The organism is Agathobacter ruminis (genome assembly GCF_002735305.1).
GTDB lineage: Bacteria > Bacillota > Clostridia > Lachnospirales > Lachnospiraceae > Roseburia > Roseburia ruminis.
Genome location: NZ_PDYG01000004.1, coordinates 1 through 57125, shown reverse-complemented (window position 1 = coordinate 57125; position 57125 = coordinate 1). Strand labels below are relative to the sequence as shown.

Genomic DNA, 57125 nt, shown 5'->3' with positions numbered 1-57125 from the left:
AACCTCATTGAGGTTGCTTTTTGTTTTACGCATTTTCTTTCGCTGCAAGATCTTTCTCAATAAATTCATTGATGCTGTCTACGAGCGCGCTTGGTTCAATTCCGTGAACCATTGCAGCTTCCTCGATGGTTTCCATCTGTGAAGATGGGCATCCGAGACAGTGCATTCCAATATTTAAAAGCATTGGTGCGATATTTTCATCAATTCTGAGAAGCTCGCCAATCATTGTATCTTTTGTAACTGCTGCCATGATAAATCCTCCTATTCATGAATTGTGTGCAATTTATTATAATACCTTTTGGCAGGAAATGCAACAAAGGAAAGCACGGAAAAAGGTTAAGATTTTCTAAAATACGGTCGATATATTGAACATGAAAGGTGGAATACGATATGAAAATTAATCGAAATATGTCAGCCGTAATTACCAATAAACAGCTCCTTCGCACTGAGAATCGCCTGACGGCGTCCATGGAGCGTTTATCCAGTGGTTTAAAAATAAATTCTCCGGGCGACAATCCTTCCGGAATGGCAATTTCAAACAAAATGAAGGCACAGATCAGAGGCCTTGATCAGTCTAAATCCAACACAACCGATGCCATCAGCGTTATGCAGATTGCTGACGGAGCTTTGAATGAAGCAACCAGTATTTTGCAGAGAATGAGAGAACTTTCCGTACAGGCTGCGAATGGCACCAACTCCCTTTCCGAGCGCGAAAGCATTCAGGAAGAAATCGACGAACTGGTAAAAGAAATCGACCGTATTTCAAGTGATACCGAGTACAATACAAAGGTGTTGCTTGACGGATCATCCGATACACGTGTTTATGCAACACCAAAGTCAGCTGAGCGTATCCGCATTTCCGACCATGTACCGATGGGCAATTATGATGTCGTCGTACAGGAAATGGGTGATTATGCGCATGCGACCATGCCGGATTTGAACGGCCTGGATGTAGAAGGTGTCATTACCATCAACGGTGTAGAAGTCGGTATTCAGAAAAACAAAGTAGACAATCAGTATCAGAAAGAAATGCGCGATGCGATAGAAGCGGCAGGGGGAAGCGTGACGGATATGAACGGAAATGAGATGGAATTCCGTTCCCGCGCGACAGGCTCTTCACAGGAATTCAAAATCGTATTCCCGGCAAATATCGCAGAGGCAGCAGGTGTAGATACAGATCCGGATTGGGAATATGATCCGGAAACAAATACATACAGCACACTCCAGATTGGAAAAGACGCGGTTGTAGAAGCAGGCAACGGTCTTTCCGATACAGCAACCGTAACGGCATCGGGCAATCGAGTTTTCGTGACCGATCAGGGCGGTTTCTCCATTGATTTTATGCTCAATGACAAAGCACATTACAATGGCGAATTATATGAAGATGAAAACGGATTCACACAGACGAGCGATGGTGTGCTTTCACTCGAAGTCAGCGATGTAGGTCGCATGGTAATCCAGACAGGAGCAAACCAGTATCAGCATATTGAGGTGCGCATCCCGGAAGTTTCAAGCAAGAGTATGTATCTGGATACCATTGATATGACCGTATATCATGGACCGGAAGATGCGATGGTAACATTGGATGATGCAATCGCATACATGAACAGTGTGCGTGCCGGAATCGGTGCATATCAGAACCGACTCGAATATACCGAAGGTTCTCTGGCTGCAACAAATGAAAATATGACTTCTGCATATTCAACTTTGCTCGATACGGATATGGCGCAGGAGATGACGGAATATACACAGCAAAATGTACTTGAGCAGGCAGCAATTTCAGTATTGTCGCAGGCAAATGAAATTCCGCAAAAGGTATTATCTTTATTGTCCTAACGGAGGTAACAAATGGATCAGGAATTAAAGCGTACATTTACGCGGCGTATCAGCCAGAGCAATAAATCGGAACTGGTTGTGATTATCTATGATATTTATTTCGCGCATTCAGAATGTGCAAAGCGCCAGAAAACGGAGGGCGATTATGAAGGATATAAAGAATCTCTTCGCCTTGCGATCGGTGCACAGGATGAGCTGATTCGCGCACTCAATATGCAATATACCATTTCGGAAAATCTGCGAATCATATATCAGTATTGTAAAAACCTGGTATACCGCACACTTGCGGAAGGCAAGATGGAATATCTGGAGGAATCAGATTGTTTAATGGAAAAGCTTCGCAATTCGTTTGCGCAGGTAGCCAAGCAGGACCACTCCGAACGTATGATGCAAAACACGCAGACGGTATATGCAGGAATGACATACGGCAATGGCATTTTAAATGAAAATTATGATTACTCCGCATCAAGAGGATTCTTCGCATAGAAGAATCCTTTTTTTTGCAAATCTTGTGATTAACTGACAAAGTTTATAAAAATTTTTTAGATAGAAAGGACAAAGATTATTTGTTTTTGCAAAATATGCTGGACAAATGATTTTGACCGTTGTAAGATTCGAGTCACACACAAGCAGGGGGTGATGAAATACGAATACAGCGATATGCATTGTGATGGTCACCATCGCAATGATATCCGACCTTCGCAGCAGGAAGATCAGTAACCGGCTGATTCTCTGCGGATATGCGATTTGTCTGGTAAAAGCAGTGGGGAGCTTTTCGCCGGCAACAGTTCTGGAGGTTCTTTGGAATCTTTCTGTACCGGTTATCATAGGTTATTTCTTATATCTTCCGGGCGTCATCGGCGCGGGAGACATCAAGCTGTTATCCATAATCAGTGGCTTTATCGGACTATATCAAACGGGAATCGTGGCACTTATTGCACTCCTGATCGGAGGAATTTGGTCCCTGATACTCCTATTGCAAAACAGAGTATTGGAAAAAAACATGTTTGCAGGGATTTGCTATATATGGGAATTGATGCAGGGCAATATGATACGTTATCGGGATTTGCCGGTGGAGCGAGAGCAGTTGACCATACCTTTTTCCGTATGCATCGCGCTGGCAGTTTACGCAGTTGTGGTGATATATGGCCGGTAAAACTGAATTGGGAGGTGAAATATGGGGAAAATATCCCTCGGAATATACATAGAGGACCAGGAATACGAGAAGCGATTTTGTGCAATTGTGATGAGCAGATACCGCGCGAGTGTGCGTCTGCACATCTATTCGGAACAAAAGGAAATCCCGCAGGAGAACCAGACACATCTGGATGCGCTGCTAATTGAGACTCAGAGCGATCCGGATTTGTTCATCGGGGAAAGAAACTGCAAAGTTTTTTGCTTACAGGAGGCGGGAAACAAGAATATGTCAAAGAAGGTGATAACACTGGAGAAATATCAGAATATCGCAGCAGTCATGGACGAAATCATGCGTGAGGTCGGTCGTGAAATCTGCGAGATACGGGAGAGCGGACAATTACAGCAGACACAATTCTGGGCAATCTATGGGGTTTGCGAAAGTGAGTTTCAGCTACCGTTTTGCTTGACATTGGCGACGATTCTGGCGGAACGGGAACGCGTGATGGTCCTGGATCTGCAGGAAAACAGCGGTCTGTTCGAATTGCCGCAGAACGATTGTCTGAATCTGGAAGACGTGCTTTTGTTGACAAAGACACGGCAGATGACACTCGAAAAGTTGGAAGATGCCACCGGACATCGGGGCGAAGTGGATTATATATATCCTGCCCGCAATACAGAAATTATCAGTGAAGCGGACTATAAAATATATCAAAGTGTCATCGATTTTATCCGCGAGAATGCGGACTACCAGGTCGTGTTAATCAATTTCGGATCACGATTTCAAGGTTTTTTTGACTTATTGAATCAATGTGGGAGGGTTTATATGATGCAAAAGAAAGGCGGATTGGGGCGCTGGCGTGAACAGGAGTTTACAGCAGAACTGCAAAGGCGGGGTTACCAGTCAATCATCGATCGTATATCGAGGGTTGAGATTCCGTTGATTGCAGGAAATATCAACGATTGTGAGACCATTGTGGAGCAATGGCGGTGGAATGATTTCGGAGACTCCATTCGTAAAATGTCATATCGGGAGGCTGTCAGTGGATAGTCTGATTGAGGCCGTTCAGCGTGAAGTGCTTAATCGGCTTGATGTGACACGCGATTTTACAGATGAAGAAGTGCGGGAACAGATCACCGCAGTTACGCGCAAACAATTGTCAGACCGTGTCCTGTCACTGCGGGAACGAGCGCTGATTGAGACGAGTGTGTTTAACAGTTTGCGGAGGCTGGATGTCATTCAGGAACTGGTTGATGACGAGAATGTAACAGAGATTATGGTAAATGGAGCCAATCATATCTATTACGAGCAGGATGGGATAATCCGAAAGTTTCAAAGGCATTTTGCATCGGAAGAAAAACTTGAGGATATGATACAACGAATCGTTGCAGCGCACAATCGTGTGATTAATTTGTCATCACCGATTGTGGACACCAGGCTGGAGAACGGATCGCGCGTCAATATCGTGTTGCCGCCCGTCTCATTGGGCGGAGCAACCATGACCATCCGCAAATTTCCGAAAGATGTGGTTACCATGCAGCAGTTGGTGCAATGGGGAAGCATCAGTGATGAAGCTGCAGATTATCTGGCAGAGATGGTCAGACGTGGCAAATGCATCCTTGTAACAGGTGGGACAGGATCCGGAAAAACGACAATGCTCAATGCGCTGTCCGAGTTTATCCCTGCGCAGGAACGGGTGATTACCATAGAAGATTCCGCAGAACTGCAGCTAAACGGGATTGAAAATCTGGTTCGGCTCGAGACGCGCGAGGCCAATCACCAACATGTCAGCGAAATCACCATTCGGGATTTAATTCGCACAGCCTTGCGCATGCGCCCTGACAGGATTATTGTCGGGGAATGTCGTGGCGCAGAGGCATTTGATATGCTTCAGGCAATGAATACGGGACATGATGGCTCAATGTCGACCGGACATGCGAATTCCTGCAAGGATATGTTATCCAGATTGGAAATGATGGTGCGAATGGGGATGGATCTGCCGCTTGCCGCCATTCGATCGCAGATTGCATCCGGAATACATTTGATTGTTCATGTCAGCCGCATGCCCGATCATTCCCGCAAAGTGATTGAAATTGCAAAATTGAATGGAATAGAGGATGAACAAATCGTCCTCAAGACTTTGTTTCGATGGGAGGATGCATCATTAAAACAGATACAAAAAGATTTGAAATAATCCTGGCCATAATTTGTGCAGCCGGAGCGCTGGCTGTGTGCGGATTTTTGCTGTATGACAGCATGTGGTTACTAATCGTAACTCCGGTGGCGACTTATCCGGTTTATAAGGTGATACATGGATATTTTGAACAGCGAAGAAAGAGGCAGTTGCAGGAAGATTTTTTGATTGTGATTGCATCAGTGGTATCGGATCTGAGGGCCGGAATCTCGATGGAAAATGCGTGGAAAGAAGCATGTATTGTGCTTCGGCAGGCATATCCGGACCGGAGGAAGCTGGGAATCATGCAGGAGGAAATCAATGCGATTTCCCGTTCACTGGAACTGAATATCCCAATTGAACAACTATTACTGGAATTTGCATCACATCATGATGATGAGACGATTACCAACTTTGCGGAAGTGTTTCAGTTTGCCAAACGCACCAGCGGCGATCTGATCCATGTCATGGAGCATACCATGATGCTGATGCGGGAAAAAAACGAAATCGAAAAAGAGATAGAAGTGATGATTGCGTCCAAGCGGATGGAGCAGAGAGTCATGAATGTGCTTCCGGTTTTTATGCTGTTGTATTTGCGGGTGGCGGCAGCGGATTATTTGTCGGATATGTATCACAATTGGATTGGGATTGGTGTGATGACAGTGTGCCTGCTGATTTATATCGGGGCATTGATGCTGTCGCAAAAGATGATGAGAATCAGGTTCTAGATATGGGAGGAATAAAATGAAGGCGCTACATCTTATCATATATCTCAGCGTGATTGCAGTTTTGCTCTATGTATCGCGCCTGGAGAAACAAAAAAAGAAGCTGCAGGAGCAACGTAGAAAATTGAAGCTCGATTATCCGGAAATCGTTGGAAATATGGCGGTTTTTGTGAGTGCAGGAATGCCGATTAAGTACGCTTGGAACAAAATATCCGCTCGATACAGCACAAAGCGGAACAAAAAAGAACATCCGGGATTCGAATTATTTGTGACAGGAACAAAGCGGATGGCGGACGGTGAAAGCGAACGTTCTGTATACCATGCACTTGCAATAAATGCAGGGATTATCGAGTATGGCAGGCTTTCACGATTGCTTGTTCAAAACCTTGAGAAGGGCAGCCGAGCTTTGGCTCCGCTGTTGGAGGATGAGACAGAAGCCGCATTTGTGGAGCGCAAACGAATGGCACTCAAATCGGGTGAAGAAGCAGGGACGAAAATGCTCTTCCCCATGATGCTAATGATGGGCGTTGTGATGGCAATTGTGATGACACCGGCATTGCTTAATTTTAAAGTATAGGAGGGATTAATTATGTTTAAATTAAATAATTTTATCGAAGATGAAAATGCGGTAGGAGTGGTTGAACTGGTTTTGATCGTGGTCGAGAAGTACTTTATCTCTTATTCATTATAGAATCTGTAGAAAGAATATATCTATATGTCTGTATCATATCCATCCTATCAATCAATATATCAGTATCAATAAGAAGGGGGGTCTTTAATGTTTACCTATAAAGAGTTACATCTCATTGATAAAGGTTATTTCAAGGTACTTAGGTATCCTGTAGAGGATAACTTCATTGAGATTCAAAGTAAAAATACAAAGGATTCGTGGATCATTCAAAAGAGGAATCCTGCTTATTCAGAATATCCTATTATCCTTTATCATAAACATCCAGGTCAGAAATATTATCATAGGCATTGGCAATGTTACAACGTATCACAATGCATCAGATCCATTAAATCCCATGATGAATATTCCCTTTTGAGGAAGTGGAATGAACGTTTTATTAGACGTCCTAAATATAAGTGTGTGTAGGACTTTTGTTTCTTAAATTCATGTTTTTGCTCCTTTATTAAAACGATAGTATATCAGCCATCACATCACTGATATTTTCATCTGTAGCTGGTTCTGGGGTATCCCATGTTTCGGGACCGGAGGAAACACAAGAAGAAGGATTAGCCTCTGTAGTTCCCGAGACAATGGTGATATTTCCACCGAGCTTAGCTACGATTTTGTCTGCTAGTTCATCAAGTGGCAGTTCGTTTGAGGAATGGTTGTTATGACGCTCTGCAAGTTCATACAGAGCTGTCACAACCATTTCATTGGCACTGCTAAAGCCGTATTCGGCATAGTTAGAAATTGCCTTTATTGCCACCTGATCTTTGTGTGTGTCATAGAATCTGATGGTTTTGGCAAAGGATTTCATTACTTTAATCCTCCGTTTCTTATCTGGTAGCGGATAAGGTCTTCATAACCTTTCGCATTGATATGAACATCATCGATTACAGTAGCTTTTGGATACTTCTCAGCATCAAGGAAGTTCTTAATGATTGTAGAACCACCACCGATAAAGATAAGCTGAGTTGTATCAAGGTTGAACTGTAAGGCGCGAAGCTGTCCCATAATGTCTTCCACGTAGGTTTTAAGGTCGTTCTGAATGACTGTAAGATACTTAGGTGGAAGATCAACGCTTGAACCGGTAATCATTACATCCTTAAGTAAGATTTCATCTGCTTCACCGTTAAACTGCTCTCTTAGGTGTTCATTGATTTTGTGCATACATGTAATGGTTCCAAGAGAAAGGCTCTTGCAGTTACCAGCATCAGCTTTTCTCTCACGGATAGGCATGATATCAATCGTCCAACTTCCAATGTCGATAACAACAGCAAGTCTGCTGAATTTGTTGATATAGTTCACGATTCCGGCATAGCCCTGTGGATATACATTTATACTTAAAAGGTTGATGCTATAGGTTACATCTTCATACTTGAAAACAAGTTTACGATTGCACTTGTAGTAATCAAGCATAGGTTCTTTTTCGGCTCCCATACGTGTAAGTGGAACACCTACACCAAGATGGATGTCAGCCTGAGTCATGCCCTGCATCTTAAGTTCTTCTGCGATAGCAGCTTCGGTGAGAACAAGCATATCCTCGTTATTCATTTTAGATTCCTGAATGGTAATCTTAGGATTGCCAACTGAATAGAATCCCTCATTTGTCTCAACCACCATGCTTGAAATAGGTGGCTTTGTGGAATGCTTAATCACTCCACTAGAAAATACTTTGTGTGATGTCTTTGTGTTACCAAATCCAACGTCTACTCCAATAATTAATTCACTCATTTTAAAATCCTCTCTTTCTTATAAATTGTTAACTAGGTCAAATTCTGAAGAGCTTTTCTTTTTAAGCTCAGCAGTTAATGTTTCAATGTTCTTTTCTAAAGAAATAATCTTTAGCTTTAGTAATTCGTTTTCTCGTCTGGTAGCTTTTAGAAGAGACTCTTCTTTTCTGTTAATAAAGACTTTTCCGGTTTGTAAGGTGATAGCATTTGTAAGTGCTTCGTGAACATCTTTATTTTTGTAGAAGTAGTCTCTAGAAAAGCCAGTGCGTCTTACGAGTTCTGCGACAGTGACTTTTTCGCCATCCTCAACCATTTCCGAAATTGTGGTAAGGGAAAGGTTTAGCATAGCTTCAGATCTGTCGTGATTGCTTTTTAGCATGTTTGTGTAGTTTGCCATTAGTTCCAACCTCCTTTGTATTTATTAATGGTTTTGTCCTTTTCTTCTCTAAGTTTTTTAGTGCCTTCAGCAAGGACTTTACTTGTCATTCTGCGGTAGTGCTTAACAGATGAAGTATTGGCATGTCCAAGTAACTTGGCGATAATAGAATCATCAAGTCCCATATCACAAAGTCTTTTTCCATAGGTCTTTCTGAAAAGATGAGTACTTACAGTAAAGAGTTCTCCGTGGTCATCACGTAAGTCGTTTTCAATAATCATGCACTGTACTCGGTAATACATTGCTCCATAGGTCATAGGCTTATCAGGATTATTGTCGTCAACAAAGATATAATCTCGTGGACCGTAATGTGATGTTGTGTATGCAATGGCACTTTCAATTAAATTTTTAATATCATCGTTTATAGGCTTTCGATAACTTCTGTTAACTTTGGCCTGATGAATGGTGATGTATAAGTGTCCGTTTTCATCTTCTCTAATACAATCCGTTCTTAAGGTAAGTGTCTCAGAGATTCTGCAACCTAAGATTTCATGAAGAATCATTAATCGTCCGGTCTGAGAATCTAGAGTTTTAAATCCTCTATTTAAAGTTTCAAGCTCGCTATCCGTATAAAAGCGAAAGACTGGAATATTGTTCTTTGGAATATCTTCAGGGAAGAATAATTTCGTAAGAGAATATTCATCTATTACAAGACCTATGGTGGCTAATATAATCTTTAGAGATATAAGCTCTGTGCGATAGTTCTTGCGTCTAGTATCTTCCGTATTTAGGTAAATCAAGTAAGACTCAATTACCTCTCGATCAATTTCGGCAAAGGATTCTATTTGAGGGTAATCCCTTGCAAGATATTCGGTGAAAACATTAATTACATGTACATCATTTACTGCTGTTCTTGCAGAAACTTCCTTGAGACGAAAGAGAATAGCTTTCTTTGTTTCAGCTTTCATCTTGTCTTGAAGGATGTTCTCAAAATTGATGCTAGCAATTGTGTTAACCGGAGGACGCCTGACAGGAAAATCAAGCCTATCCAATATCCATATATCATCCTCAAAATGGAATAATCCGTCATCATAGGTAAAGTAAGAAAGGATGGTCTTTAGGTACTTAAAAAACGGATGTATCTTTGTTTCTGGATGTAACTTGTTTCTCTTATTACTGGTAATGGTTAAAGGTATCTGATGCTTCATAGCCCAAATTTTATATTTTCTAATACAGCTATCTTTGTCTAAGTCATATAAAGACTTGATGGATGGATAGGTATCGCATAAAAAGTCAGCTATGTGGCCAAAGCATCGTCTTTCATTGGTAATACTGGTAAAAGATAATTCCTTTCCCCTTGCAGTAATGAATTCTCGAAATTCTTCTATTAAGGAGGACGGTAATATATTAAGGTTGAAGAAGTACTCCGGATGATAATGTGCGGAGGATTGCTTCTTCTTTGGAACGTCTTTGTAGCAGTCAAGGTCTCTATAGAAGATGAAATTGTCCTTAGGTAAGCAATAAAAATGTGCTTGGCCTATGTAGCGAATAGCAGGATGCAAGACAAAACCATCTATCTGTTTTCTTCTAGGATTAATATTTTTGTCATGGAGAAAACCAATCATTCTTGCTGTAGCTGATTCAACATCAAGGTCTAACATAGATTCAAGATCCGGATAACAGTTGGATATGAATTCAGCAAAGAGCATGTAGCTTCTACGGTCTATGTAAAGACTTAAAAAGGTTAGTGTGTTCCCTCGCTCTAAGATAAAAGGAGCTAACTGCTCTTGGAGAGAAAGCGTTGGAAGTAGGCTTAAATCAAAGCCATACTCCGGTTTGTAGTAGTCGGATTTTAAGTCTTTTTCCGTTAGGTGCTTATAACTGTTAAATTCTTTAAATTTTAGTTCCATTGAATGCCCTCCTTATTTTTGGTAGCGAAGTATTCTTCATTTAATTTGTCTATCTTATTTGGTAGATGGTCGATGTAGTGCTTGGTCATGTCTTCGCTAGAGTGTCCTAAGTATTCTCTGATGCACTGAATATTGGCGCCATCGTTGTAAAGCTCCGTGGCAAGTGTGTGTCTGTAGCCATGGGGTTTGAACTTATAGGTTTCAGATATTCCATACTTGTCAAAGAGAATATTCATCTGCTTTCTGAAGGTTCCAGAGCGGTAAGGTCCGTTTGTATGTGGGGCTTTAAACACATATTCATCTGGAGCGATATTGTTTCGCTTGATGTATTCTGTCATAAGGTCGTAAAGCTCTGTTGGTATAGGGATTCGTTTTTCTCTTTTGGCTTTGTTCTGATAGATCAAAAACCAAGCGGTTGAGCCATCAAAGAGGTAAGCATTTCCTTTTATTGTGCAGACTTCATTTATTCGAATACCTAAACACCAAAGATTTAAAAACATTAATCGAAGCTCCTCAGGGAAGTATCCAAGCACCTCGAAAACTTTTCTTTGATCTTCCTTTGAAACGGAAATGTCGTTGTGTTTGTAAACCTCAAATCCTCTGTATTTTTCAAAGTGAAATCTAAGAGGCTGTATACATTCTTTTGCTTCTAAGTAGTAAATGAATTTAGAAATCTCACCTAGGTGCGAATTTATAGTTGCAACACGGACATCTTTTCTTTGCAAGTAATTGATGTAGTTTTCAAGGTCTGCCTTTGTAAGCTTAGTAAGGTAAATGCCATTTTCATCGAAGTAGAAAAGCATTCGCTTTACATTGTTGTAAATCATGTAAATAGATGTAATTGAAAGTCTCTGAGAAAGACCAAGTAGGTATTTCATGTAGTCTTTCAGTAAATCAAGGTTTTCTGTTATTTCAACATCATCAAAGTAGAATGCTTCACATGGATTTGAAGGATTTACTCTTCCTTCTGTAAAGGAAAAGCGCTCTAAAAACCAAGCGGATGCATCCCAATCAATTGATGGTGCATTTAAAAATGTAAACTTTCGTATTCGCTTAAATGCAGCTCTAGAACATGTGGTGCTCTTTATTGGTAATGTATTTAAGTACTCTATAAATCCTTCTACTTCAGCATTTGTAACCTTTGAAATATCATCAATTTCATGCTCAACACAGTATTTGTATAAGTACCAAAGCGGAGTAATACGATTCTGAAGAAGCATATGTGTAGTTACTTTGTCTCCGTCTTCAAGGTTGTATTTTAGTAATGCAAATACCTGACGCTTTAAAACCTCAGAAACATTGAGCGAAAAATCAAAGAAAAGCGGTTCCTTTACCTGCGTATATTCAAACTGCTTTGCAATTGCGATGTTCGGATGATATGTAAGGTAAATAAGCTTGTTCTCATAACGAAGTACATGTGGATGTAAATCGTTCATTGACTGCTCAATGGCATATAGCTTTGCTCTATCGATGATCTTTATATATTCGATTCGTTTGGCTACAAAGGTGTTTGATATGTAGCGTTCAAACTCTACTCTGTCGACTGCATCAATATCAGCTAAGTCAGTGATGTTTCGTAATGCTAAGAAGAACTCCAGCTTGTTTCGCTTGGCTCTGTCCTTGATGACTTCTTTTAACTCAGGAAAAGACTTTCCTCTTAAGCGGATTATCATTTCAAGAGCTGATGCAAAGTGAGCTTTCTGTGTGTCTGTAATTGTTGTACAAGTCAAAACCATGTTGTAGAAATCAATTGCAGTATCAAGGTCTACGTCATCTAAGGAAGTTATTCTTCGACTTAGTAAGAAGCTCTCAATTAAATCAATACCGGTAGCTTCTTTGTATCCAGTGCGAATGATTTCCTCATGGACGTAAGAATATTCAATTTGTGCTATTTTCAGTGCGCCCATAAGGCAATCTCCTTTCGTGTAATGTTTTTCTTTAGGATGCTTAGCCACTACTCTTGGCTGTAAGAGAATCTGTCAAGCCGGGGTAAAAATATCAGTAGGTAGGCTTTACAGATGAACGAAAGCCATATCATAAGTGCGGCATCCTAAAGGAAGTCGTTAATGTTGACAAACTTCATAGATTCAACGAAGTAGTTGTCGTTTGCTTCGGCAAGCTCGTCATCTTCAACATTTAGGTAAGCTTCTGTAGTAGCGATGTTCTTGTGACCTAAAGAAGTTGAAATCTGTGCCATGTCCCAACCAGCTTTTCTTCGCTCATTAGCAAAGTAGTGTCTAAGCATATGGGAATGTCCGCTAATACCACATCTCTTTTCTAGTCTTTCAAATAGGGAATTTACACCACTTAAGGTAAGGGGCTTTCCCTTGGAAGGACCGCTTTCAGAAACAAATAGGTAATCTGTGTTTTTGCGAAGCTCGGTCGTATCAGTTAAATAAATCATGAGAAGGTCAAATGTAGAGTTTGAAATTCTTGCTCCACGTTCTTCTGCATATTTCGCATAAGCACCGTTTGGATTTGTTTCTCTGTAGCGAACAAATACTTTCTTGTTTTCAAAATCAATGTCTGTCGTATATTTAATTCCTAAGATTTCACCGATACGAAAACCGGTTTCTTCCAAAAGAAGAAGTAAGAGCTTGTCTCTTTTGGTTCGTGCTGATGAAATCAAAGTGTGTAAATCATCTTCTGTAATACTCTTTGCATGATGTTCTTCTCTGGGAAGATAACCATGAAAAGTCTTTACTGTCTTTGCATATCGAAGTCCAATGGAGTTGGTATATACAAAGGTGGAATCTCTAAGTACCTTAAGTGCAGTGCCGTTGTCATATTCGAGGATTACGAAATCGTAAAAATCGAAGATGCTTCTTAAGTAGTCGTTTGCTGTGTTGTTGTCAGGACATTTGCCTGATGCAGTATGTCTGCCTGCCCTAATAAAGTGTAGGTAGCTTGTGAAATGCTCCTGCTGTTCAAAAGCGGAAAGCTCTAGCACTTTGTTGATGGTAAGTTTGTTGTCCTCAAGGTAGTTAAGATACCAGGTAAGCTTTAATGCTATGTTCTTTAAAGTCTTTTTCTTTCTGCCAAGATTCTTTTTGAATTTTAGATACTTGGTAGGAAGTGGAACAATTGAGTTGTTGGAAGTGTCGCGGATGATAAAGTACACGATTGTTCCATTAGAAACTGAATCAACGATGTATCTGCTCAATCCGCATCACCTCCCTTCTCAATCATTTGCGAATCAGAACCTACGCTGATAAATCATCTTCTGTGAATGGCTCATATCTTTTGCTTAAATCAACGCGATTAATCATGTGGACTGTTTTGTAGACGTAGCCAAAATCCATGAGATCTAAGTAAAGCTGGCCGTTTTCTTCCTTTGTGACGAAGCCATATTCATCAGCAATGGAATTCATTTCATCCATTGATAATTTGGTAAGCTCGCAAAACTGCTTTGGTGTAACCCAAATGTGTCTAAGCATATGTGTGTCCTCCTTTCTTAAAATTTGTATGTAAACTCCGGTTGGAGTTGATACCAAAAGTCCTTTTGTGATATCACCTATGGATATCATGGAAGAAGTGGTAAGTGTGGATGCTGTATCAGGTAAGCATTTATAAGTGATTGCATCCGATTTACTTCTTATCCCTCTACCTTATATTTGGACCGAGTCAGAACTGATTACTAAAAAACTCGTGTAAATTTTTAAAATAAATTTCAAAAAATATATGGGCTTATGCCCTTTCATAAAACATATGGGACAGTTCAGGTCTGAATCTGCAGAAATATATCCCTCTATATACATTTGGGGGTCTAAATCGCTCATTACTAAACTGAAGCAAAAGTTTTTATAAAATGATAGTAAAGTTATAATTTAACCATCACTTTATCTATATTATACACAGAAAATACAGTAAAGCAAGATAAAATTATAATTTTATAATCATAAAATGATAGTTGGCGGATTATAAAATGATAATGGCGAGCTGGAATATATTGGAAATACAAGAAAAAGTATATTCAGATTATAATTTTAAAAAGACAAATATATCATTTTATGGTATGATTGGATTTGAATGGAGGATTATGCCATGAGACGAAATGTAGATCCAGATTATGAGTTTGATAAAGACAGATTTGCAGAAGTACTTAAAGCTGCAATAGGCGACAGATCATATTCCGCCTTTGGAAAAGAAGCAGACATCAGTTTCGGATACATCAGTAAGTACATTAATAAAAAATGTGATGTATCACCGACTGTTCAGACGCTTAAGAAAATGGCAAAGGTAGCGAAGGTGACTTATGCAGAACTGTTAGAAGCAGCTGGATATGATTCAAATAAATATGACGAAGATGATATCAGTGCGACTATGGTAAATAGTGAGTGGTCGCCAATGAATACACTTCTACCAACACTTTGTAGAACTGGGTTTAAGTGGCAGTTTGTAAGTGATGGAACTGCCGGAGCGCCACTTTCAGCAAAGATTGAGGGAGCACCATTTGACGCATGGTATTTCATTCCAGTAACAAAAGAATTAGTTACAAAGGAAGATATATTGGCAATCATAGGTAGTAAAGAAGCTGAGGTAATTAACCCAGAATCAAAGGTTACATTTCTTACAGCAAATAAGGAAGTCTATAACCAAATGAGGGATATCGAGCTTAATCTCATATCCATTAGAGTATCTGTAGCGATTGTAAATCAAGCGGATGGATTGGTTGGAGAAGAAACTTATTTGAAGACGAGTATACAAATAACAGACAAAGATAGGGTGTACGTATTAACGGACAAGGGTAATGATACAATTACACCGTTATCGTTATAGAGAAGAAATATGGATGAGATGGAATTGTTTAAGGTGGTGCATAGTGAATTATTGATGTCTATGCAGTATCTAGAGCAGGATTTGAAGATTATTTTTGCGACAATAAAAGATGGTAGGTTTGATGACAATTACGAGATTTTAGCAGATGCTCCACTAGGAAAAGTGCTCAAAGAGTTTCGGAAATTGGATAAAGAAAAAGGATTTGCAAAGATAAAACCTAAGGATTATGAGTTATTAGAAGAAATACGAGAAATTCGTAATTATTGGGCACACCAATGTTATTTGGATTTCCATTACATTGAAGATTTGCAAGAGAAGTATGAGGCTTTTCAGGATGTAAAGGAACGATTGCATTATGATGAGCAACGTGTATATGATCTTCAACAGAGAATGGAAAAATTAAGAATAAGTATAGCGAAAAAATATAGAAGAAGTAGGTAATAAGAATGATACGTTTGGCAACATGTTTTTCAGGAATTGGCGCAATCGAGCATGCATTAAATAGAATGGGGCTTGATAATAAAATTGTGTTTGCGTGTGATAATGGGGATGTCGATATTTTAAGTAAGAGTGTCCCAGTAGATATTGAAGAGATAAAAAAAGAATTCACTCTGCTTGAGAAAATTATAAGGGGTATAGAGTCAAGCGAAGATGCTGAAGAGTTAAAAAGCGATTTAGATCACGATGCAGAGTTGTTTGAAAATCAGTGTCAGAAAATCGAATTAGTGGATGCTACTATAGTAGATCTTGATATATTTATACTTCAACAAGTTATTGAGATGAAAGAAATTAAGAAGGCAAGACTGAAGGAGTATACAAAGTTTTTAGATAGCTTAAAGAAACAGAAAGGAAACAATTTACTGCTTCATGGATTGATGTATGCGATAGAGATATTAAACGATTATCATAAAGACAATAGTTGGTCTCTGCTAGAAAAAACTGACGCGAAATTTAATAGTGGAGATAAAATTGATTGGTCGTTAATTTGTTCAGATTTAGTAAAGCTGAAAAAGATTATTGATAAGCTTAATGGTAGAAAGATATTGAAGAATACACGTGATATCAGTGAGCGACTGGGAATGCTACATGAAAAAATACAGGTTTTACAAATAAATAATGATCTGAATAAGCTTTCTTCATATGATGATAAAAAAGCATACATTGATTCTCTGTATGCATCTAAAGAGTCTAGTAATAATGTAAAAAAATCGTATATGGCAAATTACGATTTGGATGACAGACATTTTTATTGGAATGTTTCCTTTTTGGATGGAAAAGAATATACAAATGAAGTGGATTTGTTTGTTGGAGGTAGCCCATGCCAATCTTTCAGTTTGGTTGGAAAGCAACGAGGGTTGGAGGATACAAGAGGAACTCTTTTTTATGAGTATGCTCGTTTAGTGAAAGAGATTAAACCAAAAGTTTTTATTTATGAAAATGTGAAGGCGATTCTTAGTAATGATGATGGAAGGACATGGGAAACAATTTGCCAGGTTTTCACAGATTTAGATTATACATGGTCTTATCAGGTTTTAAATGCTAGGGATTATGGTATTCCGCAAAATAGAGAGCGTGTTTTTGTGGTTGGTTTCAGAAATGATTTAAACTTGAAAAAGAAATTTGAGTTTCCAAAGCCAATTGAATTGAAAACCACTATGAAGGATTTTTTGTTAGATAATGTGTCGGGGAAATATTATCTTCCAAGCAAGGGCGTTGATTTTGTTACAAGTGATAAGAATTTGACTAAAAGATATACGCAAATTGACGGGGATGTAGCACTGTGCCAAAAGAAAAACCAGCAGTTTAATTGGCATGGCGATTTTGTGTTTGAGGAAGAAAATAAAGATAAAGAAAAAACGATGCAGGATTTAGAAAAATACTTTTTGAGTGAAAAAGTAAGAAAATATGTGCTAGCATCAGGTACCAAGGGATTTTATTCTAGGCCGGAAACGGATTTAGATATTGCAAGACCACTATTAACTACTATGCATAAGATGCATAGGGCGGGTGTCGATAACTACGTGACAACAGATGGTAGGTTAAGAAAACTGACACCTAGAGAATGTTTAAGATTAATGGGATTTAGCGATAGTTTTAAGATTGTGGTTAGTGATACTTCTATGTATCAACAATCGGGAAATTCGATTGTTGTTGATGTATTGATGAATATTATGAATCAGGTTATTGAGAGCTATCCGCAGTTGCTGGAGGAGGAAGAAAATGGAGGGAAATAGTATTGTTTTAGATAACGGTCGTTATGAAATATTAGATGTATTAAATAATGTTACGATTCCTGATTGTATTGTGTTTAATAAAATCGGTACCGGACATGGGGAAAAGAAGATGTACGTCGGAAGCGTGAATAATTCCAATGTATTAAACTTTTTTGATGATTTTGATAGAGATTGCTTTTTTTTGAAATCTGATCTTGTAAAATTTATGTCTGATATTAAGCCGGAATTAGATATGCCTCAACAGCAGTATGCACGACCGGAACGGATGAAAGCATATTATAAAAAAGCTCAAGAAAGCTTACTTAATGTGAAGGGTGATGTAGTTCCATTTCGATTATATAGGGTAGGTGTTACGCCACCAAGAATCTACATAAATTCGGATTCAGAGAATTGGGATATTTTTAGAAGGATTGCTTTACCAAATATAAGCTATATATCATTTTTAAAACTAAAAGGGCATGCGGGCAATATATATTATTATTGTAGGCCGTTTTTAGATTATCGAAACGATATTGTTAAGTATGAAAGTCCACTTGAAATAGAAGAAGAGGACAAAATACGAAAGAGTAGCAAGACGGAGAAAGATAAGGGTAATCTGATACAAGCAAGAAAAGGTCAGGGCTTATATCGTCAAAAACTTTTAGATGAGTGTCCTTTTTGCCCTATATCAGGAATTAATGACGAACGATTACTGATTGCAAGTCATATTAAACCATGGGCTAAATCAAATGATCAAGAAAAGATTGATCCTAAAAATGGATTTGCGTTATCACCGAATTTTGATTGTTTGTTTGATAATGGTTATATGACATTTGCAGATGATAAAACGATTATTATGTCACCGTGGATTAGTCCGATGAATCAGAAAAGATTGGGCGTATATACTGGTATGAAGGTTCCGAAATTACCATTAGACAAGGAACGAGAAAAGTATCTTGAATATCACAGAGAGTATATTTATAAGGGGTAAACAAAAGAAAAAGGTGAGGGTAAACTGATGGAAATAATATTTAAGTCTTATCATGGAATTGATGTAGTTAATAATAGTGCTACAGAACGCGAGATAACAGAAAAATTTGATCCTATAATACATAGTATGCTTGGGAAAATATTGGGAAACCCATCGGAGAAGAAATATGAAACAAAAGATCATCGTGCGGTTGTAGCCAATATTATTAAAGAAATTGTCGAGATAGACCTTGAGCAAGAAGATGCAAATGAACAATTTGATATTTTGTCATCTGAGATAGCAAAAAGATTACTTGATGAAGAAAAGAAAGTAGAACAGAATATGCAACACTTAAAAGGTGTTCAAAAGGGAAGTCTGATACAGGCGTTGGTAAAGGATGATAGTGGAGCGTGTTGTTATTTAATTGCGAAAGTAGAACATTCCAAGTATATCGATGAGATAGAATTAGAATTAAAAGGTGGCTTTAATCCAGAAGAGAATAAAATATGGAAAACGGCTATTTTTACATGTTCTATAGAAGAAGATTATATAGATGTAAGTAAAGCAAGAATCTATTTAAATAATCCTGCGGTATATTGGACAAGAGATTTCTTAGAATTAACCGAAAAAAGAAGTGATGCTACTAATACTAAAAATGCGTGGAAATGCATCGAAACGGTTTTAAAGAATAATCTTAAAGCGTCTAAGCCTAGCGATTATTTCACGCTTAGAAATGCGGTAATTGCGTATTTTCGTAGACCAAGAACAATCGTGTACGATGATATGATAAACGATATTTTTAATGATTTTGAACCGATGAATGCTTCGACAGAAGATATATCGAAAATAAAGGAAAAGTTACTTGCTTTACCTGGCGAGAAAGATTTTGACACAAATTTTGTTAGTAAGCCAAAAGAAATTACATCGAGAATAAAGAGTGTTCATAAGGTTAACAATGACATTGAACTAATTATCCGTGAGGGATTGGCGGGAGATAAGAATAATTACAGCAGCATTATTCATTCTAATACAACCGCAGAAGGTGAGCGTCAAATAATTATTAAAGCTACAGAGACCGATACCTTCAATATGTTCAAATTAAAGTAATGGGGGATTAGCCATGAAAGACTTGTTAAAGAGTCTTGTTGATGCCACATCTAAGGCAGATGCAGAAGTTCGGATAGAGGAAATTAATAAGAGATTAGATGTATCGTTTCATTCGAATAGAGAAAGTCTATGTGATTATTCCAGTTTAAAGGCGATAATAGATTCTTTTCCGATAAGAGATTCTGTGCGCTTTGAAATACGAGATGTAACAGAAGGCGGAGTATGTTTTGGCAATGGTGGTTCCACTTCTGAAGATGATTATAATGAATTTGTTAAAGGAATCATGGAAGGTGAGGACTTAAGAGTATCCTTACATGTGGAAAAAACAATTCATGAGAATAAATTGTCTATATATAGTATAAAAGATTTTAATTCATATTTTCTGAATTTAAGCATGCTTGAAATGCTAAAGTTTGTGGAAGAAGATTTAAGGGATGAGAACCAAATAATATTTGAACTTTTTAATAGTGAGTTATTCATTGCTACTTCATCAATGGTGTTCCGTCCAGTTGGAAGTTCTTCGTCAGTCAAGTGTTTTGATAGAAAGAAAAAAATAGACGAGTGTCACAAGAATTGTTATATATTTTGGAAGGGACAACATTTGCCGATTCCTGAAGATTTTCATGTTGTTATAGAAGGAGATGAGAATCCTTTTTCTGATGCGTTTAAAAAAATAGAAACAATGCTTTCACTTGTGTATATTGCAGATAACGTCCATTTTCAGGGGGAAAATATATCTTGCCAATTATATGGGAAAAGGATGAATACAATTAGTGTGGCTTTTTCAGATATAAAATATAATCCGGTTTTATATGATATATATTATTGGATGTATACAGAAGGAAATGTTGTAGACAAGGTAGCGTTGGCGAGGAACTTGTTAAGCTTACACTGTAAATACGTGGCCTTAAATGATTTGGACGAGCAGACATTTATGTCAATAAAAGCCAATTTCTCAATTTATCAAAAAGAGAATGTTGATAAATATATTGAAGTTAAAAATAAGATGACTGAGTTTTTGACAAAGTTAATTGCCGAGTCAAGAGATATAGTTCTTAGTATTGTGAATGATATCGGAAAAAATATTATTGCTTTTTTCTCATTTATTCTAACTGTGTTTATATGTGGGATTATGTCAGAAAAAGGGTTGGAAGGTATATTCACAAAAGAGGTAACAGCGTTTAGTTATCTTATATGTGTTGGCTCATTGATATATGTTGCTATAATACATTTTATTACTAATTTTAAAGTAGAAAAGCTGAAAGATTCCTATAATGCTCTTAAAGAAAATAACGACTTTCTAAAGGATACTAAAGAGTACGAAGAGGTATTTGATGATCAAAAGATAGAAAAAACAATAGCGGAAATTAATAAAAATCGTTTTAGACTCATTTGGTTGTGGATTATTATGATTTTTTTAGTTTTTGTAGTGATTTCAATTTTGAGTGACTATGGAGCTTCAAAGTGGTTGGCATCATTTATAAAGATGGTAAAGGGGTTTGTTAAATAATGTAAAATACTTGGGCTTCGCCCAAGTATTTTTTTTTGATGTCTGGTAATGCACGGTACTGAAAAAATAATATTGACATAAGCAGAAGACGGTAGTAATATTACTATATCAGTAATAGATATTACAATTTTAAATAAGGAGGTTTGAAATGGCTCATATTACAGTTCAAGTTGAGTTTGCGAGTAATAAGATTAGAGCAGTCGATGCATTGAAAGATCTGCAAAATGCTGCGGAAAGTGCATGTTTAAACCTGTTATCGAAATACGATGTTAGGCTTCAATGGCCAAGGCGAGTTAATGATAATCAGGTTATAATGGATATGACTATGCCGGATGATATTGTAGATGATTTTAAAGTGGGTCCACATTTAAAGGGTATTGCAACATACCTTTTAAAGAATTGTGAAGGCTATGATAAATATCTTGTTGGGAAAAGATTGCTCGAATATACAGTGATTCCCGCACCGGATGAAACCAATAATGGAATACCAATGGCTAATCGTTTGAGAGCTATGTCGGATTTCGCTAAATTGTTAGAGAATAATGATGAAGTGTCGCTGGATAAGATATGTAGAATCATAGCAATACTAAAGGAGGCTTGATTTATGTATGCAATTCTTAAGGTTTTTAAAAACGTCGGAGATGAGCTGGAAGTCCGGGAAGCATACAAGCAATTAAAGTATGTTTTTAAAGGTGAACTATACTCAGATAAGAAAGCATTAGGATCTCTAGGCGGAGCTGTGAATGGGAAAACGATAATACGAAGTGGAAATAAGTATCAACGAATTAGATGACAAAAACTACTATGTAATTGTAAAATGGCCTGGGCGATTAAGCCCAAGCCATTTTTTCTATCTTCTGCGACCGCGTCTTACAATGTTGTGGTCAATCGGCTGACAGCCGTGAGATTCTTCCAATGATTTCATAGTGGAAGGAACATTATTAAGCATCTTGTCCGCAGTGGCAAGCGCAGTTGTGAAGCTGGTTGCTACTTCTTCTCTTGTTAACTCAAATTCATTTGAAGTCAAAGCTCTTAGCATATCGACTTCCTTTTCTGAACGGAAAAGATTCCGTTTTGACTGAGCCAGAGCGAGCACCATCGGAGAAGACGACTTGATCAATTCGGAAAGTTCATCTAGTAGTCTGTATTCTTCCTGATACTCAAGAGTTATCTGCTTATCAATCCAAGAATCCTTTCCCTGAGATGGTAGATACTGAGTTCTTAGAGTGTGATCTACTGCAGCAACTCTTGCGCGGATTTCTTCAATTTTCTCTGCTACGCTATCTGCCTGTACCTCAAGCGTATTGCTTTTTAGTCCACTTCCGAAACCGAAAGACCTAAGCTGTTCAAGGCAGTGACTAAAGGTCTCGCGGAGCTTTTTACCCCAGTCAACGATTCCTCTAGTTCGTTTCGCTGTTTCATCAACTCTTCGGTTAAGTCTCTCAACTGGCCATTCTCTGAAAGTGCCATTGCCAGGCTTTCCTCCAACTGTGCTATTCTTTTCTGCTGACGTTCTATGGTCTGCATCTGGGTTAGCGTATTTTTCTGTAGCTTCTCGTACTGGTTTTTCCAATACTTTGCGTTCTCGTTTTCCTTCGTCTGTGATAGCAGTCCGCTCTGCCTGAACTGTTCTGTTTCTGTTAAAAGCATCTTCTAAAACCTCCTTTGATAATTCGATACTATATGTTTCTGCTAAGTTCTTATCTCTAAAAGATTTGCCGGTTTCGATGTGAGTAAAGGTGACATACTTTCTGTTGTCTTCCCATTTCACTTCATATCCGTGCTCTTCCATCTGGGCGATAAATTCTTCTTTGCTTGTCGCAGTAGTCATACAAGCAAGAATTGCGCTGATGCAATCTGTCTTCAAGCTCTTCTTTCCATCTGTAGTCATAAGACGATAATCTCTCTTATCGTAGGAACGGATAGTTCCTTCTTCAATATCAGATCCATCAAAGTGTTTTCCTTTGACACAGACTGACAAACCATGAGCTTCGCAAATTTCATCATTAATCTTTTTCATCTGTTTAAAGTCTGCTTTGGACAGATGAACTTTACTACCATCGATGCTATTTACGGAATTTACAACCACGTGACAGTGGCAATGATCAGAGTCGATGTGGCTCGCAAGAGCACAAGTAAATCCGGGGAAGCATCGCTCTGCCCATTCTTTACCGACCAGTAGAGTCTCTTCAGGAGTTATCTTTTCATCTGGATGAAAGGATATGACGAAGTGCTTATACTGTCGTCCACCAGTCTTATTCCAAAACTTCTTTGTTTCTTTGAACTGCTGATACACAAGATCGGCAGTAACTTTTTCTTCAAAATAATCTCCGGTTACAAGTTTAAGTTCTTCAGTGACTTTCTTATCTTTGTAGATATAGTCAAGGGTGTTGCTTAATGCTGCTGAAGATTTAGCTCTCGTATTAATAGCTTTAACGACTGACATAGTGGCAATACCTCCTTTCCGGTTTCATGTATATCGTTTGCAAGTTCCTTAAGTTCATTTTCATTGGCTGGCTGATTATATGTGTTTGCAATCTTGGCCATCTGGTTACAATTGATGCCAATACCTTTGAACTGATTTAAAAGTTCCGTAAGCTCAGACAAGAGCTTCGGGATATCTTTTAAAGCTTCGGGATTGGCAAGCGTTGCTCCTAGTGTTGCGTTGATAAGGTAGGTCTGTTTATTCAGACCGGATTCTGTTACTAGTTTGGTTAACTTTCGATACTCTTCATCGTTCATATAGAAGTTAACCTGATGATTTCTAGTTCTGTGTTTCTTTGTTGCTTTTGTTCCCATGCGTATCATCTCCTTTCAAAATTGTGCGGAACAAATCGGTTACAAATGATTGGATTGATAGGATGGAAACATTCCATTTGTGAGCGACCGGGTTATCCAAAAGGGGCGGAGCTCCTTTGGCGGGATGCAAGGGCAGAGCCCTTAATTCTCTTAGTAGGGAATGGGATAAAACCGATGGGACAGTTTTCTGACTGTTATTAGGTCGGTTTTTCGTCCATTACCGGATAAGAGGATGTGCTCTAGGGGACGGGGGAATGAAAGTCCCCAGTGGGTTCCAAGGGCTAGCCCTGGCAAGCTACCGAAGTGAAACGAGGGTACCACGCGACTAGGAACGATAGTGACTAGTCAAAGTGGGTAGCTTGCCTATTATTCTGAAAATATATACAGGGCTGCAGATAATCTGCTGTGTAAATGCCCTGTGAGTAACAAATCAGAATAATGGTGGTTTGGTAGGCCGCTGTATTCGTTGAATAAGTGGAATTGGCACACGGATGTGTAGTCAAATTCCGCTGATTATTTCATTAAGCGGACTACATGTCGCAATCTCCAGTTGGATGAATATGATTATTAGAAAGACCAAAGTAGCTGATATCAGTTAGATATCTATAGGTGATATCACTTGGATATCAGTAGAGCTTCTTTGGCTTGAACAGAGTTCTTAAATAGATATTTGATATACACTGTAGAATCTGTGCGAGTGCTTTTCTTTCTTTACTTCCCTGGGGGACAGGGTAATTAATGGTGGTATTAATTGGCTTGGTTTTGATTTTTAAGAACCAGCTGACAGCATTGGTGAATTCTATTTTTGCCAAGATTTCGAGCAAAGCAGGTTCCATTTGATGAAGAACAAAGCAAGGAGTGGCAGCGTAACAGTGCTGGCATCTGTCAGTCTGATGCTGGTTGCAGGTTTGATTTTTACCCTATTGGAAGGTGCGCGGTTTCGGGAGGTTCAGCGTGTGGCGGGAGTAATGACGCAGACGGCAGCGGAATCCCTCTTTTCGCATTATGAGCCGACTCTATGGGATGCGTATCATTTTCTGGCGCTGGAGGCCGGTGCCGGTAATGATCATTCTGTTCGCTCGCGGGAGGCATGGCTGAAGGATACCATGGATACAGAGCTAGGGACAGGCAATCAGGGAAGTCTGTTACAGATGTCCGTGAAAAATGTGTCTTTGGAGCACTGCCTGTATGTATCAGACCAGGAAGGGGCTGTATTTGAATCGGCGGTATCGGCCTATATGCAAAACAATATTGCATACGAACTCTATCATGGAATCGCGGGTCTCAGTGAAGAAATCGCGAACTTGAAAGATGAGAATCTGGATGAGAAGATGCAGGATGCCAGAGATGAATTGGCATCACTGGAAGAGCAGAAGGCCAGGCCGAGTATGATAAAGCAATCGTTCCAATCAAAAAAGAAAAAGCATAGTGAAGAGGAATCGGCGCTTGATGTCGCCAAGGAGATTGATGCAACCGGTATCAGTGCGCTGGTATTGCCAAGCCATTCGAAAATATCGAATCGAATGATGGATGAGGATCACCTGTCGGCAAGAGATTTGCAAGAGGGAGATGGGGAGGCTGTATCGACAAATGTGTACCAGACGATGCTGACCATTCTGTATTTGGGAACCTATTTTTCGTCTTATACAGATGCGAAGGAAAACCATGGGTTGCAATATGAACTGGAGTATATTCTCAGCGGAAAAATAGGTGATTCCAAAAACTTAAATGCAGCCATAACTAAACTCTTCGCGGTGCGTGAATTGGCGAATTTTGCATATATCATAACAGATTCTGCGAAAATTTCAGAGGCCGAAACAATGGCAACGGTCATCTCGGTTGTAACTTTGATGCCGGCTGCGATGGAGGCAATCAAATATGGAATTCTTGCAGCATGGTCGTGCGCAGAGAGTGTCCTTGATTTACGGGCATTATTGGCAGGTAAAAAGGTTGCATTGATTAAAAATTCCGCTCAGTGGTCGACTGATTTGTGGGATTTGCTCTCGGTGTGGGACCATGAAAAGATGAGTGAAGAGTGCGAAAACGGATTTGATTATAACAGCTATTTGCTGGCAATGATTCTGCTGCAGTCTCAAAAGACACGAAGCAGTCGCGCGCTCGATGTGATGGAACTGACCGTGCGTGAAGCAGAGAAAAGACCGGATTTTTGCATCAATGACTGTATTGTGGAGTCAGGGTTGTCTGTTTCCTTCCAATATCATACGGCATTTGCGGGGATGGACTTGCTGACAGAAAAACGGGAAGGCACACTGTTTACAGAAGCTGTCACAACCTATTCTTATCGAAAGGCAGGTGTATAAGGGTGTCTCGTTGGAATGCATGTGTGGAGAACGCCACGCGAATAAAATCTCTCTCGACCTGCATGCAGGCAAATTCTACCATCCATCCGATTTGCGACAATGGGATGCCCTTATGCACCTGCATGAAGAAAGCATCGCTTACTCTCGAAGCGGCTGTCGTTTATCCGTTTATCACTGCCTTCTGGGTTTATTTATTATTATTCTTTCGAGTCCTGCAGATTCAGACGGATGTGCAAGCGGCACTGTCATATGCAGGGAGAGAGACTGCCGCGATTGCGGTATCCATCGATTCCGAGCAGATATTGTTGATGACGGCGAAGCGACTGTGGAAACAGGCCATTGAGGATTCTGAGCGGATCGAAGATTATGTGCATGGCGGGATGAAAGGAATCTCATTCACAGGATCCGAAATCACGGATGAGGATATCTGTTTACATATATCATATCGATTGGAGCTGCCGTTTTCTTTTTTTCCGGGGCTGGGGTATTCGGTTGCACAGAGTCAGATTTGTCACAAATGGATTGGAGAGACCGGGGAGGGAACCGAATCCGAGGACCCATATGTATATATTACAGACTCCGGAACAGCATATCATACGACAGCATCCTGTCATTATCTGGATTTGTCGATTCAAACTGTAAATCTCAGTGATATTGCGGCTCGTAGGAACCGTGATGACCATAAATACTACGCATGTCCTCATTGCGTGGCAAAAAATACAACTCAAAAAGAGGTCTATATCACAGATTATGGGGAGCTTTATCATACTGATGAAGCATGTACCGCATTGCGACGTCATATACGGATGGTACATCTTTCGGAAGTGGGATCGAGAAAAATGTGCAGCAAATGTGCACAGGAATCGGAGTAAAAGGAGACAAAGATGGGAGAGGAATGGTGGTTGATACCGGCAATAGGGCCGGTAATGCTGTTGAATAGTATTACAGATCTGAAAAAAAGAGAGATCAGCCTCAAAATATCCGTGCTTTGGGGGCTGGTAGGAATTGCAATACGAATTGGCAGAGAATATTATGGCAACGGATTCCACCTGATGGACTGGGTGGGGATGCTGGTTGGATTGTTTGTAATCGCGGTTGCAATATTGAGCAATGGGCAGATCGGGATCGGAGATGGGATTATCATGCTTGCGCTTTCCTTCTATCTGGAGCTTGAGGCACTGCTGACTGCGATTTTGGTGGCAGGAATCGGTGTGGCAGTATGTGCATTGATCCTGTTGCTGATTTTTCATAAGGGCAGGCGATATCAGATTCCTTTTGTTCCTTTTTTGACCCTTGGTGTATTGGTATCATTTGGAGGAATCGCATGAATTTTATTAGGCGTTATCACTGGGCTCAGGGGAGCTATATCGTAGAAGGATCTGTCATATATCCACTCTTATTTTTTATCATTTGCATTATTTGCTCACTCGCGGTTACGCTTTATCACGAGATTGAGGATGATGACCTTAGCACAAAGGTCGAGGAAGTTTGGATAGTCAAACAATTCTATCAGTATGATATGGCAGATGAATTATTGGGAGAAATAAAAAATGATTAATCGAGAAGTAACATATGAAAGAAATTTACTGGGAAGTTTTATAAAGATTCCAACGGCATATCAGGGTGCTTTCGACGAGAAGATTATGTTGATGCATCCGATTGCAGGGATGATTCCGGTGGAGAAATGTTTTTACAATGACGAGGGCAGATATTGGTACAATATTACAGGTTTCCAGCCGCTTGATACCAAATGTCGTATGCAGAATCCGGATTCGGACTTCGTGGAAAAGCTGATTCTGCGCATTTGTGAACAGCTAGAGGAACTCGAACTGAATCTGATTGCTCCGGAGACACTGTTGATGGACCCGGAATATATCTTTATTTCCAATCATACAGATGAAATACGCTTTATGATGTATCCGGGGATCGGAGGGGATGTGATGGACCATCTTCGCGAATTGATGGAATATTTGCTGACGAAGGTCAATCATATCGACGGAAATGATACCGAGCATATCTATCATCTTTACAGTTTGATCCTGAGCCATAGTTGTTCAGTGGGCGATATTCGACTCGAGATTGAAAAGATGCGACAGGCGAAGCTGATTGTGGAAATGCAGCAGGATCTTCAAATGCAACCGGAGGAAGCGAAGGCTGAACCGGACCGTCCAAAAAGGGGAATTCTGAAAGTTGTACACAATTGGTATGTGCAAATTGTGGATAAGTTACGAAAGGTAACTCCTAAATTGTGGAAGAAAACACTACGAAAAGGGGCGCCCGAGCAAAACGCGAATGCGAAGAAACCGACCGATGACGTTTGGGTGAAGGAAATGAATCTGATCGAGGAAGAACCGGAATGTTATCCGACCATATGTATTTTGCAGGAATCTGCAAAAGTGCAAGGGATTTTAAAACCGCAGTCAAATGCAGGGCGGGCAGACATTTATATAGAAGAGGACGAGGTGCGAATCGGGAAAGGAGCGAATGTAGACATTCGCATTTCGGATGAGGCTGTCAGCCGAATCCATGCGAAAATCACGAGAGAATCAGAGAATTATTATTTGGAAGATCTCAATTCGACGAACGGGACATTTTTAAATGAAGAGCTGCTCTGTTTTCGGGAAAAATACAGGCTGAAGAAGGATGACATCATTCAATTTGCGAATGTGAAATATCGCTTTTTATGATGGAATCACACATGAGATCATGCGTTCAGAGGTTGCTTTTGGCTTGAGGAATTTATATACTTAAAGGTATCATAGTGGAATCGAGAAAAGAGGCTTTTATGAATGTAAATGTGTATTATGGAGGGCGTGGGTTACTCGATGATCCGACACTCTATGTATTGAATAAAATGGAAGATGTGTTGCGAGAACTTCGTGTGACGGTGACCAGATACAATATCTATGAGCACAAGCACGAGATTGCGACACTGCCGCAGACATTTAAGGATGCGGACGGCATTATCCTTGCAACGACCATCGAATGGCTGGGAATTGGCGGATATATGCAGCAATTTCTGGATGCATGCTGGTTATATGGCGATAAGGGCAAAATTCGTACACTTTATATGCAGCCAATCGTGATGTCGACGACATACGGTGAGTGTGAAGGAGAACTGGATTTGCGCAAGGCATGGCAGATTCTCGGAGGATTGCCATGTGAAGGCCTAAGCGGTTATGTAGAGGATTTGATTTCCTTTGAGATGAATCCGGGTTATACCGAGATCATCGAAAAGAAGGCAGAGAACCTGTATCGAACCATTTCGCAGAAGATGAAGAGTCTCCCGTTCAGCAGCCAGGCGGTGCGACAGAGCGTATTGCGCACACAGGAATTAAATCTGACACCACAGGAAAGCGAACAGTTGTCGCAGTATGTTTCCGACGATACATATGTACGCAAACAAAAGGAAGATATCGAAGAACTCGCATCCATGTTTAAGCAGATGATGAACAAGCGAGATGTGACAGCTCCATTTTTGGAGGACTTCAAGCGCAAATTTGTGCCACAACCGGATTATAATGCGACCTATACACTTGAAGTGGAAGGCCGTGCAGATGCGCTGAATATCAAGATTGAAGACGGATCGCTTGCGATTTCATATTCGCTTCCGGAGGTTTCGGATGTTTCAATCAAGCTGACTGAACAAAGAATGGAAGATATCGTGGCAGGACGTATGACATTCCAGGGCGCATTTATGACCGGAGAGATTACTGCAAAGGGTGATTTTAAGGTGCTTCGCATGCTGGATCAATTATTCCCGTTCGCAGAATAAAAAATGTTCGCAGTATAAGAAATACAGGAAAAAGGAGAACTGATGAAATGAAAGACGATTGCATTTTTTGTAAACTGGCAAATGGAGTGATTCCAACCAATTCTATCTATGAAGATGATGATTTTAATGTCATTTTGGATGCTGGTCCGGCGATGAAAGGACATGCGCTGATTTTACCGAAAGAGCATTATGCCAATATCTATGAAATTGATGAGGAGATTCTCGCGAAGGCTGCAAAATTGGCCAAGAAGATTGTGGAACATGAGACACCGATTCTGGGAGCTGACGGATACAATCTGGTACAGAATAATGGAGAAACAGCAGGTCAGACAGTATTTCATTTCCATCTGCACCTGATTCCGCGATATAAGGATGCAAATAATGCAGGTGTGGTTGCATGGAGACCGGGTGAGCCATCAGCAAAAGAGCAGGAAGCATTATGTAAGCAAATGAAATTATAGGCACAAAAACAGCGAGGCGTGAAGCATGCCTCGCTTTTTTATCCGTTTATGATTGGTTCCGGTTAGGAATATTTTTGCTTATGAGAGTGCGCTCTCCTGAATTAATTTGACAATGGTTCCGATGGAATCCATCTGGCCACTGTCTTCCATTGCTTTTTCATATTGAGCCTTGTTGGCATATACTTCACGGACAGCATCCAAAAGTGTTTTTCCGGTCAGCTGCTCTTCCTCAAGTACATAGGAGAATCCCTGCTTGCGGAAAGAGTTGGCATTCAAAATCTGATCTCCGCGACTGGCTGCGGCAGAGAGCGGAATCAGAATATTTGCTTTGTGCAATGCAAGCAATTCACAGATGGCATTGGCACCGGCGCGGGAGATTGCCAGATCAGTCAATGCAAACAAATCAGGCAATTCTTCACTAATATATTCGAACTGTACATATCCGTTTGTACCTTCCAATTGTGCATCCAGATTGCCTTTTCCGCAAAGGTGGATGATATTGAAGCTGTCAACCAGTGTTGGTACGATTTCACGGACGGCATCATTGATTACTTTAGATCCTGAGCTTCCGCCGATAATCAAAAGGACCGGCTTGCTGCGATCTGTAAATCCGCAGAATTCAAATGCACGCTGTGCGTCGCCGTTGAATAATTCCTGTCGAATCGGGGAACCGGTCAGAACCGCTTTACCCTCAGGCAGATATTTCAAAGTCTCAGGGAAGTTGCAACAAATTTTGGATGCGCCGCGCATCGCAAGTTTGTTTGCCAGACCCGGTGTGATATCTGATTCATGGATGATTGCAGGGATGTGGCGCTTTTTGGCTGCCAGTACAACCGGTACGGATACGAATCCGCCTTTGGAGAAGACGATAGCAGGTTTTTCGCGCTTCATGATTTTCTTTGCCTGAAAATATCCTTTTAATACACGGAATGGATCCGTGAAATTCTTGAGATCAAAATAGCGGCGCAATTTGCCGGAGGCGATTCCCGTATATGGAATCCCTTGGTTTTCAATCAACTCTTTTTCCATGCCATTGTAGGAACCGATATAAGAAATTTCGAATCCGGCTTCACGCAAAGCCGGCATCAAAGCGATATTTGGTGTGACATGTCCGGCCGTACCGCCGCCTGTCATAATGATTTTTTTCATATTAGATATCCTTTCTGTTCTAATTGAATACAGAAACGATTATAGCACAATTCGCAATCGCAACAAGCCAAAAGTCAGCCGAAAATTCGACAGAAATCTGACATGTTTGACAATTTGCCAAGTTGTTGTTATAATGACCGCGTAACAAAATTGTAACAATTGAAACAATTATTTAAAAATCTAAGAGAAAGTCGAAAGAGGAAGAATGTTAAACAAGAGATTACTGGAAGGTGCTTCTGTCCTTGTTCTTGCTGGGATTTTGAGTCTTGGAAGCGCGTTGGGGAACGCGAAGGAGCAGAGTACAAACACAGCAGTTGATGCGGATTCCAATCAATCGCAGGAAGCTACCAGCTTGTATGCCGGCACTACTGATTACTTGGAGAATTTAGATTTAAACAGTGTTGCAGCAGTTACAGTATCAGTCGAGAAAGAAGACTTAGAACAGACAACTGCGTCTGAGCCAAAGACCTTGACCGAAGAGGAAAAGTTCTGGCAGACCAGATTGATTGCAAACATCGGGGAGTCAACCCTGAATGTACGCCAAAAAGCATCAAAAGATGCTGATATTGTAGGAAAGATGACGACTGGCAATGTTGCCAGGATCGTCAAAAAGGGAGACGCATGGACTTTGATTAAGTCGGGAAATGTCGAAGGCTATGTGTCAAATAAGTATTGCCTTTTTGAGGCAGATGCATATGATTATGCGAAAGAAAACTTTGATACCGTTGCAAAATCAACTGTTGACGGACTACGTGTGCGTGAGTCTGCCAGCGCTGATGGCGAAGTGGTAAAGAAACTTGGCAAAGGCAAATCCCTGAAAGTGGATGCCGATGCGAAGGAAGTAGCAGGCTGGGTAGCTGTCGTATATGATGACAAGACCTGCTATGTCAGTGCAGATTATGTAAAAGTTACATTGAACTATGATACTGCATTGACCGTTGAAGAAATTGCAGAGATTGAAGCTGCAAAGAAGGCCGAAGAAGCGAAAAAGGCGGATAGCGGAAAGAATTACAGAAAAGTCAATACCGTACAGGGCGAGGGAATCGACTATACGGATGATGAATTATATCTTTTGGCATCATTGCTTTATCGTGAAGCCGGCGGACAGGGATATCAGTGTCAGCTCGCATGCGGTGCGGTAATTGTAAACCGTGTGAAGGACAGCAGATTCCCGAATAATATTCATGATGTAATCTATCAGCCGGGACAGTATGGTCCGGTATGGTCCGGAAGCCTTGCACGCGCAATGGAAAACGGATCGGCAACACAGAGTTGCTACGATGCTGCACGCGCAGCACTTTCAGGAGTAGATAATACCGGTGGAGCACTGGGATTCCAGGGCGTATCCTGTGGATATGACGGAATCGAATACAACGGTATGTTATTCTACAATATTTGGGACTAGGAAATTAATCCGTATCAAAAAAACCCGCAGAGTATGTCTTTGCGGGTTTTTATATTCGCAAAATGTATAAAATTGCAAAAGATGGTTGATTTTTTGCTGAAAGAAGTGTAATATATTGCAATATCAGATAGTAAATAACAACGGGAGGGACCAGATATGAATTTAAAAGGCAAAAATTTCCTGAAACTTTTGGATTTTACACCGGAAGAAATCACAGGGTTGATTGATTTATCCGCGGATCTGAAAGCAAAGAAGAAAAACGGAATTGCACATGACGAGTTAAAAGGCAAAAATATTGCATTGATTTTTGAAAAGACCAGTACCAGAACCCGTTGTTCGTTTGAGGTGGCAGCACATGATCTGGGCATGCATGTCACTTATCTCGATCCGTCCGGATCGCAGATTGGCAAAAAGGAAAGCATTGCGGATACGGCAAGAGTCCTGGGTAGAATGTATGACGGAATTGAATATCGTGGATTCGAGCAGACAATCGTCGAGGATCTGGCAAAATATGCCGGGGTGCCGGTGTGGAACGGACTGACCAATGAATTCCATCCGACGCAGATGATTGCCGATATGCTGACCATTCGCGAAAAATTTGGTAAGCTTGCGGGAATCAAATTCGTATATATGGGTGATGCGCGTTACAATATGGGCAACTCCCTTATGGTTGCCTGTGCGAAGCTGGGAATGAATTTTGTGGCATGTACCAACGCCAAATATTTTCCGTCGCAGGAACTTGTGGCAGAATGCAAGGCCATCGCACAGCAGACCGGTGCAAGCATTACATTGACGGAATCGGTGAAGGAAGCGACTGAAAATGCGGATGTTATCTATACCGATGTCTGGGTATCGATGGGCGAGCCGGAAGAAGTATGGGCAGAAAGAATCAAGGATCTGCAGCCATATCAGGTCAATCAGGAAGCAATGAAAAATGCAAAGGAGAGTGCGATCTTCATGCACTGTCTGCCGGCCTTCCATGATTTGAATACCACCATCGGCAAACAGGTCTATGAAAAGTTTGGCCTGGCAGAGCTTGAGGTGACCGACGAAGTATTTGAAGGACCGCAGTCTGTGGTATTCGATGAGGCGGAAAACAGAATGCACAGCATCAAGGCCATCATGTATGCAACATTAAAATAACGAATGAGATCAAAGATCAGAAGCCGGAAAGCCCGCAGGTTTTCCGGCTTTTTTGCACCTGTGGGAGAAAAAGTTTGCAGATTTGGACAAAAGTCGCTAAAATAGAGGCGATATGAAAACGAAAATCATTGCAAAACTGCATGAACGCGAAGGATTTGTCTCCAGTCAGGAATTGTGTGATGAATTCAATGTGTCGCGTACGGCAGTCTGGAAAGTAATCAACCAACTGAAAGAACAAGGATATGAGATAGAGGCCGTACCGCGCAAAGGATACCGCCTGCTGGAATCTCCGGATCGCATGACCGCGGCGGAGATACGCGCAGCCATAACACGTCCGACCGGTGAGATGGGTAATGAGATTCTATCTTTTGATACCATCGATTCGACCAATACCAAAGCGGCAGAGCTTGCGACAGCAGGACAGCCATCAGGTCTGCTGGTTGTCAGCGAAGAGCAGACGAGCGGGAAAGGCCGTCGCGGCCGTAGCTGGTCATCGCCATTCGGCAAGGGAATATTCATGACTTTGATGATAAAGCCGGATATACAGCCAAACCATGCCTCCATGCTGACACTTGTAGCGGCACTGGCAATTGCTAAAGCAATCGGCCGGATGACGGAGCAGGCCGATGTCAAAATTAAATGGCCGAATGATATCGTGGTCAACGGCAAAAAGGTTGTCGGCATCCTGACTGAAATGAGCGCGCAGATAGACTATATCAACCACATTGTCATCGGAATTGGAATCAATGTGCACAATGAGGATTTTCCGGAAGAGATAAAAGAGACTGCGACATCGCTCTACCGGGAAACAGGCGTACATTTCAAGCGCGCACAGATTATAGCGGCATTTTTGGAAGAATTTTATCATGATTATCAAATCTATTTACAGACAGAAGATTTGACTGCATTGGAGCAGGAATACAATGCCTGTCTGATCAATTGCAATCGTCAGGTGCGTGTATTGGACCCAAAAGGAGAATTTGAAGGCATTGCACGAGGAATTAACCCACAGGGGGAATTGCTTGTTGAGACCACGGATTCAAATGGGAATACCTGTGTGCGACCAATTGCCAGCGGCGAAGTATCAGTGAGAGGAATATATGGATATGTCTGAAAAGAAAGAAATATTATGTGTATCAAACGCATATCAGAAAAAATATTATTTAAATGACAGCTTTGAGAATCTGCCGAAGAATGTGAAAGATGAACTGCAGATTCTTTGTGTGCTTTACACAGAGGATATCGGCGGTATTTTGACACTGTATTTTGACGAGGACGGCAATCTCGAATTCGAGACCACATGTCAGGAGAGCGATTTCATGTATGATGAAATCGGAAGTGTCCTTAAAATCAAACAGTATCGCAATGAAAAAAGAGAGCTGTTTGAAGCGCTTGAGTACTATTATAAGATTACCGTATTGGGAGTAGATTTGAATGAATAAGATCATCCATCCACTTACAATCAAAAATGTAGAGCTCAAAAACAATCTGATGCTCGCACCGATGGCAGGAGTAACCGACCTGCCATTTCGCTTGTTGTGCAAAGAGCAGGGTGTGGGATTGCTGTGTATGGAAATGGTCAGTGCAAAAGCCATTTTATATAAGAACAAAAACACGGAAGAGCTGATGCAGGTGCATCCGGAAGAAAATCCTGTATCGCTGCAACTGTTTGGCTCAGACCCGGATATCATGGCAGAGATTGCACACCGGATTGAGCCACGCAACTTTGATATCATAGATGTCAATATGGGTTGTCCGGTGCCGAAAGTTGTCAAAAACAAAGAGGGCAGCGCGTTGATGTTAGAGCCAAAGCGCGTAGAACAGATCCTGACCAAAATGGCAAAGAGTATCGAGAAACCATTGAGCGTAAAAATCCGAAAAGGCTTTGACGATGATCATATCAATGCGGTTGAAATTGCAAAGATTGCAGAGGCGAGCGGCGTATCCATGATTGCGGTACACGGCAGAACGCGTGAGCAATATTATTCCGGAGAAGCAGACTGGGACATCATTCGACGGGTCAAAGAAGCCGTCTCCATTCCTGTCATCGGCAATGGCGATATCCGGAGCGCGGATGATGTGCGCCGCATGTATGAACAGACCGGTTGCGATGGCTTTATGATAGGAAGAGGTGCGCAGGGTAATCCATGGATTTTTTCACAGATTCTGGAAGGGAATCTGCAAACGGAAAAGCCGGACCGGGAAGAGGTGGCAGCGATGATTTTGCGCCACGGCGAACTGCTTTTGCAATATAAGGGCGAATTTACGGGCATGCGTGAGATTCGAAAACATGCTGCATGGTATACCACAGGATATCCGAATTCGTCCCGTTTGCGTGATGAAATCAATCATGTAGAGACCTATGAGCAACTGTGTGAGCTGATTGAATCATGGGCACATCTTAAGAAATAATTAAGGAATCAACGGTTGACCTCCAAAAATAAAGGGGTTATTATTGCAATTAGTGTAAAAGAATAACATAGAAAAGGAGTTATCAAAGGGAATGACAGCAAGTGCATCATCAGCAAGATTAGAAGAACGAAAACAACGGAGAAAGCTCAGACAGCAGCGTCCGCAAAGATTGTTCCGCGCATTTGAAATCCCGGTTGCAATTTTGTGGTTGCAATTCATTTTACAGATTTCAACAGTCGGAAAAATCAGTGGAATGTTCCTGCTTTTTGGATTATTATTTGGTATCAGCTACGGTCTGATGCTGGAATTTTTGGTTTCACTGATTCCAAACAGCAAAGTATACGGAATCGTAAAAGCAGTGGTGATCGGACTTTTAGGCCTGATTATGTGTATCGTATATTTCGTATTCGGTAAATTCAACACCTTCTACGATCTCAATACCATTTTTGGAGGAGCCGGCGGAGCGGTTGGAGAATTCCAGAATACCATTATGCGACTGATATTCTGTTTCAACGGAATCGCACATATCATCCTGTTTTTTGTACCATTGATTGTCAATATCATTGCACGCGTAATTCTTACAAAGAAATTCGCAGAAGTTATCTGGAAAGAGAGAATCAATACCATTGTATGCGCAATTGTATTCTATCTCGTTGCATTGCTTTTGGCACGTGCAATTCCATCCGCATGGAATACCTACAAGAAAGAATATAACTACACACACGCAATTGAGCGATTTGGTATCTTTACCGGACTTCGCCTCGATGTCAAGAATTCCATTCTTGGCGGAAATAACGACTTATCATTTGACACACCTGCCAATCCGGCACCGGTAGTGGACAAGAAGAATACAGAAGACACCCAGCAGGGAACCGAAGTAGTGGAATACGGAGACAATGTAACAGATATCGATTTCAACGCACTTGCAGAATCCACAAGCGATGATGCACTTGCTGCACTTGACAAATATGTTGCAACCGTAACCCCGAGTAAGAAAAATGCCTATACCGGAATGTTCAAAGACAAGAACCTGATCTTCATCTCAGCAGAGGCATTCAGTGCACAGGCGATTGATGAGAAACTGACTCCGACCTTGTACCGCATGGCCAACAAGGGATTCCAGTTCACCGACTACTATCAGCCGGAGAGTGCCGGAACCACAGGTGGAGAATACAACAATATCTTTGGTATGTTGCCGACAGACGGTGGTAAATCATTTAAGGTTGCCGCAAACAACTTAAATTACATGACCATGGGCTGGCAGCTGAACAAGCTTGGCTACTGGGGCAAGGCATATCACAACAACACATACACATTCTACGACCGCGATAAGACACATAATACCCTTGGATATTCCGAAGGATATATGGGTTACGGAAACGGAATGGAAAAATATATTCCAAAAAAGACCTGGCCGGAATCAGACCTTGAGATGATTCAGGGAACCGTAGAAGAATATATCAATCAGGATCATTTCAATGTATATTACATGTCAGTCAGCGGACACAGTGATTACACATTCTCTGACAATTACATGGCAAGCAAGCACAAAGACGAAGTTGCAGACCTTGACGCATCTGAACCAATCAAAGCCTATAAGGCATGCAACATCGAACTCGATCTTGCAATGGAGCACCTGATCAAGCGCCTCGAGCAGGCAGGAAAAGCAGATGACACGGTAATCGTAATCAGTGCAGACCACTTCCCATACGGATTGGATGACGGTGGAGATTCCGTAAACATGCCATATCTGTCAGAACTTTATGGACAGTCAATCGACAATGATATTATTCGTGATCAGAACCGTCTCATCATCTGGAGCGGATGTCTGGAGAAGAACGATCCGGTAGAAATTTCCACACCGGTATCTTCCATCGATATCCTTCCGACATTGATGAATCTGTTCGGAATCGACTTTGATTCCAGACTCCTGGTAGGTCGCGATGTATTCTCAGACAGAGAAGCATTGGTATTCAATGTAAGCTTTGACTGGAAGACCGAGTATGGAACCTATATCGCTTCTTCCGGCAAATTTACACCGGCGAGCGACAATGTCGTTTACCCATACGGATACAACGAAGAACAATATATCGACTATGTCAAGACACTCGTGCGCAACAAAATGAAATACTGCTCAGGTGTTCTTGATAATGATTACTACAGACATGTCTTTGGTGAATAACATCAAATCTTGACAAGTAGGCGGGAATTCGTTATAATGCTCTAGTTGGTGCAACCCTATAGTGAAATAGGGTAAGACGAGCGAGAGAAGGAAAAAATATGGAAGCTAAGAAAAACATTTTAACTTATGCTGGTTTACAGAAACTGGAAGCCGAGCTGGAAGACTTAAAAGTAGTCAAGCGTAAAGAGATTTCTCAGAAAATTAAAGAGGCACGTGAACAGGGTGACTTATCCGAGAATGCAGAATATGATGCAGCAAAGGATGAGCAAAGAGATATCGAGGCGCGTATCGAGGAAATCGAGAAAATCTTGAAGAATGCTGAAGTCGTTGTCGAAGAAGAAGCAGACTTGGATAAGGTTTCCATCGGATGCAAAGTTAAGATTTTTGATATTGAATTCAACGAGGAACTCGAGTACAAGATCGTAGGTTCCACAGAAGCAAACAGCTTAAAGGGAAAGATTTCAAACGAATCACCTGTAGGAGCTGCATTGATCGGCAAGAAGGTTGGAGATACCGTAGTGGTAGAAACCGAAGCCGGAGCATTCAGCTATAAGTTATTAGATATTCAAAGATCAGATGTGTAAGATATGAGTGCCGGAAGCGAAAGTTTTCGGCACTTTTTTGGCAATTAAGAAATAGGAAAAGGAGAAACCAATGGCAGAGCAAAACAACGGACAAAATATTAACCAGTTATTACAGGTTCGGCGTGAGAAGTTAGCAAATTTACAGGAAGCAGGACAGGATCCATTCGTTATCACCAAATACGATCAGACGCATCACTCAGATGAAGTCAAGGAACTGTACAATGCACACGAAGCCAAACTTCTTGCAGGTCGTGTTGCTCCAAACACAGACGGCATGGATGAAGCTGAGGCTCGTCAGGTCGTAAATGATGACTACAATGAGCGTCGTGCAATTATGGATGCAGACCCAATCGAGGTCTCTATCGCAGGCCGTATGCTGTTCAAGCGTGTCATGGGAAAAGCTTCTTTTTGCAATATTCAGGACTTAAAGGGCAAGATTCAGGTTTATGTAGCCCGCGATGTTATCGGCGAAGAAGCCTATGCAAACTTCAAAAAGAGCGACATCGGCGATATCTACGGTGTAAAGGGATATGCATTCCGTACCAAGACTGGTGAGATTTCTATCCATGCAGAATCCATGACACTTTTGTCAAAGAGTCTTCAGATTCTCCCGGAGAAGTTCCACGGACTGACCGATACCGATGCGATTTATCGTCAGCGCTATGTAGATTTGATCATGAACGAGGACAGCAGAAACGTATTTGTGAAGCGTTCCCTTATGATCAAGGAAATCCGTAATTTCCTTGCAGACCGCGGTTTCATGGAAGTTGAAACACCAATGCTTGTACACAATGCAGGTGGAGCAGCAGCCCGCCCATTCGAAACCCATTACAACTCATTAGACGAGGATGTAAAGCTTCGTATTTCCTTAGAGCTTTACTTAAAGAGATTGATTGTCGGCGGACTCGAGCGTGTATTCGAGATTGGCCGTGTATTCCGTAACGAAGGTGTAGACACCCGTCACAATCCGGAATTCACATTGATGGAACTTTATCAGGCATACACTGACTACGAAGGCATGATGGAACTTACCGAGAGCATGTTCCGTTATCTTGCAGAAAAGGTATGCGGCACCACCAAGATTACTTACCAGGGAACCGAAATTGACCTTGGAAAGCCATTTGCCCGCATGACCATGACAGAAGCAGTCAAGAAGTATTCCGGTGTGGATTTTGATACAGTAGCTGATGATGCAGCTGCAAAGAAACTTGCCGATGAGCATCACATCGAGTACGAAGATCGTCACAAGAAGGGTGACATCTTAAACCTCTTCTTTGAAGAGTATTGTGAGAAAGAGCTGATCCAGCCGACCTTCATCACCGATCACCCAATCGAGATCAGCCCGCTGACCAAGAAGAAGCCGAATGACCCAACCAAGGTAGAGCGTTTCGAGCTCTTCTGCAACACCTGGGAAATGTGCAACGCCTACTCCGAGCTGAACGACCCAATCGACCAGCGCGAGCGCTTCGCACAGCAGGATGCAAATGCAGCAGCCGGAGATGATGAAGCAGAGCACACCGATGAAGACTTCCTCTACGCACTCGAGCTTGGTATGCCACCAACAGGTGGAATCGGTTACGGACTGGATCGTCTTGCGATGTTGCTGACAGATTCGCCGGCGATTAGAGATGTGTTATTGTTCCCTACGTTAAAAAGTCTATAATTTCGTCGCTCCTTGTCATTCCTTGTCACGCTTCGTCACACTACGGACAAGTATGGACAACGGCATGTAGACGCAAAAAGTCGCGTTTTCTGAGCCGAAAAGTGAGGTCTCTTGAAGCCTCATGTAAGAGTGGAAAAATGCTTCGTGCATCGTCACGGAACGTGATGTAGAGCACGGATTTGGCTGAAACTAAACAGGTAAATTATCCAGAGGACAGCTTTTGGATGGTTTCACAGGCACTTACTTTAGAGAAATCTAGAGTAGGTGCCTTTTTTCGTGCTTGGGGCAACTTGTAAACATTTTTCATTCGAAAGGAGGCTCATGATCATGGCGAAAAGATCAAAGGAAGAGCGGGAGGAAGAAAGAAAAAAGGAACTTCTTCGGACATTAAGAAGAGGACCGGATCTTGACCGGTTCATAGATGAGCAGAAGCGGACTTTTGTTTCTTATGCCCAGGGCGCGAGGATGTATTCCATGAACTATTACTCATTCGTGAAACTGGCAAAAGAAGCAGGGGCGAATATCCGTATTAAGAAGAACGTGGTCATCGATCTGGAGTTGATCGAAAAGTATCTGGAAAACAATTGCGAAGGCGCGGAAGGAGAAATGTGATATGGAAAGAGGAAGATCAAAAGATCCCGGTAAACAGGAGAGACTGGATAATTATAAGGCTCAGTTTAAGAACGGAAAGAAGAAATGGGTTAGATACGATGAGGGCGCGATCCTGTATTCTATGGGGATCCATTCATTTATGGATCTTGCAAATGAAGCTAAGGCAGTCTACCGCATCAAGCGCATCTGTCTAGTGAATACTGAAAAGCTGGATGAGTACATTGAAGTAATGTACGGCGATCCGGAGAGTAACTAAGGAGGGACAAGATCATGTGTAAAGTTATCGCAGTTGCAAATCAGAAAGGCGGGGTCGGAAAGACCACCACAGCTGTAAATCTCGGAATCGGACTGGCTGCAGAGGGCAACAAGGTTTTGTTGATTGACGGGGATCCTCAGGGCTCCATGACGATCAGTTTGGGATACAGGGAGCCTGACAGTCTGGAATATACACTGTCCACTCTGTTGACAGAAGTGATGGAAGAGAAAAAACTTTCTCTCACGGAGACCATCATCCAGCATGATGAAGGCGTAGATCTTATTCCGGCAAATATCGAATTGTCAGCTCTTGAGATCAATCTGGTAAATGTCATGAGCAGGGAAGTCATGCTCCGGAGTATTGTTGAATATCTCAAAGCAGAATATGACTACAAGTACATTATTATCGATTGTATGCCCTCGCTCGGAATGCTTACGATCAATGCCCTGGCGTGTGCGGACAGTGTTCTGATCCCGGTCCAGGCGGCGTACCTTCCGGTGAAAGGTTTGGAACAGCTCATCAAAACCATTGGGCGTGTACAGAGGAGACTTAATAAGAATCTCCGGATCGAAGGAATACTGCTTACGATGGTGGATGCCAGGACAAATTATGCCAGGGATATTTCTCAGCTTGTCATAGATACATACTCGAATCAGATCGGCGTGTTTCAGACCTGCATACCTCTTTCGGTTCGTGCGGCAGAGATCAGTGCAGAAGGATCCAGTATCTATCAGTATGATCCGAAAGGAAAGGCTGCTAATGCGTACCGGACATTAACGGAGGAGGTGTTGGATCGTGGCTAAGAGAGTTGGACAGAAGATAAAAATGACATCCATTGATGAACTGCTCTGTGTTCCATCAGTAGCTGGTTGTGATGAGATCGAGGTTGCTAAGATCCGGCCGTTCAAGGATCATCCGTTTAAGGTCCTGGATGATGAAAAGATGCATGAGCGTGTGGAAAGCATCATGTTAAACGGAGTGTTGGTTCCGGTTACTGTCAGACCGCTTGAAGACGGAAATTATGAAATGATCTCCGGTCACCGACGGTTATTTGCAGTTAAGGAAATCGGATTGGAAAGAATCCCTGCGATCGTAAAGAAGTACGATGATGATGAAGCCGTCCTGGTGATGGTTGATTCAAATCTGCAGAGAGAAGAGATCTTGCCGAGTGAAAAAGCGTTTGCTTATAAGATGCGATATGATGCAATGCGCAGGCAAGGTCAGCGAAATGATTTAACTTCGTCCCGAATTGGGACGAAGTTGCCGGAAGGCCGGGCTGATGATGAACTTGCGGAAAAGGTTGGTGAAAGCCGTGGACAGTTGCATCGGTATCTCCGCCTGGTAGAACTCATTTCTCCAATTTTAGAATTGGTTGATAAGAAAGCCTTGGCACTTGCTACTGCTGTGGAAGTATCTTTTCTGGATAATGAAGTTCAGCAGATGCTTTACGAGTACATGTGTGAGAATGAAATCTGCAAGACATTTCAGATCTTCGCATTGAGAGATTATCTGAAAGAAAATGATACCATCACTAAGATGGAACTCATACGGATCCTGAATGAGAATGCTCCCAAGGATGAAAGCAACAGATTTCAGCAACTCACGATCACCAAGAAGAAATTGCAGGAATACTTCCCACCATTCTATACCAAGTCCCAAATGGAGAAGGTGCTGTTCTCATTATTGGAGGAATGGAAGAAAAATAATGATGAAGCAGGGAGTTGATCATGGTTTTCTGCTTGGATTTGAAAAAACAAGCGGAAAAGCAGAAGTAAGGAGTCGAGAGCGGCTCCTTTTTCTGTTTTGTCGGATATCTCGGATATTTCTTGACATGTAGTCAGTGACTACATATAATATAAACAGAAGCACACGCATTGACTACATGGAGGAGGTGCCTATGAGGAAGGAAATATATAACCTCGAAGGAATCGAGATTGAAGTAGAAAAGTATGACAAAAATGACAAGGATGCTGAGCGTCGTCGCCTGGCTTATTGTTTCAGAATGATCAGGGAAAAGTCTGGTATGAGCAGGACTGATTTTTCTGTGTGGTTGGGCGTACCTTATCGGACCATGCAGGAGTGGGAACTTGGCCGTAGAGCCATGCCGGAATATGTTTTACGTTTGATCGCTTACAAGGTGATGAACGAGCTGCGCGAAGGGAGGATTGGTTAATATGTTCATATTACGAAAACTCTTGAAGGTCTTGTTGTTACCGGTTGCTTTTGTTCTGTTTTTTATAAGATGGGCTTTGGAGGCTTCGGTGAAGCTGACAGAATGGGCAGTAGGGCTGCTAACATTAATAGTTGGAGCAGCTATTATCTATAGCATCGTTATCCATAGGTGGGGGGATCTGTTCCTTTATTCATTGATATTTGCTGGTATCATGGCTATCTTGATGGCAGTAGTTGTTGTTCAGGATTTTTGCAGTTCCATGCTTGAAAAGATAAGTATGTTGTAATTTGTGGGACTCATTTCACATTTTGTATTGCAGCATAACAGATGTTGTGATATATTTAAACGATTTAGCAGGACAATGCTATCTGGACGGGTAGGGGAATCGAAAGGAGAAACTATGTACCATTGGGTTGAAGACAAAGATTTCCTAACACGTGCCTATCATGACTGCGCAGACCTTGTGAACCAGCTTGTTCAAGAACTTAGGAACTATGGGATTGAAGCAAGGATGAATGTCGTTGGCAGTAAAAAACGTAATATGATTACACAGAATGGTAACCAGCCAATTGACTTTGATTTTAATCTTCTTATTGAAAATTCAAATGAATATCCCAACGAAAGAGAACTAAAAGAAGACATCAGAGAAGCATTCAACGAAGTGCTTTCTGCAAATGGATGGGATGACTGTGACGATTCCACATCCGCACTTACAACGAAGCAGATGGCGTTTAAGAAAGGAAACAAGACACCTTTTTCGATTGATGTGTGTATAGTAAAGCAGGATCGCTATGGACTGCATAGGCTCATTCATCGAAAGACCGGTTTCGTAGCCTTAGATCAGTGGTATTGGAATCTTGTTCCTAACTCACGCGATCTCTGGGAGAAAGAAGATGCATTAAAGCCGGATTATTGGATGGATGTTCGCGAGACCTATTTAACAAAGAAGAACCGATATCTGAGCTGGCAACAGATGGATGAGCATCCTTCATTTGATTGCTATATTGAGGCAGTAAATGAGGTGTATGAAAAAGTAAGAAGGGGCGTGTTGTAAAGATGAACAAGGACATGACTGTTCCCTGCGAAGACGGAATTATCAATCTCCGCGTTGGAGCGATCATTATGATGAACGGAAAAATACTGATGGTTGGAAATGATCGGGCAGATTATCTTTATTCCGTCGGTGGACGTATTAAGTTTGGAGAAACTTCCGAAGAAGCGGTAGTACGAGAAGTCTTTGAAGAAACCGGCGTAAAGATGGAGGTTGACCGGTTGGGTTTTATCCATGAAAATTATTTTTATGGAGATGCTGCATCAAATATGGGAAAGCTTATATATGAGGTTTCATATTTCTTTTATATGAAAGTACCGAAGGATTTTGAACCGGCATGTATGAGCATGACAGAAGATGATCATGAGGAATTACTACGCTGGATAGATGTAAATGATCCGATAAAGTATTACCCTGAATTCTTCAGAACAGAACTGTTGCATCCGATAGAAGGAGTAAAGCATTTTGTGACGGATGAGAGACCTAGGGAAGATTAACTTCCAGGATAACGTTCCATTAAGGTTGATGACTTTATTGACGATATAAAAGATAAGGTGAAGTCTATTTGCTTTGGTTGACCTTGTCAAGGAGGACGGATTATGCAGATTACACGAGATAACTATGCAAGTACTCAGAAAATGATAAATCAAATGCTCGGAGGGACGAGTAGTTCGCCAGATCCGTATGGAACGGATTATGGTAATTATTCATTACGCTATACACCGACGAATCGTCCGTTTACAAAACCGAATTGGAGTAATATAGCAACGAAGCAGAGTTTTCCTGCCATGTCTGAAAAAGAGTTTGATTCTGCGATAAGAGAGCTTGCAAGAAAAGAGTTTTCATCTGATAAAAAGGATCACAAAGCTATACAAGGACTGATGAGAAAATATCAATCTGTTGTAGCACCTGATAGAAAAGCTATTTATGAAGATAGCATGAATAAAACCGGCGGTAAGATGAACGCAGCGTGTATGTTTTGGAATAGCAAAGGTGATAAGAGCTTTGCATATCATCCTATTACAGGAAGATGGTCTGTCTTCCCTACAGAAGAGGAACAGGATCGTACCCGTCAGTTTTACTCAATCTACAATGATGAATTGAAAAGACTTAATGACGAGTATGGCGAGAACGCGCGTGGGAAGATTTCCATGAAACAAATAGCACAGGGTTCAGGCGAATTAACGGGAAGTAATTCTTTACAAAATGGAATTGGTAATTCGATTGATTATTCCTTATAGGATAAAGCCAATAGCGATTCGAATACCATATAAGAAAGCGGAAAGAACCTATGCGGGTTCTTTCTTCTTGTTGTAAGTTATTTCGGAAGATAATAGCCGGTGGAAAAACGAAAAGATAAAGAATTCTCAATAGTCGAGATTTGCATAAATCCTGATATTCTCGATACGATGGATAGCTTCTTTAGTAATCCGATGCTAACATGAAGGCATAAACATTGAGGAGGTGCCTATGGATAAGAAAAAAACAGGTCAGCTTATTAAGGAAGCCAGAAAGAACAAAAATTATACTCAAAGTGATTTGGGGGATATGCTTGGAGTAACAAACAAGGCAATATCCCGTTGGGAGAACGGAGACAGTTTTCCCGATATAGGTGTTTTGGAAGAACTTGCCAATATTCTTGATCTTAAAATACAGGATTTGGTTACAGGAGAAATACAAAGTGATGACAAGTCATATGATGAAATTGCGATTACTGAAATAGTACGATTTGCCAAAACACAGATGTGTGAAAAGAGGAGAAGAATATTTGGAAATCTTGTGTTTATAGCAATTCTTGTGTTTGCAGTCATATCCGGTATAGCAGGAATGGGAAGTTCTGATTTGTTATATTCAGATGCTTCACGAATCGTATATTACGCTTTACTTGCATTATCGCTTGGGCTTATTGTATGCGAAGGTGCTTATCATGGGAAAGAAAAGTTAAATAAATGGAGTGGTGCCAGTTACCGTAGTCTTGCAGCATTAATATCATTTGTATGGTCGGTAGTCATGACTATAGCTGTTTCAATCCTTGTTACGAATGGGATAATTCCCTTTGGCATGAAAATGGCTTCTGTTGGGCCATTCATTATGACACAACTGACGATCATATTCATAATAAATGTTTTGTTAATGGTCTTTGAACTATTCAGGTGGAGCAAAGGAGCCGGTCTTGTTCATACAGGTTACATTATCAGCATAGGAACAATGTATTTATGTGCTTTGTTTGGGGATCTACTCCATCGGCTATCAGATATAGACGGCTTTTATAGAAATATAGTAGAAAAAACCATTGTGGTAATGTTAGAACTCGTGATAGCGATTTTAGCAAGCAGGATCTTATGCAGAAAAAAAGATATATCAGAATAAATAATGAGCATGTTAAAATCTTAATTGTGTGGTAGTTATAAATACCATAGAACATAAAACCGGAATATAAAATGACATAGCATAATTGAATATTGTTACCACAGACGGTGGCGAACGATCTTAAAAGATTATTCGTCCCCGTCTTTTTTTATCCATAAATCGCCGGAAACGGCAAAAAAAGAAAGGAGATTTTCAAAATGGAACAGCAACAGATTTCAGCCAAAAAGCTGAAGGCAATGGAGAAGGTGAAGCGAGCCAATGCGGAGCTTGCCAAAGTGGTGCGTGAGGAAAAGGAACAACTCAGAAAGACACAGGATCGACACAAGTACATGATGGGCGGGTGTGTAGGGAAATACTTCCCCGAAGCTTATGACTTTAGTGAACAGGAAATGAACCGGATCATAGCGTGTGCTTTTTCACTTAAAGATGTGAAGAATATGATCAATACGGTCTTGAAAGAGCGACCGGATCCTACGGTAAGTAACGATGAAGAGGAGGCAGAAAACGATGATTCTGATTCTGATGAAACCGAAGAAAATGATTCCGAAGAAAGTGACGATGACGAGGGCGGAGAAGCCTAAGGTCTTTCACCGAGATTTTCTCGGTGCGCACAGATATACCACCAGAGGTGGTACTGCGCGTCCTGCCGGAGGCGTCCTGCGGACAGCTGTTGTCTGCCACGGGCAGCCAAAAGGGGAAGCTACACTTCCCCTTCGGTGTGCGAGGCACACCTACCCTATTGTGTACTTTGCGTCTGATGAAGCTCTAAAGAGCAGAGTTTCACCATCCACAAAGTCTGCCCTGCGACCCATTCACTATCGCTACCCGTTAAGGTGTAGGAAAGTGAGGTGTCGGCATGGCTGTTAAAAACATAAGTACCCGCATGAAAATATGTGGCAGGACGGCAAAGTGTACCGGGGGTCACTCTGCCGTTGAGCAGTCCGGTTATATCAGCCGAGAAATCATGTATTCCGAGTATGACGGTAAAACATATTATCCGAAGTATGCCGAGGACTTGGTTCATAATGAAGTGCTACTTCCCGAGAACGCACCCGAGGAATATAAGGATCCGAAAAAATTATGGAACTCTGTCGAGATGTTCGAGAAGAAAGATGATGCGCAGCTTGCAAGAACTTGGCGAATTGAACTTCCGAATAATTGGACATATAAGTTTGCGATTATGTTTTTACGGGAGCTATGTAAGAGGCTGTTTGTTTCAAAAGGTATGTGCGTGCAGTTTGCCATCCATGATTCTGAAAATGATAAAGGTCAGCGAAATCTTCACGCTCATATCATGCTCACCATGCGGAGCATTGACGAGCAGGGACATTGGATGCCGAAGCAGAAGAAAGTATATCTCACCGATGAGAACGGAGAGCGCATTCCTGTTATTGATGAAAAGACCGGACAACAGAAGGTTGATAAGCGTAACCGAAAGCAATGGCAATGTACCACAATCAAGACCAACGATTGGGACGATAAGAAGTATGGAAAGTTGTGGAGAAAGGAACTGACGGACGCTATCAATTCTGCCAATGCAGAGCTTGGAATGACGGAGAACTTTTGGGAGTATCGTTCCTTTAAGGAGCAGGGACTTGATATCATTCCGCAGATTCATCTTGGAGAAAAAGCAAGTGCTATGGAGCGTGCCGGAATTAAGACAATCCGAGGCGATATCAATCGGGACATCATAGCGAGAAATGCAATCATAAATGCTGCCCGTGCGGCATATGAAAAAGCCAAGGAAGAACTTGCGGAAGTTGTGGCTATTCCGGTCACTGCTATTAAGACATTCAAGAGTGAGATCGTTGATATGATCCGAAAGATGGCGGAGCGCAACAATAACCGTCTGACACTTCCCGTCATGAAGGGTAAGTTTATCGGTGCCGTTTCTGATCGTGCCGCTTTGCAGGACAAGGCAAAAATGGAAGCCTATGTGCAGAGCAAAGGTTGGACTACCTTTGATGAAATGCAGGCTGACAGGAAAGAACTGAAAGCAAATTATGAAACGATGGAAAAGAGCAGGAGCGATATGACCGAGCGTATGTCTTATCTTCAAAAACTTCTTGATTTCAATGATGAATACTATGAGCCGTATCATAAGTACAACATAGAGTATTGGAAGTTGAAAGGTGCTGAGGATAAGAACGGTAAGCCTCTTGGGTTCTTTAAGAAAAGCCAAGCCGAAGAATATAAGAAACAGCATCAGGCACAGCTTAACAGTTTCAAGATGTATAAGAGCGCACTCAAAGATATGATCAAGGAGCCGGACAAAAAGATTACCCCTAAAGCATGGAAAAAGGAGCTTGATGGTTTGAAAGAAAAGTATCAGCAAACCGAGCGACCTTTATCTGATGCAATCATCAATCTTGCCAAGATGGAAGTGCTTAGCTACAACAAGCGGTATCTTGAGCAAACGCTTCAGAACGAGAGAAGCGAGAGAAACCGGACACACATCAGAAACAGAGATCAGATACTGTAAACATGAAAAACATATTGAGGAGCAAAAGGCATGATTATCAAAGCGGTAATCGTGCCTTTTCTTTTCGGAGAGGAGGATTATGGAGAATACCGAACAGAAATACAATGCCGGAGGATCCTTTGAGACTACCATCGGCAAGACACAGTATGAAGTCGTTATGAACTTCAAGGAAGAAGGCATGAGTATGCAGGAAAAGGCACTCAGAGCCGTAAAAGAGGGCGTTTCCGAGGATAGCAAGCCTGCATAACATATTGCAAATGATAGCAATATGTTCTTGACAAAACGCTTCCAAATGGCCCTTTTTTTTGAAAGTGGGGTATGTTACATTAGAATCAGAATAGTTGGAACGAGGAACTTGGTAAATGTACCAGGTTCCTATTTTGTTACAAAAAATCTAAAGAAGAGAGCAGATTGAAGACAGGAAAACACCTGTCTTCTTTTTTGCGCAAAATTTCTGCAGATTCAGATCATATGTGTCCCATATGTATTTTGAACGGGTGGAAATAAGAATTTTTTAGTAATTGGTTCTGACTCGTTCCAAATAGTAAATGAAGGGATAAAGAAAAATTCTTCTCGGTTTAGTAATGGGTGATTTTTCAACCCAAATGATATATAGAAGCAAAAAAATTTGCGGAAATTTTAGTAATGAGCTTAAAACCACCCCATATGTATAGTGAGGGGAAAAATAAGCCGGATTTTTGGATAAATTTTTTCGGCATTTAGTAATCAGTTATTTTTGAACCTAAATGCATTGTGAGAGGAAAAAAGCTTTTTTTCTGACCAGAGGCAGACGTGCCTCACAAAACTATAAACAAATGATACCAATTCGTTTGACTGCAGCAAGGGTGATTGGGGAAAGGATAACAATGAGTGTAGAAGAAACATTAAAGCATATCGGTACCTATTGGGATATTTACCGGTATTTGGGACGAGAAGAGCGTTCCTTTGACGACATTAAGAAATACTTGATGAAAGAGTGTGACAAACCGGAATCCACAGCGAGAGCCAATATCAGTGGGTTTAAAACTGCGAGAGATACCATTATCAAGATTTCACAGGATGGTAAGTCTGTAAGTGTGGATCCGCAGAAGTGGAATGCCCTCTTTTGGACAATGGATGAGCGAATGCATTTCACGGAGTATGATGACCGGGCGAATGAGCTTAAGGAAGTCTTTGATGCATATTATGAAGGCGTTGAAGAAAATGCTGATTTGTCGCAAGAGCTTAGGGAACTTGAAGAGGAATTATCGAAAGAACAAAGGAAGCATCAGGTTGATGTCGAAGAATGGAAATCGAGGAATGAGGCTTTACAGGACAAAATCAAAGACTGCGAATTAAAGAATTGTTACCAGCAAATCTACTACATGGATCGACTTTTAAATCCGCCAAAGGTAGAGGTTCAGGAAGCATTTACTCCAAATCGCTATGAATATGAATGCGATGTATACGAGTATCTTCGTAGGAATCATTATCCGGAGGATGCGAAGGATGTCGTTTTGAAAAATTATTACAAGAAATATGCGACTCTTCATGAGGAGGAAATCGCAGAGATGAAAAAGCATTATGAGGATTACAAGTCCAAGAAGTATGGGCCTCTCGGTAAAGTTATTATGTTTATCGTCTGCATGTATCGAAGATTTATCGGCAAGCGATATGAATGGGCGATTCGACATTTCCTAATTAACGATATCCGGCGAGAGTTTGCCAGAGAGATGTTAGATAGAAAATGGTTTATTGCTTCGAAGAATGGTAAGTATTACACGCGTTATCAGATTGTTCCGCAGAAACAGTTACAGGAGCTTTATGTAGAAGTTGAACGCATTAGAAAGGCATATGAATCAACTTATGGTCCATTGGACCATAAGCCTGAAAATGAGCCTACAGGAAAGGAGGCGGAGTAAATGGAAAATCGATATTTGCTTAAAGATGATAAATTGAACAATTTCATACCGATTCCGCTTTCTTTGTTGGATTCAAAGCTCAGCAGTACCACGTTGCTTGTGTATGGTTGTCTGCTTGGCCGTGGCGTATTATCTCAGAGAAATGGATGGTATGACCAGAATGGCGCTATATACGTCCGATATACGGCGCCACAGCTTGCTAAAGATCTGGGTAAAGGGAAATCCACAGTGAAGGCATCCTTGAAGGAATTAGAGTCGGCAGGTCTGATTGAGAGAAGACGGATGGGGCTTACTATGACAAATATTTTTATTAAGGTTCCATGGACATCTGAAAGCGGTCAGTATTCTGACCACATGGGACAAAAATCTGACCTACATAAGCCGGAAAATAATACTTACAGAGGTCAGAATTCAAGCCCATCTGAGGTCAGAAAACCGGACCCTAGTAAATATAAGAGAGTAAATAAAACATTTAATAATAGAGAATATATTGTTCGGGAAGGAGAGAGCTTTTGATGGAAAATCAGAATTTGAAAAAAGAAACATATATCGCTGAAGATGGCTTACTGTATTGTGCTAAGTGCCATACGCCATGTGAAAAGGTTCTCCCTCATCCATTGGAGAAGGGGAAGCTCTGGCGTGTACATTTGATGTGTCGGTGTGAGCGTGAAGCCTATGAAAGGGAAAAAGCGGAGCGTGAGAAACAAGAATTTGAAGAGAGGGTTCAACGAAATCGTATGATTTGTTTTCACGAGAAAGAAATGTATGGTTGGACGTTTGCTAATGATGATGGAAGCGTTCCAGTTATGGAGAAGGCAAGGGCATATGTAGAGCATTGGGAAGATGTGAGGAAAAAGAAGATTGGCTTAATACTTTGGGGCGAAGTCGGTACAGGAAAGACCTTTATTGCGGCAGCAGTGGCAAATGCATTACTTGACCAGGGCTTCAGAGTTCTGATGAAGGATTTTACGGAAATTAGCAATATTTCAGCTTTTGATGCAGATGAATATGTTCGTTCCTTGTCTTCTTATGATTTGTTGATTCTCGATGATTTGGGAGCAGAGCGCACAAGTGAGTTTGCGATGCAGAATGTATTTAATGTTGTAAATCGCAGATGGGAATCCGGAAAGCCACTCATTGTTACTACGAATAAGACAGTAGATGAATTAAAAGGCGTAGAGGATTTGACTTTAAAGCGTATTAATGATCGTATTCTTGCTATGTGTACGCCTATCTATGTGGGTGGAAGTAGTAAGCGAAGGGTAAAAGCGGACGAAAACTTTAAAAACTTAGGAGTAATATTTGGAAAAGGGGGATTCAAACATGAGTGATCAAAAAAAGCAGAATCTTGCAGATCCAAAGATTCGCAAGAGATTTGTGACATATAAAGAAGCAGCTGAATTATATAGCATGGGGCTTACACGTGTACAGGAGCATGCAAAGATTGCGGGTGCAACCTACAAAATGGGAAATAAGGTTCTTGTGAATACGGATATATTTGAAGCTTATTTGGAACAGTTTAGAATCCCCGGAGATTATGAAGGAATGGCAAAGAAGTTCACGCCGGAACTTGCAGGTTTGTATCATTGATTTGTGGGGAATCATTGAGAATGTTTATGGGATGCTATATACTAATAGCATCCCATATCGTTGGTGAACTTCTTTCCTTTCAACGAAAGGAGAGATTGTTATGGCAAAAGCAAAAGTAAAGCAAAGGAAGGATAATAAAGGCAGAGTCCTTCAGAAGGGAGAGAGCCAAAGAAAATTGGACGGGATGTACATATATACTTATGTGGATCCCTACGGAAAACGTTGTTATGTATATTCAAAGGATCTTTTCACTTTAAGGGAAAAAGAAGAGAAGCTGGTAAAGGCACAGTTAGATGGCTTAGATTATTATGTGGGTGGCCATGCTACAATCAATATGGCGTTTGATAGGTATATGTCTACCAAGTATAATCTACGAGCAACCACAAGATCTAACTACATTTACATGTTTGACAGATTTGTTCGGAATGATTTTGGTAACAAGTTTTTAGCTGACGTAAAGTATACGGATGTAAAGCTGTTTTATTATCATTTGTTGAATGATAAGGGAATTGCTATTAACACATTGGATTCGGTCCATACGGTATTGCATCCATTATTTGATATGGCTGTTAGAGATGATGTTATAAGAAAGAATCCGACAGATGGTGTGATGGCTGAGATCAAGCGAAATAGCGGGAAGAACAAGGGCATCAGGCATGCTTTGACTGTGGAACAACAGAAAGCGTTTATAGATGCTGTAAAGTCTTTCCCAGAGTATTATCATTGGTATCCGTTGTTTGCTACTCTTCTCGGAACCGGAATGAGAATCGGAGAATGTACGGGCCTTACATGGAAAGACATTGATTTCAATAAGAGAAGCATTAGTGTTAATCATTCGGCTACTTACTATACGCGAAATGGAAAAGCCAGCTTTGGAATTTCAAAGCCAAAGACGGAAGCAGGTATTCGACATATTCCGATGATGGACACGGTATATAATGCTTTGAAAAATGAGTATGACAGGCAAAAGCGAGATGGCTTTTGTGCATATGAGCTAGAAGGATATACGGGGTTTGTGTTTTCAAACAAATTAGGAACCTTGCATAATCCTCATTGCGTTAACCTGGCAATTAAAAGAATCTATGAAGCGTATAATGCGAAAGAGATTATTGATGCCAAGAGACAAAGCAGAGAGCCGGTTATCATTCCACATTTTTCTTGTCACTCACTCAGGCACACATTCTGTTCGCGTCTTTGTGAGAGCGACATGAATATCAAAGTCATTCAAGAAATCATGGGGCATAAAAACGTAGAGACAACATTGGATATTTACACTGAGGTTAACTTTAATAAGAAGCAGGAATCATTAGAAGAATTAGCTAGCAAGATGGATTTTTTCTAATATGTAATTAACTTGGGAAGAAAGTTCATTTTTCGAATGATTTAGCCACTACAACAAATCACTATGAGGTACAACGCATGGTACAACAAAATAATAATTTTGCGTAAATTGGTGTGGTGTGATGTGAAGAGTAAGCGATTCCTCTAACCCTTTGATATAAAGCGAAATACTGAGATATGAAGAGGTACTATAAAGTATTCCCTACTTTAAAGAAGTCAGAACTAGCGTTCGATTATTAAAGACATTTCAATTAGTAGAAATACTAATCGGGATGTCTTTTTTGTTTTCTCAAACCTTACAAAAATCAAAAGAAAGGAAGTGAGGATGTGGGAAGAAAAGAGGTTAAGCCCCCACAGATTGATTATCTCAAAGAGTATGCAGTGCCGAGATTTGTTACTGAAGAATCGATTTGCGAGAAATACGATTTGCCTGGTGTACAGTGCCGAAAAACACAAAATATCAATTTGAGAACGCAAATTATCAAATTAGATTGATATATTGCGTTATGATGAAGGAATATATTAAAAGATAACTAGACAAAATTGGCGCGTTAGAGTATATTATAGATATAACAAGACAAAGGTGGCGTTTTATGTTAAACAAATTTAGCGTTGTAGAATATCAGAAACTGATAGGAGAAAGAATAAAACAATATCGTGTTAATGCAGGGGTATCACAGAAAGATTTAGAGAGCGAGTCTGGAGTATCTATTCGAAGTATATCTAGGTTAGAACAGGGGGCTTCGATTCAGCTAGAAAGTTTAATCAAAATATTGTCAGCCCTTAATTTGGAGGGCAATATTGATTTACTTATTCCGGATCAAACAAAAAGACCGTCTTTTTATCTAAACGATAAGGATAAGCCAAAGCAGCGTGTTCGTAAGAAAGAAGAAAGCACAGGTACGTTTAAATGGGGAGATGAAGAATAAATGAATACAACAGCTGAAATATATTTATGGGGAACAAGAGTAGGAATTATACATCAAGATTTGGATAAACCATATGCATCCTTTGAATATGATGAGAAATTTTTGAATAGCAATATTGAAATATCACCGATAATGATGCCTTTAAGCAATATTGTATATGAGTTTCCTGCACTTTCTGGAGAACCATTTTTTGGAATGCCAGGATTGGTAGTAGATTCACTTCCGGATACGTTTGGAAACAAAGTAATAGAACAATGGCTTGCATCACAAGGTAAATCAATTACCGATTTTACTGCAATTGACAGATTGTGTTATATAGGAAAACGAGGAATGGGCGCACTTGAATATGTGCCTGCCAGTTCAGAAATAAGTGATATTAATGAAAGTATTAATGTTTCAGAAATGGTAAAGTTTGCTTCTGATGTATTAAATAAGCGAGATTCAATTACTCTAAATGCGGAAGATGCATTAACTTATTCGCAGTTAGTACAAGTGGGAAGTTCTGCAGGAGGAGCACGTGCGAAAGCATTAATTGCTTGGAACGAAAAAACAAATGAAATTAAATCTGGTCAGCTTAGTTTAGATAAAGATTTCGATTATTGGTTGATGAAGTTTGATAAAGTATCTAGTAATGGAGATCACGGATTAGAAGATGTTCCAGAATATACATTAATTGAGTATGCATATTACAAAATGGCTTTAGATGCGGGAATTCAAATGAACGAATGTAGAATTTACTCAAATGCAGGTGAAAATCATTTCATGACAAAGCGTTTTGATCGTGTTGAAGGAAAGAAAATACACATGCAATCATTGGGTGCAATGGCACATATTAGTTATAAGGAACCACGATTGTGTAGTTATGAAATGGCAGCGGCATATATGCGAGAAATGAAATTGCCGATGATGGATATAGAGCAATTCTATAGCAGAATGGTCTTTAATTGTATAGCAGTAAATCAAGATGATCATGTTAAAAATATTTCATTTTTAATGGATAGAAATGGTAAATGGAGACTGTCACCAGCATATGATATTACGTATTCCTATGACATTACAAACAAATGGTTGAGTGCACATCAGATGACTGTTAATGGAAAAAAGAGTGATATCAATCTTATTGATTTATTAGAGGTTGGTGAAAAGATGGGACTTAAAAAGAAGAAATGTACAGATATAATTTCTAAGATAAGTCTTGTGGTAGCTGATTTTGAAAGATATGCGAATGAGGCAAATATAAGAGAAAAAACTTATACTGGCATCAAAGAAATACTGAATCAGAATAAAATTGAATTGTAGATTTTATCATGTGAAGGCTGCGTAGGAATCATTTTATACTACAAGTCCAATGACAACTTACAAATCCTCCCTTAGAATTATTTACAGAAA

62 protein-coding genes are annotated in these 57125 nt (G+C 40.7%); 51 read left to right on the top strand and 11 right to left on the bottom strand.

Going from position 1 to position 57125, the window contains the following annotated elements:
• Positions 1 to 25: 25 nt before the first annotated feature.
• Positions 26 to 250: a DUF1858 domain-containing protein gene (locus CSX02_RS01675; RefSeq protein ID WP_031542515.1), complete on the bottom strand. Its 225-nt coding sequence runs from the start codon at positions 248 to 250 to the stop codon at positions 26 to 28.
• 140 nt (positions 251 to 390) lie between these two features.
• On the opposite strand from CSX02_RS01675, the gene CSX02_RS01670 reads away from it, so the two are divergent.
• The 7 genes from CSX02_RS01670 to CSX02_RS01640 all read left to right on the top strand — a co-directional run bounded on the left by CSX02_RS01670 (position 391) and on the right by CSX02_RS01640 (position 6446).
• On the top strand, positions 391 to 1836 hold the full coding sequence (locus CSX02_RS01670; protein WP_031542518.1) for a flagellin N-terminal helical domain-containing protein: 1446 nt from the start codon (positions 391 to 393) through the stop codon (positions 1834 to 1836).
• A gap of 12 nt (positions 1837 to 1848) precedes the next feature.
• Positions 1849 to 2322 carry a flagellar protein FliS gene (locus CSX02_RS01665; RefSeq protein ID WP_099385394.1) on the top strand — a complete coding sequence of 158 codons (474 nt, stop codon included), beginning with the start codon at positions 1849 to 1851 and terminating at the stop codon, positions 2320 to 2322.
• Positions 2323 to 2506: 184 nt separating this feature from the next.
• The gene (locus CSX02_RS01660; protein WP_099385393.1) at positions 2507 to 2992 is read left to right on the top strand and encodes an A24 family peptidase; all 486 of its coding nucleotides are present in this window, start codon (positions 2507 to 2509) and stop codon (positions 2990 to 2992) included.
• A 21-nt stretch (positions 2993 to 3013) separates the two neighbouring features.
• Positions 3014 to 4021 (top strand): hypothetical protein, encoded by a 1008-nt coding sequence (locus CSX02_RS01655; RefSeq protein WP_031542526.1) that lies wholly within the window; start codon positions 3014 to 3016, stop codon positions 4019 to 4021.
• Positions 4014 to 5165, top strand: a complete 1152-nt coding sequence (locus CSX02_RS01650) for a CpaF family protein (protein WP_242970393.1) — start codon at positions 4014 to 4016, stop codon at positions 5163 to 5165. The genes CSX02_RS01655 and CSX02_RS01650 overlap by 8 nt, the downstream gene beginning before the upstream one ends.
• Positions 5120 to 5872, top strand: a complete 753-nt coding sequence (locus CSX02_RS01645) for a type II secretion system F family protein (protein ID WP_099385392.1) — start codon at positions 5120 to 5122, stop codon at positions 5870 to 5872. The genes CSX02_RS01650 and CSX02_RS01645 overlap by 46 nt, the downstream gene beginning before the upstream one ends.
• A 16-nt stretch (positions 5873 to 5888) precedes the next feature.
• Positions 5889 to 6446, top strand: coding sequence for a hypothetical protein (locus CSX02_RS01640; protein WP_051637817.1), 558 nt, complete (start codon positions 5889 to 5891; stop codon positions 6444 to 6446).
• A 556-nt stretch (positions 6447 to 7002) separates the two neighbouring features.
• Here CSX02_RS01640 and CSX02_RS01630 read toward each other — a convergent pair.
• From CSX02_RS01630 to CSX02_RS01600, 7 genes are all read right to left on the bottom strand, one after another.
• Positions 7003 to 7356: a hypothetical protein gene (locus CSX02_RS01630; RefSeq protein WP_099385391.1), complete on the bottom strand. Its 354-nt coding sequence runs from the start codon at positions 7354 to 7356 to the stop codon at positions 7003 to 7005.
• Positions 7356 to 8273 (bottom strand): ParM/StbA family protein, encoded by a 918-nt coding sequence (locus CSX02_RS01625; protein ID WP_099385390.1) that lies wholly within the window; start codon positions 8271 to 8273, stop codon positions 7356 to 7358. The genes CSX02_RS01630 and CSX02_RS01625 overlap by 1 nt, the downstream gene beginning before the upstream one ends.
• 18 nt (positions 8274 to 8291) lie before the next feature.
• Complete coding sequence (locus CSX02_RS01620) at positions 8292 to 8669, bottom strand: DUF6262 family protein (RefSeq protein WP_099385389.1); 378 nt, start codon at positions 8667 to 8669, stop codon at positions 8292 to 8294.
• Positions 8669 to 10558 (bottom strand): tyrosine-type recombinase/integrase, encoded by a 1890-nt coding sequence (locus CSX02_RS01615; protein WP_099385388.1) that lies wholly within the window; start codon positions 10556 to 10558, stop codon positions 8669 to 8671. Before CSX02_RS01615 ends, CSX02_RS01620 begins: the two co-directional genes overlap by 1 nt.
• Positions 10549 to 12465 carry a tyrosine-type recombinase/integrase gene (locus tag CSX02_RS01610; RefSeq protein WP_099385387.1) on the bottom strand — a complete coding sequence of 639 codons (1917 nt, stop codon included), beginning with the start codon at positions 12463 to 12465 and terminating at the stop codon, positions 10549 to 10551. Before CSX02_RS01610 ends, CSX02_RS01615 begins: the two co-directional genes overlap by 10 nt.
• 143 nt (positions 12466 to 12608) lie before the next feature.
• Complete coding sequence (locus CSX02_RS01605; RefSeq protein WP_099385386.1) at positions 12609 to 13721, bottom strand: tyrosine-type recombinase/integrase; 1113 nt, start codon at positions 13719 to 13721, stop codon at positions 12609 to 12611.
• Between the two features lie 40 nt (positions 13722 to 13761).
• Positions 13762 to 13995, bottom strand: coding sequence for a hypothetical protein (locus tag CSX02_RS01600; protein ID WP_099385385.1), 234 nt, complete (start codon positions 13993 to 13995; stop codon positions 13762 to 13764).
• A gap of 607 nt (positions 13996 to 14602) precedes the next feature.
• Here CSX02_RS01600 and CSX02_RS01595 point away from each other — a divergent pair.
• From CSX02_RS01595 to CSX02_RS01560, 8 genes are all read left to right on the top strand, one after another.
• Positions 14603 to 15337, top strand: a complete 735-nt coding sequence (locus CSX02_RS01595; protein ID WP_099385384.1) for a helix-turn-helix domain-containing protein — start codon at positions 14603 to 14605, stop codon at positions 15335 to 15337.
• A gap of 9 nt (positions 15338 to 15346) precedes the next feature.
• On the top strand, positions 15347 to 15778 hold the full coding sequence (locus tag CSX02_RS01590) for a hypothetical protein (protein ID WP_099385383.1): 432 nt from the start codon (positions 15347 to 15349) through the stop codon (positions 15776 to 15778).
• Positions 15779 to 15783: 5 nt separating this feature from the next.
• Positions 15784 to 17571, top strand: coding sequence for a DNA cytosine methyltransferase (gene dcm / locus CSX02_RS01585; RefSeq protein ID WP_099385382.1), 1788 nt, complete (start codon positions 15784 to 15786; stop codon positions 17569 to 17571).
• Positions 17558 to 18541, top strand: a complete 984-nt coding sequence (locus CSX02_RS01580) for an HNH endonuclease (RefSeq protein ID WP_099385381.1) — start codon at positions 17558 to 17560, stop codon at positions 18539 to 18541. The genes dcm and CSX02_RS01580 overlap by 14 nt, the downstream gene beginning before the upstream one ends.
• 27 nt (positions 18542 to 18568) lie before the next feature.
• On the top strand, positions 18569 to 19627 hold the full coding sequence (locus tag CSX02_RS01575; protein ID WP_099385380.1) for a nucleoid-associated protein: 1059 nt from the start codon (positions 18569 to 18571) through the stop codon (positions 19625 to 19627).
• Between the two features lie 13 nt (positions 19628 to 19640).
• Positions 19641 to 21137 carry a hypothetical protein gene (locus CSX02_RS01570; protein WP_099385379.1) on the top strand — a complete coding sequence of 499 codons (1497 nt, stop codon included), beginning with the start codon at positions 19641 to 19643 and terminating at the stop codon, positions 21135 to 21137.
• 148 nt (positions 21138 to 21285) lie between these two features.
• Entirely contained in the window at positions 21286 to 21738 is a 453-nt protein-coding gene (locus CSX02_RS01565) for a hypothetical protein (protein WP_099385378.1), read from the top strand.
• 3 nt (positions 21739 to 21741) lie between these two features.
• On the top strand, positions 21742 to 21930 hold the full coding sequence (locus CSX02_RS01560; protein ID WP_099385377.1) for a hypothetical protein: 189 nt from the start codon (positions 21742 to 21744) through the stop codon (positions 21928 to 21930).
• Between the two features lie 57 nt (positions 21931 to 21987).
• Here the strand turns inward: CSX02_RS01560 and CSX02_RS01555 are convergent, their stop codons facing one another.
• Together CSX02_RS01555 and CSX02_RS13385 are read right to left on the bottom strand one after the other, a co-directional pair.
• Positions 21988 to 23583: a relaxase/mobilization nuclease domain-containing protein gene (locus CSX02_RS01555; RefSeq protein WP_099385376.1), complete on the bottom strand. Its 1596-nt coding sequence runs from the start codon at positions 23581 to 23583 to the stop codon at positions 21988 to 21990.
• A complete protein-coding gene (locus CSX02_RS13385) occupies positions 23532 to 23936 on the bottom strand; it encodes a plasmid mobilization protein (RefSeq protein WP_189281278.1) in 405 nt (134 codons plus the stop codon). Before CSX02_RS13385 ends, CSX02_RS01555 begins: the two co-directional genes overlap by 52 nt.
• A gap of 738 nt (positions 23937 to 24674) precedes the next feature.
• On the opposite strand from CSX02_RS13385, the gene CSX02_RS13970 reads away from it, so the two are divergent.
• The 8 genes from CSX02_RS13970 to CSX02_RS01515 all read left to right on the top strand — a co-directional run bounded on the left by CSX02_RS13970 (position 24675) and on the right by CSX02_RS01515 (position 30493).
• The gene (locus CSX02_RS13970; RefSeq protein WP_099385375.1) at positions 24675 to 24776 is read left to right on the top strand and encodes a Flp1 family type IVb pilin; all 102 of its coding nucleotides are present in this window, start codon (positions 24675 to 24677) and stop codon (positions 24774 to 24776) included.
• Positions 24776 to 26257 (top strand): DUF5702 domain-containing protein, encoded by a 1482-nt coding sequence (locus tag CSX02_RS01545; protein ID WP_099385374.1) that lies wholly within the window; start codon positions 24776 to 24778, stop codon positions 26255 to 26257. The genes CSX02_RS13970 and CSX02_RS01545 overlap by 1 nt, the downstream gene beginning before the upstream one ends.
• Before the next feature lie 122 nt (positions 26258 to 26379).
• Complete coding sequence (locus CSX02_RS01540; protein WP_189281276.1) at positions 26380 to 27129, top strand: hypothetical protein; 750 nt, start codon at positions 26380 to 26382, stop codon at positions 27127 to 27129.
• 12 nt (positions 27130 to 27141) lie between these two features.
• The gene (locus CSX02_RS01535; RefSeq protein ID WP_099385372.1) at positions 27142 to 27585 is read left to right on the top strand and encodes a prepilin peptidase; all 444 of its coding nucleotides are present in this window, start codon (positions 27142 to 27144) and stop codon (positions 27583 to 27585) included.
• Positions 27582 to 27815 (top strand): hypothetical protein, encoded by a 234-nt coding sequence (locus CSX02_RS01530; RefSeq protein WP_099385371.1) that lies wholly within the window; start codon positions 27582 to 27584, stop codon positions 27813 to 27815. Before CSX02_RS01535 ends, CSX02_RS01530 begins: the two co-directional genes overlap by 4 nt.
• Entirely contained in the window at positions 27808 to 28944 is a 1137-nt protein-coding gene (locus CSX02_RS01525) for a DUF6382 domain-containing protein (RefSeq protein ID WP_099385370.1), read from the top strand. Before CSX02_RS01530 ends, CSX02_RS01525 begins: the two co-directional genes overlap by 8 nt.
• Before the next feature lie 98 nt (positions 28945 to 29042).
• Positions 29043 to 30032, top strand: coding sequence for an SCP2 sterol-binding domain-containing protein (locus CSX02_RS01520; protein WP_031542594.1), 990 nt, complete (start codon positions 29043 to 29045; stop codon positions 30030 to 30032).
• Positions 30033 to 30079: 47 nt separating this feature from the next.
• Entirely contained in the window at positions 30080 to 30493 is a 414-nt protein-coding gene (locus tag CSX02_RS01515; protein WP_031542596.1) for an HIT family protein, read from the top strand.
• A gap of 78 nt (positions 30494 to 30571) precedes the next feature.
• Here the strand turns inward: CSX02_RS01515 and CSX02_RS01510 are convergent, their stop codons facing one another.
• Positions 30572 to 31642: an undecaprenyldiphospho-muramoylpentapeptide beta-N-acetylglucosaminyltransferase gene (locus CSX02_RS01510; protein WP_031542598.1), complete on the bottom strand. Its 1071-nt coding sequence runs from the start codon at positions 31640 to 31642 to the stop codon at positions 30572 to 30574.
• 205 nt (positions 31643 to 31847) lie between these two features.
• Here CSX02_RS01510 and CSX02_RS01505 point away from each other — a divergent pair, with 205 nt between their 5' ends.
• The 28 genes from CSX02_RS01505 to CSX02_RS01375 all read left to right on the top strand — a co-directional run bounded on the left by CSX02_RS01505 (position 31848) and on the right by CSX02_RS01375 (position 57035).
• A complete protein-coding gene (locus tag CSX02_RS01505) occupies positions 31848 to 33047 on the top strand; it encodes an SH3 domain-containing protein (protein WP_099385369.1) in 1200 nt (399 codons plus the stop codon).
• Positions 33048 to 33203: 156 nt separating this feature from the next.
• Entirely contained in the window at positions 33204 to 34190 is a 987-nt protein-coding gene (gene argF / locus CSX02_RS01500) for an ornithine carbamoyltransferase (protein ID WP_031542602.1), read from the top strand.
• 112 nt (positions 34191 to 34302) lie between these two features.
• Entirely contained in the window at positions 34303 to 35304 is a 1002-nt protein-coding gene (locus CSX02_RS01495) for a biotin--[acetyl-CoA-carboxylase] ligase (RefSeq protein ID WP_031542604.1), read from the top strand.
• Positions 35297 to 35632, top strand: coding sequence for a DUF6145 family protein (locus CSX02_RS01490; RefSeq protein WP_031542606.1), 336 nt, complete (start codon positions 35297 to 35299; stop codon positions 35630 to 35632). The genes CSX02_RS01495 and CSX02_RS01490 overlap by 8 nt, the downstream gene beginning before the upstream one ends.
• Positions 35625 to 36602: a tRNA dihydrouridine synthase DusB gene (dusB, locus tag CSX02_RS01485; RefSeq protein ID WP_099385368.1), complete on the top strand. Its 978-nt coding sequence runs from the start codon at positions 35625 to 35627 to the stop codon at positions 36600 to 36602. The genes CSX02_RS01490 and dusB overlap by 8 nt, the downstream gene beginning before the upstream one ends.
• A 91-nt stretch (positions 36603 to 36693) precedes the next feature.
• A complete protein-coding gene (locus CSX02_RS01480) occupies positions 36694 to 38784 on the top strand; it encodes an LTA synthase family protein (protein WP_099385367.1) in 2091 nt (696 codons plus the stop codon).
• A gap of 98 nt (positions 38785 to 38882) precedes the next feature.
• The gene (gene greA, locus CSX02_RS01475) at positions 38883 to 39368 is read left to right on the top strand and encodes a transcription elongation factor GreA (protein WP_099385366.1); all 486 of its coding nucleotides are present in this window, start codon (positions 38883 to 38885) and stop codon (positions 39366 to 39368) included.
• 70 nt (positions 39369 to 39438) lie between these two features.
• Positions 39439 to 41031 carry a lysine--tRNA ligase gene (gene lysS / locus CSX02_RS01470; RefSeq protein WP_099385365.1) on the top strand — a complete coding sequence of 531 codons (1593 nt, stop codon included), beginning with the start codon at positions 39439 to 39441 and terminating at the stop codon, positions 41029 to 41031.
• A gap of 327 nt (positions 41032 to 41358) precedes the next feature.
• Positions 41359 to 41643 carry a DUF6462 family protein gene (locus tag CSX02_RS01465; protein WP_242970392.1) on the top strand — a complete coding sequence of 95 codons (285 nt, stop codon included), beginning with the start codon at positions 41359 to 41361 and terminating at the stop codon, positions 41641 to 41643.
• Position 41644: 1 nt separating this feature from the next.
• Complete coding sequence (locus CSX02_RS01460; RefSeq protein WP_044959236.1) at positions 41645 to 41899, top strand: DUF6462 family protein; 255 nt, start codon at positions 41645 to 41647, stop codon at positions 41897 to 41899.
• A gap of 14 nt (positions 41900 to 41913) precedes the next feature.
• Positions 41914 to 42702, top strand: a complete 789-nt coding sequence (locus CSX02_RS01455; RefSeq protein WP_099385364.1) for a ParA family protein — start codon at positions 41914 to 41916, stop codon at positions 42700 to 42702.
• Positions 42695 to 43624, top strand: coding sequence for a ParB/RepB/Spo0J family partition protein (locus CSX02_RS01450; protein WP_189281274.1), 930 nt, complete (start codon positions 42695 to 42697; stop codon positions 43622 to 43624). Before CSX02_RS01455 ends, CSX02_RS01450 begins: the two co-directional genes overlap by 8 nt.
• A gap of 172 nt (positions 43625 to 43796) precedes the next feature.
• The gene (locus CSX02_RS01445) at positions 43797 to 44072 is read left to right on the top strand and encodes a helix-turn-helix domain-containing protein (protein WP_022784743.1); all 276 of its coding nucleotides are present in this window, start codon (positions 43797 to 43799) and stop codon (positions 44070 to 44072) included.
• 88 nt (positions 44073 to 44160) lie between these two features.
• On the top strand, positions 44161 to 44358 hold the full coding sequence (locus tag CSX02_RS01440) for a hypothetical protein (RefSeq protein WP_143248114.1): 198 nt from the start codon (positions 44161 to 44163) through the stop codon (positions 44356 to 44358).
• A gap of 114 nt (positions 44359 to 44472) precedes the next feature.
• Positions 44473 to 45126: a hypothetical protein gene (locus tag CSX02_RS01435; RefSeq protein WP_099385362.1), complete on the top strand. Its 654-nt coding sequence runs from the start codon at positions 44473 to 44475 to the stop codon at positions 45124 to 45126.
• A 2-nt stretch (positions 45127 to 45128) separates the two neighbouring features.
• Positions 45129 to 45620 carry an NUDIX hydrolase gene (locus CSX02_RS01430; protein ID WP_099385361.1) on the top strand — a complete coding sequence of 164 codons (492 nt, stop codon included), beginning with the start codon at positions 45129 to 45131 and terminating at the stop codon, positions 45618 to 45620.
• Positions 45621 to 45722: 102 nt separating this feature from the next.
• On the top strand, positions 45723 to 46364 hold the full coding sequence (locus tag CSX02_RS01425) for a hypothetical protein (RefSeq protein WP_099385360.1): 642 nt from the start codon (positions 45723 to 45725) through the stop codon (positions 46362 to 46364).
• 229 nt (positions 46365 to 46593) lie between these two features.
• On the top strand, positions 46594 to 47493 hold the full coding sequence (locus tag CSX02_RS01420; RefSeq protein WP_099385359.1) for a helix-turn-helix domain-containing protein: 900 nt from the start codon (positions 46594 to 46596) through the stop codon (positions 47491 to 47493).
• Positions 47494 to 47690: 197 nt separating this feature from the next.
• The gene (locus tag CSX02_RS01415) at positions 47691 to 48074 is read left to right on the top strand and encodes a hypothetical protein (RefSeq protein ID WP_099385358.1); all 384 of its coding nucleotides are present in this window, start codon (positions 47691 to 47693) and stop codon (positions 48072 to 48074) included.
• Positions 48075 to 48349: 275 nt separating this feature from the next.
• Positions 48350 to 49975, top strand: coding sequence for a MobA/MobL family protein (locus CSX02_RS01410; protein ID WP_242970391.1), 1626 nt, complete (start codon positions 48350 to 48352; stop codon positions 49973 to 49975).
• A 79-nt stretch (positions 49976 to 50054) separates the two neighbouring features.
• A complete protein-coding gene (locus CSX02_RS13470) occupies positions 50055 to 50222 on the top strand; it encodes a hypothetical protein (protein ID WP_189281273.1) in 168 nt (55 codons plus the stop codon).
• Positions 50223 to 50841: 619 nt separating this feature from the next.
• Complete coding sequence (locus tag CSX02_RS01405; protein ID WP_099385357.1) at positions 50842 to 51876, top strand: hypothetical protein; 1035 nt, start codon at positions 50842 to 50844, stop codon at positions 51874 to 51876.
• The gene (locus tag CSX02_RS01400) at positions 51877 to 52392 is read left to right on the top strand and encodes a replication initiator protein A (protein ID WP_099385356.1); all 516 of its coding nucleotides are present in this window, start codon (positions 51877 to 51879) and stop codon (positions 52390 to 52392) included.
• Complete coding sequence (locus CSX02_RS01395) at positions 52392 to 53207, top strand: ATP-binding protein (RefSeq protein WP_099385355.1); 816 nt, start codon at positions 52392 to 52394, stop codon at positions 53205 to 53207. The genes CSX02_RS01400 and CSX02_RS01395 overlap by 1 nt, the downstream gene beginning before the upstream one ends.
• Entirely contained in the window at positions 53200 to 53466 is a 267-nt protein-coding gene (locus CSX02_RS01390; protein ID WP_099385354.1) for a DUF6462 family protein, read from the top strand. Before CSX02_RS01395 ends, CSX02_RS01390 begins: the two co-directional genes overlap by 8 nt.
• A gap of 100 nt (positions 53467 to 53566) precedes the next feature.
• A complete protein-coding gene (locus CSX02_RS01385) occupies positions 53567 to 54808 on the top strand; it encodes a site-specific integrase (RefSeq protein ID WP_099385353.1) in 1242 nt (413 codons plus the stop codon).
• A 592-nt stretch (positions 54809 to 55400) separates the two neighbouring features.
• Entirely contained in the window at positions 55401 to 55736 is a 336-nt protein-coding gene (locus tag CSX02_RS01380; protein ID WP_099385352.1) for a helix-turn-helix domain-containing protein, read from the top strand.
• The gene (locus CSX02_RS01375) at positions 55737 to 57035 is read left to right on the top strand and encodes a type II toxin-antitoxin system HipA family toxin (RefSeq protein WP_099385351.1); all 1299 of its coding nucleotides are present in this window, start codon (positions 55737 to 55739) and stop codon (positions 57033 to 57035) included.
• The last annotated feature ends 90 nt before the right edge of the window (positions 57036 to 57125 follow it).

What these genes read in the sequence shown, in the direction of transcription:
- CSX02_RS01675 (WP_031542515.1), bottom strand. Translation starts at nt 250, where the DNA reads ATGGCAGCAGTTACAAAAGATACAATGATTGGCGAGCTTCTCAGAATT.
- CSX02_RS01670 (WP_031542518.1), top strand. Translation starts at nt 391, where the DNA reads ATGAAAATTAATCGAAATATGTCAGCCGTAATTACCAATAAACAGCTC.
- CSX02_RS01665 (WP_099385394.1), top strand. Translation starts at nt 1,849, where the DNA reads ATGGATCAGGAATTAAAGCGTACATTTACGCGGCGTATCAGCCAGAGC.
- CSX02_RS01660 (WP_099385393.1), top strand. Translation starts at nt 2,507, where the DNA reads ATGGTCACCATCGCAATGATATCCGACCTTCGCAGCAGGAAGATCAGT.
- CSX02_RS01655 (WP_031542526.1), top strand. Translation starts at nt 3,014, where the DNA reads ATGGGGAAAATATCCCTCGGAATATACATAGAGGACCAGGAATACGAG.
- CSX02_RS01645 (WP_099385392.1), top strand. Translation starts at nt 5,120, where the DNA reads ATGGGAGGATGCATCATTAAAACAGATACAAAAAGATTTGAAATAATC.
- CSX02_RS01640 (WP_051637817.1), top strand. Translation starts at nt 5,889, where the DNA reads ATGAAGGCGCTACATCTTATCATATATCTCAGCGTGATTGCAGTTTTG.
- CSX02_RS01630 (WP_099385391.1), bottom strand. Translation starts at nt 7,356, where the DNA reads ATGAAATCCTTTGCCAAAACCATCAGATTCTATGACACACACAAAGAT.
- CSX02_RS01625 (WP_099385390.1), bottom strand. Translation starts at nt 8,273, where the DNA reads ATGAGTGAATTAATTATTGGAGTAGACGTTGGATTTGGTAACACAAAG.
- CSX02_RS01620 (WP_099385389.1), bottom strand. Translation starts at nt 8,669, where the DNA reads ATGGCAAACTACACAAACATGCTAAAAAGCAATCACGACAGATCTGAA.
- CSX02_RS01615 (WP_099385388.1), bottom strand. Translation starts at nt 10,558, where the DNA reads ATGGAACTAAAATTTAAAGAATTTAACAGTTATAAGCACCTAACGGAA.
- CSX02_RS01610 (WP_099385387.1), bottom strand. Translation starts at nt 12,465, where the DNA reads ATGGGCGCACTGAAAATAGCACAAATTGAATATTCTTACGTCCATGAG.
- CSX02_RS01600 (WP_099385385.1), bottom strand. Translation starts at nt 13,995, where the DNA reads ATGCTTAGACACATTTGGGTTACACCAAAGCAGTTTTGCGAGCTTACC.
- CSX02_RS01595 (WP_099385384.1), top strand. Translation starts at nt 14,603, where the DNA reads ATGAGACGAAATGTAGATCCAGATTATGAGTTTGATAAAGACAGATTT.
- CSX02_RS01590 (WP_099385383.1), top strand. Translation starts at nt 15,347, where the DNA reads ATGGATGAGATGGAATTGTTTAAGGTGGTGCATAGTGAATTATTGATG.
- dcm (WP_099385382.1), top strand. Translation starts at nt 15,784, where the DNA reads ATGATACGTTTGGCAACATGTTTTTCAGGAATTGGCGCAATCGAGCAT.
- CSX02_RS01580 (WP_099385381.1), top strand. Translation starts at nt 17,558, where the DNA reads ATGGAGGGAAATAGTATTGTTTTAGATAACGGTCGTTATGAAATATTA.
- CSX02_RS01575 (WP_099385380.1), top strand. Translation starts at nt 18,569, where the DNA reads ATGGAAATAATATTTAAGTCTTATCATGGAATTGATGTAGTTAATAAT.
- CSX02_RS01570 (WP_099385379.1), top strand. Translation starts at nt 19,641, where the DNA reads ATGAAAGACTTGTTAAAGAGTCTTGTTGATGCCACATCTAAGGCAGAT.
- CSX02_RS01565 (WP_099385378.1), top strand. Translation starts at nt 21,286, where the DNA reads ATGGCTCATATTACAGTTCAAGTTGAGTTTGCGAGTAATAAGATTAGA.
- CSX02_RS01560 (WP_099385377.1), top strand. Translation starts at nt 21,742, where the DNA reads ATGTATGCAATTCTTAAGGTTTTTAAAAACGTCGGAGATGAGCTGGAA.
- CSX02_RS01555 (WP_099385376.1), bottom strand. Translation starts at nt 23,583, where the DNA reads ATGTCAGTCGTTAAAGCTATTAATACGAGAGCTAAATCTTCAGCAGCA.
- CSX02_RS13385 (WP_189281278.1), bottom strand. Translation starts at nt 23,936, where the DNA reads ATGGGAACAAAAGCAACAAAGAAACACAGAACTAGAAATCATCAGGTT.
- CSX02_RS13970 (WP_099385375.1), top strand. Translation starts at nt 24,675, where the DNA reads ATGGTGGTATTAATTGGCTTGGTTTTGATTTTTAAGAACCAGCTGACA.
- CSX02_RS01545 (WP_099385374.1), top strand. Translation starts at nt 24,776, where the DNA reads ATGAAGAACAAAGCAAGGAGTGGCAGCGTAACAGTGCTGGCATCTGTC.
- CSX02_RS01540 (WP_189281276.1), top strand. Translation starts at nt 26,380, where the DNA reads ATGAAGAAAGCATCGCTTACTCTCGAAGCGGCTGTCGTTTATCCGTTT.
- CSX02_RS01535 (WP_099385372.1), top strand. Translation starts at nt 27,142, where the DNA reads ATGGGAGAGGAATGGTGGTTGATACCGGCAATAGGGCCGGTAATGCTG.
- CSX02_RS01530 (WP_099385371.1), top strand. Translation starts at nt 27,582, where the DNA reads ATGAATTTTATTAGGCGTTATCACTGGGCTCAGGGGAGCTATATCGTA.
- CSX02_RS01525 (WP_099385370.1), top strand. Translation starts at nt 27,808, where the DNA reads ATGATTAATCGAGAAGTAACATATGAAAGAAATTTACTGGGAAGTTTT.
- CSX02_RS01520 (WP_031542594.1), top strand. Translation starts at nt 29,043, where the DNA reads ATGAATGTAAATGTGTATTATGGAGGGCGTGGGTTACTCGATGATCCG.
- CSX02_RS01515 (WP_031542596.1), top strand. Translation starts at nt 30,080, where the DNA reads ATGAAAGACGATTGCATTTTTTGTAAACTGGCAAATGGAGTGATTCCA.
- CSX02_RS01510 (WP_031542598.1), bottom strand. Translation starts at nt 31,642, where the DNA reads ATGAAAAAAATCATTATGACAGGCGGCGGTACGGCCGGACATGTCACA.
- CSX02_RS01505 (WP_099385369.1), top strand. Translation starts at nt 31,848, where the DNA reads ATGTTAAACAAGAGATTACTGGAAGGTGCTTCTGTCCTTGTTCTTGCT.
- argF (WP_031542602.1), top strand. Translation starts at nt 33,204, where the DNA reads ATGAATTTAAAAGGCAAAAATTTCCTGAAACTTTTGGATTTTACACCG.
- CSX02_RS01495 (WP_031542604.1), top strand. Translation starts at nt 34,303, where the DNA reads ATGAAAACGAAAATCATTGCAAAACTGCATGAACGCGAAGGATTTGTC.
- CSX02_RS01490 (WP_031542606.1), top strand. Translation starts at nt 35,297, where the DNA reads ATGTCTGAAAAGAAAGAAATATTATGTGTATCAAACGCATATCAGAAA.
- dusB (WP_099385368.1), top strand. Translation starts at nt 35,625, where the DNA reads ATGAATAAGATCATCCATCCACTTACAATCAAAAATGTAGAGCTCAAA.
- CSX02_RS01480 (WP_099385367.1), top strand. Translation starts at nt 36,694, where the DNA reads ATGACAGCAAGTGCATCATCAGCAAGATTAGAAGAACGAAAACAACGG.
- greA (WP_099385366.1), top strand. Translation starts at nt 38,883, where the DNA reads ATGGAAGCTAAGAAAAACATTTTAACTTATGCTGGTTTACAGAAACTG.
- lysS (WP_099385365.1), top strand. Translation starts at nt 39,439, where the DNA reads ATGGCAGAGCAAAACAACGGACAAAATATTAACCAGTTATTACAGGTT.
- CSX02_RS01465 (WP_242970392.1), top strand. Translation starts at nt 41,359, where the DNA reads ATGGCGAAAAGATCAAAGGAAGAGCGGGAGGAAGAAAGAAAAAAGGAA.
- CSX02_RS01460 (WP_044959236.1), top strand. Translation starts at nt 41,645, where the DNA reads ATGGAAAGAGGAAGATCAAAAGATCCCGGTAAACAGGAGAGACTGGAT.
- CSX02_RS01455 (WP_099385364.1), top strand. Translation starts at nt 41,914, where the DNA reads ATGTGTAAAGTTATCGCAGTTGCAAATCAGAAAGGCGGGGTCGGAAAG.
- CSX02_RS01445 (WP_022784743.1), top strand. Translation starts at nt 43,797, where the DNA reads ATGAGGAAGGAAATATATAACCTCGAAGGAATCGAGATTGAAGTAGAA.
- CSX02_RS01435 (WP_099385362.1), top strand. Translation starts at nt 44,473, where the DNA reads ATGTACCATTGGGTTGAAGACAAAGATTTCCTAACACGTGCCTATCAT.
- CSX02_RS01430 (WP_099385361.1), top strand. Translation starts at nt 45,129, where the DNA reads ATGAACAAGGACATGACTGTTCCCTGCGAAGACGGAATTATCAATCTC.
- CSX02_RS01425 (WP_099385360.1), top strand. Translation starts at nt 45,723, where the DNA reads ATGCAGATTACACGAGATAACTATGCAAGTACTCAGAAAATGATAAAT.
- CSX02_RS01420 (WP_099385359.1), top strand. Translation starts at nt 46,594, where the DNA reads ATGGATAAGAAAAAAACAGGTCAGCTTATTAAGGAAGCCAGAAAGAAC.
- CSX02_RS01415 (WP_099385358.1), top strand. Translation starts at nt 47,691, where the DNA reads ATGGAACAGCAACAGATTTCAGCCAAAAAGCTGAAGGCAATGGAGAAG.
- CSX02_RS01410 (WP_242970391.1), top strand. Translation starts at nt 48,350, where the DNA reads ATGGCTGTTAAAAACATAAGTACCCGCATGAAAATATGTGGCAGGACG.
- CSX02_RS13470 (WP_189281273.1), top strand. Translation starts at nt 50,055, where the DNA reads ATGGAGAATACCGAACAGAAATACAATGCCGGAGGATCCTTTGAGACT.
- CSX02_RS01405 (WP_099385357.1), top strand. Translation starts at nt 50,842, where the DNA reads ATGAGTGTAGAAGAAACATTAAAGCATATCGGTACCTATTGGGATATT.
- CSX02_RS01400 (WP_099385356.1), top strand. Translation starts at nt 51,877, where the DNA reads ATGGAAAATCGATATTTGCTTAAAGATGATAAATTGAACAATTTCATA.
- CSX02_RS01395 (WP_099385355.1), top strand. Translation starts at nt 52,392, where the DNA reads ATGGAAAATCAGAATTTGAAAAAAGAAACATATATCGCTGAAGATGGC.
- CSX02_RS01390 (WP_099385354.1), top strand. Translation starts at nt 53,200, where the DNA reads ATGAGTGATCAAAAAAAGCAGAATCTTGCAGATCCAAAGATTCGCAAG.
- CSX02_RS01385 (WP_099385353.1), top strand. Translation starts at nt 53,567, where the DNA reads ATGGCAAAAGCAAAAGTAAAGCAAAGGAAGGATAATAAAGGCAGAGTC.
- CSX02_RS01380 (WP_099385352.1), top strand. Translation starts at nt 55,401, where the DNA reads ATGTTAAACAAATTTAGCGTTGTAGAATATCAGAAACTGATAGGAGAA.
- CSX02_RS01375 (WP_099385351.1), top strand. Translation starts at nt 55,737, where the DNA reads ATGAATACAACAGCTGAAATATATTTATGGGGAACAAGAGTAGGAATT.